Below are 57671 nucleotides of genomic sequence, written 5' to 3' on the forward strand. Positions count from 1 at the left end.
CCCTAGGTCTCAGTATCAGTGTGTGCGCGGTTAAAAAAATAAATCAATGAGGGCGAGAAGGCAGAGATGTTGGAATGGCTACCTACGATGAAACGGTGCAAGACAAGACAACCCAAGAGGTGACGGTCCCACCCAAGGCAACAAGACGGGTACTCTCCCCGAGCTACAAGGCGAGGATCTTAAAAGAGTACGATGCTTGCCCTCAGGGAGGAAAGGGTGAGCTCTTACGACGAGAGGGACTCTTCTCGTCCCAGATCACCGAATGGCGTCGGGTGATTGACCAACAGAGTGCAGAGGCGCTCTCGCGCAAACGCGGACCAAAGGCTAATCCTCTCCGAGCCCGGGTCAGAGAACTCGAACACGAGAATGAGAGACTTCGCTCTGAGCTGGAAAAGTCTCGAAGGGTCATTGAAGTCCAGGGAAAACTCTCGGCGCTGCTAGAAGAGCTCTCGCTAGGGAGCGCCGAGGATCAAAGAGAGCAAACGCAGCCATTGTCGAGGGGGTAGGAGAACTGACCGAGATCATCGGTCTTGTCGCTGCCTGTCGGTGTCTTGGGATCGCCCGCTCAAGCTATTACTACCTGGTCGATCCCCCGGTCAGGGAACCAAAGCCGAAGAGGCCCAGTCCCAGAAGGTTGAGTGATGCCGAGCGAGAACACATTCTCGAGGTCTGTCACTCGGAGCGCTTCTGTGACGTATCGGTCAGAGAGATCTATGCCACGCTCCTTGATGAGGGGATCTATCTGGCCTCAGTACCCACGATCTATCGGATCTTGGCAGAGGCTGGTGAAACACGAGAGAGGAGACGCCAGGCAACTCATCCCGCCAGGGTCAAGCCTGAACTCTTAGCCACGGGACCAGGGCAGGTGTGGTCGTGGGACATTTCTAAGCTCAAAGGTCCCACCAAGGGGAACTACTACCAGCTCTATGTGATCTTAGACATCTACTCGAGATCGATCGTTGGCTGGAGGATAGAGGATCACGAGAGTAGCGATCTAGCCAAAGAGCTCATGGGTGAGGCAATTGCAAGAGAGGGAGTCGATCCCAACCAGTTGACGATCCATGCTGATAATGGAGCCTCTATGGCCTCTCATAGCGTCGCTGAGTTCCTCGCCAACCTTGGGGTACAAAAGAGCCACTCTCGTCCCCATACGTCAAATGATAACCCCTTCTCCGAAGCCCAGTTCAAGACGCTCAAGTACCGAGGAGACTTCCCGGAACGCTTTGGCAGCCTCGAGGAGGCGAGGAGCTTCTTTGAACGCTTCTTCACCTGGTACCAGTACGAACACCATCACGCAGGCCTTGGGCTCATGACGCCCGCTGATGTCCATGAGGGCTACGCCGAGGTAATCACCGAACGAAGAGCCGAGGTGCTACGTGACGCCTATGAAACCCACCCCGAGCGCTTTGTGAGAAAGATTCCAACCCCACCCACCCTCAATACCGAGGTCTGGATCAACCGACCAACTGAAGAGGAGATGAAAGAGGGTCCTTAGACGGCCGGAAGTTAGCGTTTTGGATATTAAACTGATGAATACCTCGTACATTTTTTGTAGAGACTTTCCGAGCGCGTAGCCCCAAACCCTGTGTGTGCGCAGTCGGTAGAGGTCACAAAACGTTGACCAGGTATCCCTGTGAAATATGCCAACCCCTGCGAGGGTGGAAGATTGACTGGTTGAAATGCATATCTGATGAGCCGAGAATTGCCTCCTTGCGATTGAATTGTGCGCACCCAGAAGATGAGGTTCTACTCCTCTTGAGAGGTTGTAGGCTCAGTTGAGATAACCATCAAACCTGTTTGCGAGACGTTGTATATCATCTCTGGTCTGACCAATGACAACAAGTAGTTTGTCGTTGTCGCGACGTAGTTCAGATCATCTGAGAACTCGTCCTTATTTCAATTTCTTCTGCTGAGAGCACCGAAGGACACCTCTGTTATGACCGCGCATCCTCTGTGTCGTCGGTGTGCAACTACACGACATACGGCCGAGGAGATCGAGCCGGTTGCTCTCCTTGGTTGTTGTCCAGTGTCTGCTCACATTTATGTCGAGCTAGGGCTCCTCTGTTATGGTTCAACCAAGGTACGACCCATGCGCGCGTCGAACCATCCATCAAGAGAATCTCCTATCTCCGCCTTCCAGACACAACGACTGAGCCCATAACTGAGAGACAACTAATCTCAACAGTAGCCGATGAACCCTGTGTACGAGCATGCTTGCTCGTATGTTTTCTGCCAAATATAGCGACTCCATCAAGCCGAGCACGTTGCTCCGGACCGAGTAGGATGCTTGTCGACCCAAAAAGCGAGACAGCAATAATTCGCCGTCTAGCTAATTGAGGTAGTACAGTTAGATCAACCTTTGATCTGCCGAAACAAGAGATCACAATTGTCCTGGCATACACGGGTACAATAGACTGGTGACCAAAGAGCGAAAGTGCGAGCTTGGTGCCAACTGCGCTTGATCCGTTTTCGAGATTAGTTGGTAAGTCTTTGAGGACTGACGTCAATTCACCTATCGTCCTTGCGGCAAATACGGCATCCAAGCGATCAGAGCACTCGTTATGGTCCAAGCGTCCAGCCGATAACGCTTCCCTGAGTTGACACGCCACTTCGTCGCGGTCCCGATCCGAACAACGTTGCTCAATTTCGTCTGACATCATTACCGATCCTAGGCGACCAGGGCATTCGATCCCCACCAAATGCACCAGGTGGGTTAATTATCAGCTACCAAACTATCCGAATGCATCCTGACACGACGGATGCTAGTGATCGAATGCTCCATGACGCCCCTTACCGGCCCTGAAGTGTCTCGCCCCCTCCTGACCATCAGCCGCAAGGGAGACTCGACCATGGTGATACTCGTTACGCAATGCCTCTTCGAATGCGATCTCGAGACCTTCATAGGTTGATGCCCGATCATTGACGAGACAGACCTGCGGGAATCTTGCGATTTCCTGTGCTAAGGCGATAGCCATGGCACGTCCTTGTCCAGTGGGAACTACCCGACTGACGAGCCCCATCGCGAGCGCCTCCTCAGCACCGACTCCCCGACCGGTGAGGATCAGATCCAGAGCTCTACCAAGGCCAACGATACGAGGTAGTCTCACCGTACCCCCATCGACCAACGGCACGCCAAAACGCCGACAGAAGACTCCGGCGATCGCATCCGCCTCCATCACCCGCAAATCACACCAGAGCGCCAGTTCGAGACCACCGGCAACGGCGTAACCGTCGATGACAGCGACCGTCGGCTTGTGCATCTGCATACGGGTCGGACCGAGCGGGCCATGGCCATCCTCTTGGAGTCGATTAGTGGAACCCTCTGCAAGTGCCACAAGGTCTGCTCCGGAACAGAAGGTTCCCCCCGCTCCGGCAAGCACCGCAACGTGAGCATCACGATCACCATCGAAGGCAGTGAATGCCTCCTGTAGGCGTTCCGCCGTCGCATAGTCGATCGCGTTCCTCCGTTCAGGTCGATTGATGGTTATGATCCGGACAGACCCATCATTCTCCACCTCTACCGATGCCATCAGCACCACCCTCCTGACCGACTTTTGGCCCTCAACAATCCTCTACCAAGTTATCGCGATTCGCCGCCCTAAGCACGCCACAGTGGTCCGTTACCCTCCTTCGCCAACGCTCGGCCGCCAACCCATTAGGATTGCCATCGGTGATGGAGTTCGCCGATGGTCTCCGACTGATGACTCCTGTGACAGCGACATAGAACGAAAGGAGTGTCTCTTGTCAAAGGTGTATCTGCGAGAAATGATCCGACGTGACCCCGGCACCAGCTGGGTGACGAGTCAGTTGGTCAGCCATCAATTAGCAGAGTCTGATGCTATCAAAGCTCCGGAGAGTCTGGTGAACCCCACGGCTGAAATCGGTCGCGCCATTGACGATTTTGTCCTGACCGACCTCGCACTCGACCGCCTCTTCGCAGCCATCGACAAGGGGCTCGAACCCTTTGATCTCCTCCCTTACTTCACCACATTGCCTCAGAACCTTACTACTATTCGCTATCGTCAAGACGTTGCCAGCGATCTCCTCGTTGCCGATAATCGGTTACCGATCCTCGCCTTCTGCGAGTGTCTCGAGCGCGTCGAGTTGCAGCTAGAAGCGGCGGAGCGAGCCCGCCAACCCAGCGGAAGAGACCGATGGTTGCTCGACGCTGTCTTGACCTACACACGGGGTATCGAATCAGTTATTGCTCACCTAGGCGCTACATCCTGGAGGTCAGCAGGGCTAAAGGGACTCCAAGATGCGCTGTTGATACTGAGCCAAACGAATGACTTTCTGCAACTCTCTCGGGACGCTGAATCGGTGGCATCCGAGCTCGAGAGTATTAGCTATCAACTCCTCCTCGAAGACAATGCGATCACCGTTGAGCGTAGCGAAGGTGGGGCACGGACGGACGGCTATCGCGATCATCTTCTGCGTCTTTTCGCTCGGTTTGGCGACAGCAATGCACAGGGCATGACCACCTCAGCTACTCGTCGTTCAACTACGCACGTCGATGATCGCATTCTGGTCATCCTTGGACGGATCTTCCCAGATCAGTTCGCCCACCTCAGTACCTTTGCCAATGCCCACCAAACCTTTCTGCCGACTTGGGTTGCATCAATAGAGCGTGAACTGGTCTTCTATCTCGCTTGGATCGAAGAGATCCTTGCTTTTGAGGGTGCCGGCTTGCCTTGGGTTGTGCCAAAGCTGAATCGTGGAATTGGCCAAGAGCACGCTGAACAGATCTACGATCTTGCACTCGCGCATGATCTACTCCGGAACCACACGGTGCCAGTCACTAATCAGTGGCATCTCGATAACGACGAGTTGATCACGGTCATCACGGGACCCAACAATGGGGGCAAGACAACCTACACGCGCTCTATCGGCCAACTCTACCTCGTCACTGCGTTAGGACTGCCTGTTGGAGCCTCGGTTGCCCAGCTCACTCCACCGCCGAGTGTTGCTACCATCTTCTCGGAACAGGAAGTCGCAGATCGGATGACCGGGCGACTCGAGGAGGAGATCATCAACCTGCAGCACTTTCTTCGTGATGCGGCAGCACAAGCACTGCTCCTTGCCAACGAAGTCTTTAGCTCCACCAGTGTTGACGACGCAGTCATCCTCGGTCGCTTGCTCATCGAACGTTGTCAACAAAAACAGGTTCGCTGTATCATCGTGACCTTTGTTGAAGCGCTTGCCGCACAGGCGCCGGGTGTCGTATCACTGGTGGCGCTCAGCGACGAAGCGACGCTTGAACGGAGCTTCCGACTCGAGCGTCGGCCCCCACAAGGACGGGCACTCGCCCTTGAACTCGCTGCTCAATATGGATTAATCACTGGTGTCCCGAATGATTGAACTACATCTGCTTTGGCCACCGGGGACGACGGAACCTTCGGTACCGTTCACCGACGATCGGACCCTCGAAGACCTGGGATTCCCAATGATCATCGACGCCATGGCCGCGGGTGATGCCGATATCGCCAGAGTTGCGAAGGCGGTTTTCGTCCACGCGACAACGGATACATCAATCATTCGATGGCGCCAAGAGCTCATCACCGATGCGATCGCCCACCCACAGTTGGTCCGCGATCTCGCCCGGATCGCACAGCACGGCGCCCAGATGGAACGGCGCACCGCCTATGCAACACGGCCCCAAACCCCGATCTCGCAGCTTCTTCGTTCCCGCGAGATCCTGGCACTCCTCCTCGCGGACTTGAGGTCTCTCGCACAACGGATAGAAGAACCAGACGGTGACGTCGCATCACACGGATTACAACTTCTGTTCACAACCATTGGCGACAACTTTGACAGCGCCTACCTAAACTCGCTCGAAACCGAGCTCGAACGGCTTAGATTTGAGCACGGTTTGGTGACACGTGCTGGACTAGGTCCTGGCAACCTAACGAGCCCTGACCTCATCATCGAGGCTCCCTTCGAAGGTCGCGGATGGAGAGATCGCTTGGCACTCTCCCTTACATCCAAGCATCGCATCGAGATCGCCCCACGTGATCAAGCCGGGAGCGAGACCCTCCGAGAGCTCCGCAACCTTGCCCTCGGTCAGATCGGTGTGGCGTTAGCGCATGGACTCGATACGATCGTCAGATTCTTCGTGGCGCTTCGCGACGACCTTGCGTGGCTTGTTGGCAGCCTGAACTTGCGTGACCACCTCAGCACGATAGGCGTACCGATCTGCTTCCCTGAGCCAACAGACCAACCGTGGCAGCTCAGCTTCTGTGAACTCATCGAACCCACCCTCGCTTTGCGCTCGGGACAACGCCCAACGCCGAATGACTTTCTTGATGAGATCGCTGAACCAATCGTGATCAGCGGAGCTAACTCAGGTGGTAAGACCACCTGGCTGCAGGGAACCGCTATCGCCATCGTCATGATGCAAGCCGGTAGTTTTGTCACCGCCGAGCAGTTTCGTGCAAGCATGCGCAGCGGTCTTCGCACCTTCTTCCCCGAAGATGAGGATCGCGAACTACGACAGGGACGGCTCCAGAGCGAGTTGGCCCGCCTTGCGGCTACCATCGCAAGCCTCTCGGCCGGCGGGCTCCTCCTCATGAACGAACCACTGGCCTCGACGAATGAAATGGAGGCATCAGCCATTGTCACCACCGTCGTCGCCGAACTCACGACTCGCGGCATCACCACCATTGTGGTCACTCATTACCCCAGCGTGGCACGTGAACTCGGTGCTTACGGGATAAGCCTCCGGCCAGAAGTGATCGATAACGGGGTGCGGACCCATCGCATCCAGGCATCACCAGCGCCGAAAAACTCCTCGGCGATGGACATCTACCGACAACTCGGTGGTTGGTGAGGAGCGAAAGCCGTGGAAGAGGCGAGCCCAACTAAGCGCGATGGACTAGGCGAGATGGCTTCGTTCTACCACCTCTTGGAGTTCCGACCTGACCTTTGGATGGGCGACCTGGCCGGCGATCGCCATGGCTTGAGCCCGGGAAGAGCGACCGAACAACATCGCCCTGCCCTGCTCCGAGATGATCGCCGAATGCTGGAAGGAGGTCACGGGCCCTTCGAGCCGCTCAAGCACAGTCGAACCTTGACTTTTCTCATGCCAAGAAGGAAGGGCGATGATCGAATGGCCATCGACGGCATGGAGTGCTCCGACGGTGAAATCGGCCTGTCCACCGATGCCAGAGTAGAACCGCCCATTAATAAAGTTGGCATTGGCCTGGGCGAAGAGATCGACCTGAAACGCTGAGTTGATCGCAGTCATACGGGGCTGTTGGGCGATGATTGACGGATCATTGACGATCTCTGTGCGCACGAGTCGAAGACGCGGATTCGTATCACACCAGCCATAGAGTTCCCTCGATCCAAAGAGAAAGGAGGCCACCAGCGGATGCTCAGCATCGAGCGCACCGACGCGCTCCAGATTAAGCACACCATCGCTGATCATCTCTGACCAGATCCGCAATCCATGGGCGCTCGTCAGCTGGGCAGCAACGGCGTTAGGAATCGCACCAATCCCCAGTTGTAGTGTCGAGCCGTCCTCGATGAGCTCGGTCACGAACGAGGCGATCGTGGTCTCGGTCATGGAGTCACGGGGTAGGTCCTCCGGGCTCGTCAACGCCTGGTCACCGAAGAAGGCAAAATCGATGAGATCGACCGACAATTCACTATCGCCATAGGTGTAGGGCATCGTCTCGTTGATCTGGGCCACCACCAGGCCACCATTTCTACGAGTCTGTTCGATCGCCGCGGGCAAGATGTTCACCTCTGTCCCAAGTGAGACATGATCACCGCGCTGCCTCGAGACGTGAATGAGCGTCACCTCCGGCCTCATGAACGAACCCAGGAGTCGCGGAACCAACGACAGGCGCATAGGAAGATATTCGAGCCGCAAGCCAGCGTCACGGATAGCTGGCCCAAGAAAGGGGCTCTCGTAGGTCACGCCAGGCCGGTCGGGAATGCTTCCCTGTGGGTTCAAGATAAATAAGCGATACTGGGGCACCGCCTGATCAAAGGCCTCCAATAGCTGCTGTGGTGTGGCGAAGTTGCCGCTTGCCACCACACGAGGGACACGGTTCGTCAACTGAGCAAAATGCTCTTGCAACGTTGCAAGTGCGACGATCTTCACACTAAGGCCTCCTCATCTTCAGCGATTCATGATGCCTCCTTGGCACTCATGACCCATCTCTACGCAACCCAAAGTACCAGCTTCGATAAGCCACCTGGTTGATGGTCCGGCAACCACTCCTATCGACCCTCAAGCGAAAACGCGAGCCCTCTCCTCAGCCTACGTACCCACGGAGCGAACGACGGCTATAGTAAGGCCAATGAAGGGACCACTCCATCAAAGTGACATCCACCGGCTTGACATGGGTTATGTGGTGCGACCAGGAAGTGAGACAGCAAACGGAGCGCCCAGGGTCGAGCCAGTCTTTGCCTATCTCCTCTGCCACCCCGACATCACGATGCTCTTTGACACGGGGATCGGTGCCGTCGATCCTGAGACCGAGGCACACTATCGACCACGTCGCATCTCCCTAGAGTCAGCACTCCACGGCGTCGGCTGCACGCTCGCTGACATCGATATCATCGCGAACAGCCACCTCCACTTCGATCACTGCGGTGCAAACCCACTCTTTGGACAACGTCGCGTGTGGGTGCAAGCGAGTGAACTCCAATGCGCACGCGGACCGGACTACACGATGGAGGCACTCATTGACTTCCCCGGTGTGTGCTACGAGGTGATCGATGGTAGGGCTGAGATCGCGACGGGTCTCACCCTCGTTCCGACGCCTGGACACAGTGTTGGTCACCAGTCGCTCGTGGCTGAATGCGAAGATGGAACGTTGCTCATCGCTGGTCAAGCTACAGACTTTGCGTCGGAGTTTACGAGTGCTCATCTCGCTCAACAGGCCTTACACCATGAAGGTGAAGAAGTTGCACCGATACCACCTTGGATGGCACTCGTCGAGGGTTTCGATCCACGGAGAGCCGTCTTTGCCCATGATATGGCTATCTGGGAGTCAGACTAACACCCCGAGACGCCACCACTCCACCGCCAAACCAGCGTGAAGTTCCACCAGTGAGGAGATCACTGCCCTATCTTGCCAAGGGATCGCTCAAGCGCCAGAGGAACCTGATCGGCCTTCTCGACCATGGCGGCGATATGTCCATCTGGGCGAATCACGATATGCACCGGCTTTTCGCCAAGATCCAGCGCGCGCCGAAGGGTACGGCTTGGATCGATAGCACTGAGATCGGCAACGGCGATCGGCACCTCCTTGGGGATCTTCACCTCGCTTAGATCCTCACTGAGGACGGTGAAGCCATGGTGGACCAGTTGACGTAAGCGCTGGTGTGGCTCCCCACGATGGGATGATCCAAAGGGAACCTGAATTTCTTGATCGGGAAGTACGGTACCCGGAACTGGATCGACCGGCAATCCCCGCTGGGGACGACCACGAAACTGACGATCTGGCGATGGCGTCGTCAACGGCGAATCCACATACCAGAAGGGTTCATAGAGCCGACCCGAATCGACGTTGGCGATCGCATCAGCCGCCCCTGCGGCTGCAGCTTGGAGCAGATGCACCCTTCGCTGTCGATCCGCATCGGTCTGGGGAACCAGAAATCGCATCGTCGCTGATGTCACCTCCAGGTTCTCCAGAGCGGCCGCGCGGCGTTCAAGCTCGTAGGAGTCGAGCAGCCGCCGATCAGCGAACCCACGCACTACCATCGCAAGCTTCCATGCAAGATTCTCAACATCGTGAACTCCGCTGTTGAGGCCTCGAGCCCCAAAAGGAGCAAAGACATGCGCAAAATCTCCCGCCAAAAAGACAGAACCAACACGGAACCGCGAGGCTACCCGACCTTGAAAGCGATAGACCGATCTCCACGCCAACTGGTATGGCTGTTGGCCAACGATCTCGTGGATACGGGCATCGAGTCCACCTGAAGCCTCCTCCTGGCATAGATCAAAATCCTCGGGGACCTGCCAGTCGATACGCCATATACTGTCGGGTTGTTCATGAATCAGAACCTGACGGCCCCGGTTCCAGTCTGGATCAAAGTGAAACCGACGCTCACCTCGCTGGTCAGCTAGGTCAGCCTTGATGTCACAGATCAAGAAAAGATCGTCAAAGGAGTGGCCTGGAAAATCGACTCCGAGTTGCTCGCGTAGATGCTCGGAGTGGAGCCCGCAACAGGCAATAGCGAATCGACTCTTGATGAGCTGAGTTCCTTGCTCGGTGGCAACCTCCATCACCACACCGTGATCGTCGCTAGTGATCTTTTGAACGGTGGCGCCGCCCTCTATCTCAATCAATGGATGTACCTCGATAAGGCCGAGGAGCACCTCTTCGACTTCGGCCTGCGAGACATTGACGAAAGGAGGAAGAAGCGAGGAGCCACGATCCTTGAGTTCAACGGCAAAAATCTCTTTACCCTGGTAGTACGTGCGACTAGTCGACCAGGTAATGCCACGACGCGCCAAGACCCCAGCCCCGATCGCATCCCAGGTGTCGAGCACTTCACGCTGCTGGCAAATAGCACGAGACCCCACGCGATTCCGCTGTGGTTGTGCCTCGAGGATCTTGACCCGTAATCCCCACTGTGCACACAGCAGGGCTGCAGTCTGCCCCACCGGGCCTCCCCCGATGACGACGATATCAGGGGTCAGCTCTGTAGTTGGTCCCATACCTCACGATCCCTTATCGCCGTCCAGATCACCGGGTGCTCAACCCCTCGCAACTCGTCAAAGACACGGGCCACATCAAAGGGTATCGTGTGTTCAAAGATCGGCCATTGCCCATAGACGGGGTTGAGTGCTTGGTAACACGCCTCGAAGGCCTCCTTCAGACTCCCCCCACGGTCAACCACTTGCTTTGTCTGACTCAGCAGCGTCACCAGGAACATCCGCGATTGCTCGATGGCGGCTTGAACCTCAGCTTGACCGTGAACGACCTTACCCCTGCCACCGACCAGGTGCTCTGCGCCAAGGGCAGCGACATTGTCAAGTGTGGTACTTGCCCACTCCTGGTGATAGGCATCGCCGGTATAGAGCGCGGCCTCTGCCTCCACCAGATCCCCAGCGAAGAGTGTCTTGCTCTCTGGATGCCAGACGACGATGTCGCCGCGCGTGTGTCCCCGTCCAAGGTAGAACAGCTCGATGTGCCCATAACGTGGGCCAAGCTCAATCGTTAAACGATCCGCAAAGGTCATCGTCGGGTGGGTGAGACTCGGAATAGAGTCCGGTTCTTCAAAAAGGCGCGGCATCCTTGCGAACTCGCTCTCCCAATCCCGGCGTCCACGCTCCGCAATGAGCTCGGCCGTATTCTGGTGAGCGACGATGGCGGTTGCCGCAAAGGCGGAAGCCCCAAGGACGCGCACCGCATGATAGTGCGATAGCACCAAATACCGCACAGGTTTGGTCGTCACCTCGCGCAGTCGCTCGAGCCAGCGGCGGGCTGCAACTGGCGTCGCGCGCGCCTCAATGCAGACGAGGAAATCCTCACCCTCGATAGCTCCAACGTTGGGGTCCCCTTGCGCACTCATTGCAAAGACCCCGGGAACGATCGTCTCAAATCTCTCCTGTTTCGGACTGAGATCCGCTGACGATGCAAATGGTTTACTGGTCATCTCATCACCTCTCATTATTCACAACTATCTTGACCCGCACTCGACATGCTCTTCTCTCGGCCGACGCCGACACCGACAGTGACGTCATCGACGACGGCGGCATCCAAGGCCGCCCACCCTCTAGGTATCCGGGGATGCCAACTCGGTCGCTCCGTGTCGCTTCGACCATGACCAGGGGTAGTTCGGGTCTTCAATCGCTGCGCTCGCTAGTCCGAGTTCGAGGGGAGCAAAAGTGTCGACCATGACCGCCCACTCCTTCGTTCCCGGCTTCCCAAGCGCCGCCTCGACCGATCCAGGTTGGGGTCCGTGGATGAATCCGGCCGGATGCAAGGAGATCGAACCGGCCTCAATGCCCGACCCTTTGCGTGACATAAAATCTCCATCAACATAGAAGAGCACCTCGTCGCTGTCGACATTGGCGTGGTTGTAGGGCACGGGGATACTCTCTGGATCGAAATCAAAAGGACGTGGGGCAAAGCTGCAGATGACAAAGCCTGGGCCTTCGAAGGTCTGATGCACGGGTGGTGGCGCGTGGAAACGCTTCACGATCGGCTCGAAGTCCTCCATGTTAAAGACAAAGGGATAGAGACAACCGTCCCAACCGATGACATCGAAGGGGTGGTGCGCATAGACGTAACGGGTGAGGGCGGCTCGGGTTTTTACCAACACCTCCACATCGTCGCCATCGACAAGACAGAGTTCACTCGGTGTCCGAAGGTCGCGCTCCGAGAAGGGTGCAGACTCGAGCAGTTGTCCTCGTTTGGAGAGGTAGCGACTTGGAAACTCGATGTGGCCGCTCGCCTCAATCACCAGCAGCTCCATGCAACGATCACCCTCGGGAACCACGCGATAGGTGCACGACGCCGGGATCACAACATAATCGCGTTCTCGTACCTCGAGACGTCCAAAAACCGTCTCCACATGCCCCCGTCCGGCCTGCACAAAGAGGCACTCGTCTCCCATCGCGTTGCGATACAACGGCGTTGGCTGCTCTACGATGCCATAGGAGAGTCGAACATCACGGTTGCCCAAGAGAAGATGGCGTCCAAGCGGAGCGGGTGGTGGTTGGCTCCCCAACTTGGGGGTCAGGTAGTGCCGAGGGAGCAGAGGAGTATTGGGGAAGAGTTCCTCCTCATCAGTCATGAGCGCCTCTGCATCGACGATCGCGGTCGGCATCCCTACGTGATAGAGCAGCGCCGACTCCGCAGCAAAACCCTCATTCCCCATCAGCTCTTCGGCGACCAGCGCACCATCCGCTCCTCGAAGCACTTGGTGGCGTTTGCGTGGGGTCTCGCCCATGCGTTGGTAAAACGGCATCCTCTACCTCCCCTCGACAACTCCCTATCGTAGTCTTCTCCTCCGCTCCTTCTCAACTTCGACGCCGGCCACTGTCCTGGCTAGGATAGGTTCCCTATGGCCTACGACCTTGACCTTGATCCAATGAATGGTTTTGGAATCGATCACCTACCGCTCGGAATCGCGCTGGGTGCCAAACCCAATGAGGGTCACGTGGTCACCCGAATCGACAACCACGCCCTCGATCTCGCTCAACTCGCCGATGACGGGTTCGACCTTGGGCTCGAACCCCATGTGCTCCACGATCAACACCTCAATGCCCTCTTGGGCCTAGGGCACGAGACGATGGCTATGCTTCGAGAACGGGTTGCAGACCTGCTCACCGGAGATCCAAGCGATCGTCGCATGGTCGCTGCTCTGCAACCTGTTGCTGGGGTGCAACTTGGCCTCCCGATCGCCATCACCAACTACGTCGATTTTTATTCATCTCTCCACCATGCGACCAACCTTGGTCGTCTCTTTCGGCCTAATGGCGATCCACTCACACCAAACTGGCGCCATCTGCCGATTGGCTACCACGGCCGTAGTTCCACCGTCGTTGTCAGTGGCACACCACTGTGCCGCCCCCAGGGTCTGCGACTCATCGACGGGGAGCCAGTCTTTGGCCCCTCCACCCGGCTCGACATCGAGGCCGAAGTAGGTTTTGTCATCGGAAGAGCTTCACGGCTTGGCACGAGCATCACCACCTCCGAGTTTTTTGACTACGTCGCTGGCGTTGTGTTGGTCAACGACTGGAGTGCGCGTGACATCCAGAGCTTCGAGTCTGTCCCACTCGGCCCCTTTCTCGGCAAGTCCTTCCTCACCAGCATCAGTGCGTGGGTCACACCACTCGAGGCACTGGCACAGGCACGCACCACGCCGACCGCACAGGATCCGACCCCCGCACCCTATCTCATCGATAACGACCCATGGAATCTTGCTCTCGATCTTGCGATCGAACTCAACGGGTCAGTCCTTTCTCGCCCACCATTCGCCAGCACCTACTGGACACCGGGTCAACAACTCGCCCACCAAACCGTCAACGGGGCCGATGTGCGCGTTGGCGACCTATTTGCCTCGGGCACCGTCTCCGGTCCAGCTCGCGATCAGTTCGGCTCCCTGATCGAACTCACCGACGGCGGCACGAGGCCACTCACCCTCAGCGACGGAACCAACCGTAGCTTCCTCGAGGATGGGGACACGGTCGTTATCCGAGCGAGTGCACCTTCTCCGAACGGCGGTCGCCTCCAGTTGGGAGAGGTGAGTGGAACGGTCCGGTGAACGACGGGCCCCTTCGTCGTCGCATCGATGGGATGAATCAATAGCCAACAGAACCTAGGCGCGTGCATCGGACCTAGGCTGTGGAGCTATGGAACGAAGCTCACGCCTCTTAGTCAACACTGGAGAGGGCAAAGGCAAGTCATCGGCCGCCTTCGGAGTCATGAGCCGGGGCTGGGCCCGGGGCTGGAACGTCGTTGTCATCCAGTTTGTGAAGGGCGGCAAGTGGAAGACTGGAGAGCGCAAGCTCGCCGATCAACTAGGAATCGAGTTTCATACCCTCGGCGACGGCTTCACCTGGGAGTCCGATGATTTAGTCACTACTGCCGAGCTTGGCAAGCAAGCATGGCAACTCGCCAAAACCAAGATCGACGCGAACGCCTATGACCTGATTATTCTCGATGAACTCACCTACGCCATCACCTATGGATGGATCGAGGAGGCTCCCGTGCTGGAGACCCTGCAGAACCGGCCAGCTCGCACCAACATCGTCATCACCGGTCGTGGGGCAACGGAGGGTTTGATCGCCGTCGCCGACACGGTCACCGAGATGCGCAAGATCAAGCACGCCTATGATCAGGGGATCAAGGCCAAGAAGGGGATCGAGTACTGAGCACCCGTGGGATCATCATCGCTGGTACCGCCTCCGGAGTCGGCAAGACCTCGATCACGCTTGGCCTCCTCGCTGCCCTGGGTGAACGGACGCGTGTCGGTGCCGCCAAGGTTGGTCCCGACTATATCGATCCTCATCTCCACGCGTTGGCGATCGCGCGCCCAAGTTATAACCTCGATCCCGTGCTCACCGGAGCAGCTGGGGTCAAGGCGAGTCTCGCAAGAGCCGCGCGCAACATGGACCTCGTGCTCGTCGAAGGGGTTATGGGGCTCTTCGATGGGACCGACCTCCCCACGCAACACCAGGCTTCCAAGCCCTCACCGCTTGGCTCTACTGCTCAAGTCGCCAAGCAGACCGCTCTGCCAGTCTTACTGATCATCGATTGTGCGCATCTTTCACAATCCGTCGCAGCTATCGCTCATGGCTATCGCTCATTCGATCCCGATGTCCGCATCGCTGGCGTCATCCTTAACCACACCAAGAGCGCCACGCACGAGGCGTTTGTCCGCGAGGCCTTGGCTCTTCGGGGTATCGAAGTACTGGGCGTCATCCCCCATGGCGGCCTTCCTGAACGACGCGCTCGCCATCTCGGACTGCTGACTGCCGAAGAAGCACCCGAGAGCACACGCGGATGGATCGACGCTCTTGGTGAGGCGGTCAAAGGCTTTCTCAACCTCGAACGGATCGTTCACCTCGCGGCACCGATCATCCCTAGCCCAGCCTCCAGTCCTTGCAGCAACCTCTTCCCAGGGCAGGATTCGTCGCTGCCACGCCCCGTCATCGCCTACTCGGAGGGTCCAGCCGCCAGTTTTATCTATCCAGAGAATCTCGAACGCCTTCGAGAGGCTGGAGCCGACATCGTCGGTTTTGACCCACGCTTTGCGTCGATTCCCGAGGAAGCGGGACTTATCTGGCTACACGGTGGGTACCCCGAGAACTACCGAGAAGAGCTCGCCGCCAACGAACCGTTCTTGGGTGCCCTACGCCAAGCAGCAGCCACACATCGACCACTCATCGCCGAGTGCGGCGGACACCTCGTGCTCGGGACTCGGCTCGAAGACAGCAAAATGGCGGGAATCCTTCCCTTTGCCTCAACCATCTCCTCCCATCTGACCCTGGGTTATCGACTGGTGCGCGCCCGTGCGTCCGACGCATTTCTCATCGCCAACGGCGATGAACTCCCGGCCCATGAGTTTCACTACGCTACCTCAACGCCGGAAGGCACGGGGTTGACGCTTACCACTGCACGCGGGCAGTGGCAAGCTGGCTACCTGCGCTCGGCATTGCTCTCAAGCTACCTCCACTGGCATCTCGGTGCCAACGAGGGGCTTGCCGCTCGACTCGTTGCCGTTGCGGCACGGCACCAACGCCAATCGCGTGACCATCGCTCTCATCGATGGGTCGACCCTACGAGTAGGATGAGATAATGGAGTTCATAAGCTTTGTTGGGGCGGGTCCAGGCGCGCCGGATCTCATTACGCTTCGCGGTCAAGCGCGGCTGCGCGAGGCAGACATCATCATCTGGGCTTCGTCGCTGATTCCAGAAGAGATGTTAGCCTGGGCCAGTAGCGAGGCAATCTGTATGGACTCGGCAGAGATGACCCTTGAGGACGTGCTGCTCGTCTTCGAGCAGCACCCAGATGCACGTATCGTGCGTCTTCATTCGGGTGATCCATCCATCTACGGCGCCATCCAGGAACAGATCAGCTGGTGTGAACACCATGAGCGACCCTTCGAGATCGTTCCCGGTGTCACCTCGATCTCGGCAGCAGCAGCAGCGGTCGGCCGAGAACTAACGATCCCTGAGGTTTCTCAATCCGTCGTGACGACACGGGTCGCTAGACGCACGTCGGCGTCCATGCCAGCGAGCGAATCACTCGCTGGCTATGCACAGCTCGGTGGGACGATCGCTGTGCTACTCTCCGGAGCCCACCCAGAGCGCGTCGCCGAAGAGCTTCTCGCCGAAGGGTCGAAGTTCAGTGCCGCTACCCCCGTTGCGGTCATCGTCCGAGCGACTTGGCCCGACGAACAGGTTGCGATGACCACCATCGGTGATCTCGTCACGACAGTCACCGAATTGGGGGCCAAGAGGACGCTCCTTCTGCTCGTAGGCGATGTCCTCACCACCACCAACATTCGTCGATCGCACCTCTATTCTCCTGCCTTCTCCCACCGTTTCCGGTCGCGATCGAACCCAGGGACCACCGCTGGGCGAGCAAAGCGACGAGCCAATCGGTCGGTGCGCTGACTTGACCGAACGACTGCGTTCGGGCTTCACGACGGGGTCCTGTGCTGCGGCGGCAGCGAAGGCGGCGACGGTTGGTGCGCTCACGGGTCATGTACCCACTTCCGTAGAGATTCGTCTGCCCAAGGGCCAACTTGTCACCTTTGACGTCGAAGTCGATGAAGCTGGCAGGGCGGTGGTGATCAAAGATGCGGGGGACGACCCGGACTGCACAAACGGTGCCCACATCACCGCTTCCGTGCGACTGATCGACGGGGATGAGGTCCTCATCCAGGGTGGGTCAGGAGTCGGTACCGTCACCAAAGACGGACTCGGTCTTCCTGTCGGCGGCCCAGCGATCAACCCCGTTCCACGTCGCATGATCACCGAAGCGGTTCGCTCGGTTACCGAGCATGGCATCGAGGTCACCATCTCAGTACCCGGCGGCCAAGAGATGGCACTGGCCACCACCAACGATCGCCTTGGTATTCTCGGTGGGATCTCGATCCTCGGCACAACGGGCATCGTCAAACCCTTCTCGACCGCCGCCTATCGCGCCAGCATCGTCCAACAGATCGACGTGGCGGCAGCGAATGGACAATCACACATCGTGCTCGTCACCGGTTCCCGAACGGAGAGTGCAGCGGGCAGAATCTTCCCTCAACTCGACCCCGTCGCCATCGTCGAAGTGGGTGACTACACCGGCGTCGCCATCAAGCGAGCAGCCTCCCATCAGCCTGAGCGCATCACCTGGGTAGGTATGGCTGGCAAGGTCGCCAAACTTGCTCAGGGTCTACTCATGACCCATTTTCATCGCGCAAACGTCGATACCAAGTTGCTCGAAACAGTTGCCCGGGATGCCGGAGCCAGCGAAACGCTGATCGCTGCCGCGACGGCGACCGCTACCGCTCGGCACTTCTACGAGTGCTGCCAACGTGAGGGGGACCTGCGACCCCTCATTGCCTTGACAGAGTTGGCGGCAGCGACCTGTTTCGAGGCGGCAGGTAGCCGCATCCCGATCGAGGTGCTGATGGTGGACTTTGACTCCCTGGAGGTCGTCGCCGCTCATAGACTGGCACCGTGATCACTCTCATCGGCTGGTTGGGAAACCGCATCGATTCGCTCTCGGGCGACCAGCTCCGTGCTCTCCAGGCGTCGCGCACGATCTTCGCTCGGTCCGAACTCCACGAGCCGCTCCAAACCCTCTGCCCATCGTCGACGATCGTGGACTTTACATCCCCGCTGAGCACCACGATTCGCGCCATCGCTGCACACGCCGATGCGTGTACCGTCATCGCCAGTGGCGACCCCAACTTCTTTGGCCTCACAAAGACGCTCCGACGAGCTTTACCGGAGCATCCACTCCGCGTCCTTCCAGGGCCCAGTGCAGTGGCGACTCTCGCTGCTCGACTTGGACGCCCTTGGGACGATCTCAGTGTTGTTTCTCTCGTCGGCAGAGACCACCACGAAGCCCTGCAACGAGCAGGAATTCTCCTAGCAAGCCGACCAAACGCAGCAATCGCGCTTCTCATCCCACCCAACACGTTCCTTGACCCGCTCATCGAACGGCTCAGCGACCACCCAGCGACCGTGTCGATCACCATCGCCACTGACCTTGCGTCCGATGACGAGACGATCACCAAACTGACACCGGCTGAGGCCCTGCACTGGCGTTCGGGTTCACCAGCGGTCGCCTTCATCGAGATCGGCGAACCCACGATGGAGATGCTCATCGACTACACAACGGGTGAGGCGAGCATTTTTCGTGAGGATCAGCTCGCAACCGATGGCACGAACTTCACCAAACTTGAGGTTCGTCTCGCCGCTATCGCCCGCCTGGACCCAGACCGGCTACCGATCAGAGCACACGTCATCGAGGTCGGTGCCGGCAGCGGCACCTTGGGGTTGACGCTGTTGCGGCTGCGCCCTGACATCGAACTCACCCAGCTCGAGCCCAAACATGACCGTGCCGTCATGGCAAGAGCCAATGCGAAGACACTAGGCTATCGGACCACAGTGTCTGAGCAGCCAGTGGAGACGATCTCGAAGAACTTTGACGCCGCAATTGTCGGTGGGGGTGGCCTTGACGCCTTGCGACATGCGCTTGGTCTCCTCGGACCCGCGGCACCAGTGGTCGCAACCTTTGCCGACCTTCATCGCGCTGGATCCGCCGAACGCCTGCTCGGCAACGTGTCGCTGATCCAGGTGGCTCACGGCAAAACCCTAGGTCCAGATGGCACTCGGTTGGTACCCCAGACTCCGATCTACCTCGCATGGCGATAATGGCTCTCTCCAGACGCACCGAGGGCATCGTCGTAGCGTTAGGCCTCCCTCCAACCGGACTCGCTGACAAGCTTGGATTTCGTCAACACGGCTTCGCGAGCTTCGCAGACCTCACCGAGGCCTTACGCGATCATAACCAAGTCGTTGTCGTCGCCGCCTACCCCATCGTTGTGCGCGCTCTCGCAACGACGCTCTCCTCAAAGGACACTGATCCGGCCGTCGTCGCCATCGACGAGGGGATGCGTTTTGCAACCGTTCTCGCGGGAGCTCATCACGGCGGCGAACAACTGGCGCGCCTAGTCGCCCATCATCTCGGGGCAACGGCAGTCATTACCACTGCATCCTCGATCTACGATACGGTCGCGCTTGATCAGACACCCCGGGTGCACTTCGGTCACGTACCAGCCGGACTACAGGCGAGGATCAACCATGGCGATGGCCTTGTACTCGTGAACCCAACCGATTTGTTCCTGCCCGATGCCATTTTGGCACTCGCTCATGAAGGCAACAATCCATTGAAGGTCGTCATCAGCGACCGAATGAGGGACGAGAGTCTCGGTGATCTTCGAGCTACCGCGCCGACCCTCACCGTGGGCGTGGGATGTTCCAGTGATGCGACCGTGACCGAGATCGACGAACTCATCGAGACAACGCTCCAGAACGCTGGCCTTGACCCTTATGCCATCGATCGCGTGGCGACCATCGATCGACGACTAAACCACCCTGCGCTCCTCGGGCTCCATCGGGAGCTCATCGGTTTCTCGGCAGATCAACTCGATGCGGTCGAAACAGTGCATCCCTCATCTGTCGTCTACAAATCTGTCGGAACCCACTCGGTGGCCGAAGCAGCAGCGCTGCTCGCTAGCGGCGATGGTGCCTCCCTTGTGGTCGAGAAGGTCAGGGCCGACCGAGTCACGGTCGCCGTTGCACGCCGACAAAGGCTACGCGGATCACTCTCGGTTGTTGGACTTGGACCAGGATCCTTGGACCTGCTCACACCACGTGCCCTAGGCGCGCTCCGGTCTGCCCAGTTCCTCGTGGGTTTTAGCCGCTATCTTGAGCTGATCGAGCCCATCGTCGAGCGCGCACAGGTAGTCCGACCCTACCCGATCGGCCAGGAGATCGAGCGCGTCGGGGAAGCGATCGCCCTCGCGTCGCGCGGGAATCATGTTGCCCTCGTCACCTCCGGCGACCCGGCTGTCTACGCCATGGCACAACTCGTCATCGAACGTCTCGCCGAGGACCTGACTCTGCACATCATCCCAGGCGTCACGGCCGCCTACGCCGCCTCATCAAAGGCCGGTGCGATCGTTGGACACGACCACGCGATGATCTCACTCTCCGACCTTCTGACCCCATGGAGTGCCATCGAGGCCCGTGTCGAGGCAGCTGCCAAGGCTGACTTCGTCATTGCGTTCTATAATCCACGGTCCAAGCAGCGCACATGGCAGCTTGAGAAGGCATTGTCGATTATCGCCCAATACCGCCAGCAGAGCACGCCGGTGCTCGTGGCCACCCGCGTTGAACGTTCAGGCGCGACCCTCACGGTCACCAGCCTCGCTGAGATCGACCTTGAGACGATTGACATGGAGACGATCGTCATCATCGGCGCCACCACTACCGCCACCAACCATGGTTACCTCTATACCCCGCGTGGCTATCAGCCCACACCTGGCCACCAAGGTGCTCCATGATTACGATTACCGACGCCTGCACCGGCTGCGGTGCCTGTATCGTCACCTGCCCAACGCACGCGCTCAAACCGCACCCAAGACACCCACGTTGGTCTGCCCTACGATGTGAAGCGCACCGCGAGTGTGTAGAGATCTGCCCGGTCGGAGCCATCGATTGGCGCATTCACCTCGACACCGAGTCAGAGGCTGGCATTCGATGACCGTCTCGAGTATCGAACTGGAGAGCTTCGCTAGGATTCAACGTGAAGTCGACTTTTCCCATCTCAGTCGCCAAGGTGCTGAGATCGCTGCCCGTATCATTCATGCGACCGGCGATACCGAGATCATCCACGAACTCGTTATCAACGATGAGGCGATCGAGCGAGCGATCTGGGGGCTCAACCACCACGTCCCAATCGTGGTCGACGTCGCCATGTTAGCGGCTGGGGTTGCTAAGCTCAACCCCTCGATCGCGATCCAAGCTGCTCAACAACTGAGGAGCACCAATGAGACTCGATCGCACAGCGGGATGGCGGCACTCTTGGCTACGATGACCGAACAGATGCCGATCGTCGCTGTTGGCTCCGCTCCCACGGCGTTGAGAGCGGTCCTCGAACACGCCAGCGAGACCGTGCCACTCGTCGTCGTCGGCATGCCGGTCGGATTCGTCGATGCCGTGGAATCAAAGCAGGATCTCATCCGCTCCGGGATCACCCACCTCACCAATACCTCGCGCCGTGGAGGGTCGCCGATGGCAGCTGCAACCCTTAATGCACTGGCCCTACTATCGCAAGGAGAGTACCGACTTGACCACTAGAGGACTGATGCTGATGGGACATGGCACCAAATCAGCGAAGGGGCAAGCACAGTTCCACGAACTTGTCGCGCTGGCTGCGCAGCGCTTTGACGGGCCGGTGACCGGGGGATTCATCGAGCTCGCCCAGCCCACGATGTTCGAAGCCGTCGACGAGATCGCCGCTAAGGGGATCGATGAGCTCATCATCGCACCCGTTGTGCTCCTGCCAGCGGGGCACTTAAAAGACGATGCCGCCGAACTCACCCACTACGCCCGCCGCCAGTGGCCCCAACTCAGTGTCCACTTGGCCTCAGATCTTGGCACAACAGCCGAGCTGATCATCCGTCTCAATCAATGTATCGATGGGGTTGATGAGGCTGCAGAGGCCATTCTTGTCGTTGGGCGTGGCGCTAGCGACCCCAGCGCCAACGCCGAACTCCACGCCATCACTCGACTCTTGAGCGAGAGCCGAGGATACCCAACGACACACACCGCCTTTGTCTCTTTGGCTCCGCCTGATGTCACCACAGGACTCGAGACCTTGGCCCGACTCGGCGCCCAGTCCGTCGTCGTTGCGCCCTATTTTCTTTTTCATGGCGTTCTCCTGGACCGCATCGCGAGCCAGGCGCTGGCCTGGGCAACGGCCCACCACAAGACGGTTGCCATCAGCGAAGAACTTGGTCCCCATCCGCTCGTCATCGATGCGCTCTGGCTACGCGTCCAAGAGGCGATCGGAGGAGATGTTCGCACCAACTGTGATACCTGTCTCTATCGATCACCGTTCTCCATCAAGAGCGCAACAGCGCTACCCTAGGCACGGAGAACTCGCAACATTGGGCATGACGACCAACCAATGTTCCGCCGCGTGTGGACCCCAACGGGAAGCGTCACTTCGCCACCCTACGATAGTCCACAAGGGCGGTAGGCAACGAGAGACATTCGTCCCGTCGTAGAAGTCACCGCCCGCCAAGAAAGGAACACGGTGCAATTCGGAATCTTTCTACCACCATTCCACGAGTTTGCCGACCCTCGCGTGGTCGTCGAGCTGGCTACCAGCGCAGAGCGAGCTGGTTGGGATGGTATCTTCCTCTGGGATCACATGCTCAGCGAACCAGGCTTTAGGGTAGCGGACGCATGGATCACGATGGCAGCGATCGCCAGCGCAACGGAACGGCTGCGCATGGGAGCCATGGTCACACCATTGGCACGCCGACGGCCATGGGTGCTTGCTCGTCAGATAGCAACACTCGACCACCTTTCATCAGGTCGACTCATTGTCGGCGTAGGGCTCGGGGATGATGGGTGGCACGAGTTCAGCGCATTTGGGGAGCGCATCGATCCGCGCGGGCGTGCGAACCAGCTCGACGAAGCACTGGAACTCCTCGGGCTCTTCGCCTCCGGAGAACCGGTGGACTTTGTTGGAGACGAGTATCAGGTGCACTCACCTCCTTTTTTGCCACGCCCACTCCAGCGCCCGGTTCCCATCTGGGTCGCGGGTCGCTGGCCGAATCAACCTCCGCTGCTGAGAGCGAAACGGTACCAAGGCTTCTTCCCAATCTTTGCCGGGCCAGAACCTCCAACCATCCCCGCCCAGAGCGATCTCGACGCCATCACTCGCCAACTTCCTCAAACGGGTACGGGGTATGATCTTGTCATCCGCTATGCGATGTCCCTCGCCGCTGATCCCGTCCACGACGCGACACTCCTCGCTCAGGTCGGAGTGACCTGGATCCTCGAGAGCTTCGGTGCCTTCGGCCCTGAGCCCGAGATTATTCGAGAGGTCGTCGCCGCTGGCCCTGCTGGCAAGAGGGTTTAGCAACCTACTACGATACGTCCTTATCAGAGTTCGGCCGTCATCGGCTCCGGATTGTCGATGGCTCATCCGGCGCCATCACCCCGGTAGCAACGCTCAGTCGGAGTGGCGTCACGGCTCTCCTCCGATGAGCGAACCGGCCCCGATCGAGTGCATTGGAGAATCCTTGCAACAAGCGCGATCCATGACCAAACGAAGCGAACCAGAGACCTTGACGAGATCAATGCAGCTATTGCTCTCGGCAGCTATTGCTCTCGGCGGCTGTTGGCGCTCACCTCACTCGGCGAGCGCCAACAGTGCGTGCAGTGCCACTCCTCGATGGAGAGCAGCCTCGTCCACGAGCATCCTGTTCGAGTGGTTCGGTGCGGGCTGTACGCTTCCGGGGGGAGCAACACCAAGGAAGATCATCGCTCCTGGCGAGACTTGCAGAAGGTAAGAGAAGTCCTCGGCCCCCATCACCGGGGCCTCCATCGCAAGGACATCCGAAGTTCCCACCAACGATCGCGCGAGCCCAAGAGCACGCTCTGCCCCGGCGACGTCGTTGATGGTCACCGGGTAGCTCTCCATCGGGAAGCTAACCGTGACGTCAACCCCATGGGCATCTGCGATCCCGTGGGCTACTCGGGCCACCAGAGCTTCGACCACACGACGTGTCTCCTCCGAGAGTGTCCGAAAGGTGCCCCGAATGGTTGCCAACTCTGGGATAATATTGAAGGTGGTCCCCGCATCGATCTGCCCAACCGTCAACACAGCTGGATCAAAAACGTTGACCCGCCTCGTGAGCGCCACCTGGAGTGCCACAACCAGCTCGGCAGCGACCGGTATCGGATCGAGCGCCTCGTGGGGAGCAGAGGCATGTCCCCCTCGGCCAGTGATCGTGATGAGGAATTCATCGGCAGAGGCCATCATCGGCCCGCCCCGGGTAGCGATGAGCCCACTCGGAAGGTTCGTGATCACGTGTTGGGCATAGCTTCGATCGGGAGCAGGATCAACCAGTCCCTCCTCGATCATCCGCCGCGCACCCCCAGCACCCTCCTCTCCAGGTTGAAAAGCCAAGATGACAGAACCATGTAATGTGTCGCGATGATCCATTAACAGCTGCGCCGCGCCAAGGAGCATCGCCACATGCGCATCATGACCACAGGCATGCATCAACCCTGGGATCGTCGAGGCAAAAGGAAGGCCAGTCTCCTCAACGAGAGCCAGTGCATCCATATCCGCCCTCAAAAGGGTAGTAGGACCCTCCAGCGCACCATCGATGCGCCCCACCACGGAAGAGATGGTTCTGCCCGGGGTAGCCGAAATCCCCATTCCCGCTAGCTCGTTGAGGATGAGCGACTGTGTGATCGGAAGATCGAGTCCAAGTTCGGGATGTGCGTGGATCGTGCGACGTACCTCGATGACCTTGGGATCCATCGCCTTCGCCTCCGCCAAGAGTCCCTTTACATCAATTGTTGTCGCCATCTGTTCCGCCCCTTTCAACCACGCCTGCGCCCAGCCTACCGACTGCCGTCGACCGAGAATCAACCCCTGAACAAATAGCCCGCAAAACTACCTGAGGCATCCTGTGAGACGTGCTACTATCTATCGTGTATCGACGATAACCGTTCTGCTCCTCACCAGACTCGCGAGGTAGCGCCACGAACATCTATGTGAGAGTCGGAGGAGGAAGTGATGCGACTCGTGATCGTTGGAGGTAGTGACGCTGGCATCGCTGCGGCGCTACGTGCCCGTGAGTTAGAGCCGAGCTGCAAGGTGACGGTAGTGCTCGACGATGCGTACCCGAACTTCTCCGTCTGCGGCATCCCGTATTATCTATCGGGCGAGGTGCAGGACTGGTCAAACCTCGCTCATCGTTCCTACCGTGAACTCCTGGATCAAGGGATCGACTTACGAACCGACACCCACGCTCTCGAGATTAATCCTGCCCAACACGAACTGCACTGTCGACTGCAGGATGGACGTTTGGTAGCACTCAACTGGGATCGCTTGATCATCGCCACCGGTGCACAGGCGATCAAGCCACCGATCGAGGGACTGGTCGAAGCACTTGAGGGAGAACGTGTCTTCCTCGTTCACACGATGACCGATGCCCGAGCGATCATGGAGGTTCTCGACAAAGGTCAGGTGCGTCGAGCGCTGGTCATCGGTGCCGGGTACATCGGCCTTGAATTAGCCGAGGCACTCACCACTCGTGGCATCACGGTCAATCAATATGAGGCCAAAGATCATGTACTGCCCGCCGTGAGCCCGGATCTTGCTCGTCAGCTTGAGATGGTGCTGACCAGCCACGGCGTCCGACTCGCGACCAACACGGTAGTGACCGCCATCACGGCGGATCAGGATCACGTCACACTGTGGACCTCGTCTCCATCATCAGGTGCCGCTCAGGTGCGTGGCGACATCGCAATCGTCGTAGCGGGGGTGCGACCAGCCGTTGCACTCGCACGCACGGCTGGAGCCAAAATCGGTCCTGGTGGTGCCGTTTGGGTCAACCGACGCATGGAGACCGGTATCGACGACGTCTACGCTGCTGGCGATTGCGTGATCACCCACCATCAGTTGCTCGGTGAAGCCTACCTTCCACTTGGAACCACCGCCCACAAACAAGGTAGGGTCGCAGGTGCGGCCGCAATAGGGCACGAAGCTGAGGAGTTTCAAGGGGTAGTCGGGACCCAAGTCGTGAAGGTCTTCGACCAGGTGATCGCTCGGACCGGCCTGACCGACGACGAGGCGGTTAGCGCTGGCTTCACTCCCCTGTCCATCACGACACAAACAGATGACCATAAGCGCTACTACCCCGGTGCTGAGACACTCACGATCCGTTTGAGTGCCGACACCTCCACCCACCGTCTCCTCGGAGTCGCCATGCTCGGCCCAATCTCTTCCGGTGCCCACAAACGCATCGACACTGCAGCCGTCGTGCTCGCCCAATCAGCACGCGTTGAAGACCTCATGCATCTCGATCTCGCCTACACACCACCGCTTGGCACGCCATGGGATGCCCTCCAAGTCACCGCCGCTCAGTGGCTACAAAAGGCAGCAACAGGGAGCAGCTACGGTGGCGAAGATGGTTGAACTAGAATCAGCGACTATGTACCCAGCAAACTCAACCGAGACCTCCCCCACCACCAACGGCGTTGCGTGCGCCATCCCCGAACCAGCGATGGATGAGGTCGACCCACTCGACGACGGTGAGCTGGCACACATCACCAAAGCCCTGGGGAATCCAACCAGAATTAGAATCTTTCGTCTCCTGACGGAACGCCAGACCTGTGTGACCGGAGAACTCGTCGCTGAGCTACCCCTCGCGCAGTCAACCATCTCTGAACACCTGCGCATCCTGCGTGAGGCCAACCTTATCCAAGGAGAGATTGAGGGGCCAAGAACCTCGTACTGTATTAATCAGCGAGTCCTCACAGCGTTTAAGCGCGCCATTCAGACGCTCTAGCCGCCCTCAATGCAACAGTGTCACCCAGCCAGCCAAAGCGATCAAGGTGATCGCGAGGACTGGCGCAGCAAGTATGATTCCTTGACGGAAATACTGTCCCCACGTAATCTTGATACCTTTGGTGTCGAGCACATGAAGCCAAAGCAGTGTCGCCAGCGAGCCGATGGGGGTGAATTTAGGTCCAATATCAGCCCCAACGACGAGTGCATAGACGGCAATATTGTGCGAGATGCCAGCCAAGTGGGCGCCTTTGATACTCAATGCCCCGATCAGTGTCGTCGGCATGTTGTTCATGATGGCCGAGAGGATGCCAGAGCCAAACCCGCCAACCAGCGCCGTCGCCAGTACGCCATGATGGCTCGCGTCGGCCAGTCCATGCGACAAGTACACGGTGAGGCCCGCATTAAAGAGACCATACACCACCAGGTACATGCCCACCGAAAACACGACGATCCTCCACGGTGCTTCGCGAAGGACCATTCGGCTCGACAGTGCACTTGATCGGCTTGCCGCCAGCAAGAAGATGAGTGCAGCAACAGAGGCTGGCACCGACACTGGAAAGTGAAACGGCTCGGAGAGTAGGTAGCCCGCCAACAGCGCAACGAGCACCACCCAACCCAGTCGAAACAACTGGATATCGCGAAGAGCTGATTTTGGAGTCTCTAGTGACGTTGGATCGTAGCTACGTGGAAGCGATCGACGATAATAGATGAGTAGTACACCCAGACTCGCCAAAAATGAGACGACATCAATCGGTGCCATTCTCGACGCGTAGGTGAGAAAGCCGATGTGAAAAATATTCGCAGTGACGATGTTGACAAGGTTCGATACCACCAGAGGAAGACTGGTGGTATCCGCGATAAAGCCCGCCGCCATCACGAAGGGGAGTGCCCGACGGCGATCGAAACCAAGGACACGAGTCTGCTGATAGACGATCGGGGTAAGGATGAGCGCCGCTCCATCGTTGGCAAAGACAGAGGCAACAATAGCGCCAAGAATCAGCAAGTAGACAAAAGCTCGGAGAGCGCTGCCTCGCGCAAAACCGAGCACGTGGAGGGCAGCCCACTCAAAAAACCCAATACGGTCGAGGATCAGCGAGATGATAATCACCGCCACAAAAGTGATCGTGGCGTTCCAGACGATCCCCCAGACCGTCACCACATTGGCGAGCTGATCAACCCCAATAGCGAGCGCAACGATGGCACCGCCGAGTGCTGAGACCCCGATCGATAGTCCACGCGGCTGCCAAATGACCAGCACCAGGGTCACGAGAAAGAGGAGGACGGCTAACAACGTCAAAATCTCGCCGTGCAACGTCACCAACACACCTCCTCGCCTCCCTCAACGCCCATCGACCTTACCCGGGGTCCCAACCCCTGACGATCCCGGCACACTCCACTACTCGGTGATCACCAGCCAACGATAGCGTCGATGCGCTAGGCGATCTCAACCCTGCCCTATAATCGTTCTTCGACGATATACGATACTAGTAGTAATGGAGTTGCCGTAGCGCGGTCGGTTCCTCCGGACACGACCCTCCCCACATGGCGGTGGAGCCGGAATATTTGTTAATGATTGTAAACTATTTCGCGGAATAAAGCTCACTCCTCCCTGTTGTTTGAAGGAGTTCCATCTACCATCTGAAAAGGGGTACCATGTCACGTCGGAGCACCAACCTTGCCATCGCGGTGGTCGCGGGCGCTCAGTTGATGATCACACTCGATCTTACGATCGTCAACGTCGCGCTTCCCTCAATCCACACTGCACTGCATTTTTCACCCTCATCACTGGCCTGGGTCGTCAACGCTTACACCCTGGTCTTTGGTGGGCTCCTCCTCCTTGGAGGTCGTTCGGGTGACATCTTTGGCCGCCGCAAGATGTTTACGATTGGAACGCTACTCTTCGCTGGTGCATCCCTTTTTGGAGGACTCGCCACGACCTCGAGTTGGCTGCTGACCGGCCGTGCGCTCCAGGGAATCGGAGCCGCAATCGCCTCACCCACCGCCCTAGCCCTGATATCGACAAACTTCGTTGAGCCTAAGGAGCGAGGACGTGCATTCGCGATCTATTCAGCCGTCTCCGTAGCAGGTGTCGCACTTGGTCTGTTGCTCGGTGGAGTGCTCACCCAATACGTCTCATGGAGATGGGTATTCTTTGTCAACACCCCCATCGCCATCCTGCTCGCTTTTGCCGCCCCTCGTGTGCTCCAAGAGAGCACGAAGGTGCGAACGCGCATCGATGTTGGGGGCGCGATCATCGGTACCGCGGGGCTTGCCAGTCTGGTCTATGGCATTATCAACGCATCCTCACACACCTGGACAACCGCTTCGACCCTGGTACCTGGGCTCGTCGGTATCGCGTTGCTGGTGATCTTTGTCCTCTTCGAGCTCCGTGTCACCGCGCCGATCATCAACTTCGCCATCCTGAAGAGTCGCGATCGTGCCGGCGCCATCGGCATGATCCTCTTTGTGATGGCCGGCATGTACAGCATCTTTTTCTTCTTGACCCAGTACATGCAGGAGGTAATGGGGTATTCACCGACGAAGACCGGCCTAGCCTTTCTTCCGATGACCCTTGGCATCGTGTTCTTTGCCCAAGTAGCCGCTCGATCGCTCCACCGTGTCGGTCCCAAGGTGTTCATGATGCTTGGTGGTCTCGCTATCACGATTGCGATGTTTCTCCTCTCGTTCATCGGACCGCACAGTAGCTACCTCCAGATCTTGCTACCCCTCTTGATTATGTCAGCTGGCTCGGGCCTCTCCTTCGTCTCGATCTTTCCCACCGCGACCCATGGTGTCAATCCGAACGAGGCTGGCATGGCATCAGCACTTGTGAACGTTGGTCAGCAGGTCGGTGGCACCATCGGACTCGCCGTGCTGGTCACCATCGCCGTCTCGGCTGCCAGACGCCGCGCAAGTTCTCTCCACAGCGCCATCATCCACCATCAAATCAGCCCAGCTGTGGTGGGGTTGATCGCCGAGACGCACGGCTGGGCGATGAGTTTTCGTCTCGCCTCCGTCTTTGGGTTCGTCGCCTTCTTGATCGCGACGACTGTCGTAACTCGCTTTAAAAATCCGGCTGATGAGGCGACAGGTGGAGAGGCGTTAATCCTTTAAAACGGTCACGAAAATCGGAGCGATGGATCTTTTCTCGCATGGCCCTCGAGCGATCGCGGGCCGGTGGAGTGCGTTCGTTCGGTAATCATCGATTCGGTAAGGAATCACCGGGCTTCTGCCGGAGTGTATTACTGCGCAGCACGTCGAGCGGGCACACCCATGCAATCAGTAGGTGTTCAATCGATATGCCGCTCAAGCGATCCGTGGATACGCTGGCGCATCCGAGAAGCGGGCATTTAGGAGGACGAGCATGCGCCATCATCGTGCCCCTGCCTCGATATCGGGCTTGGATCGGCGCTCGTGCTGCTGTTGCACCAGGAACGGTTGTACTGGTCTACGACAATCTCCTACAACGACTGTGCGACTCCATTCACGACGGCTGGCGCGTGGTAGTAGCCGGGAAGTCGGTCGGGACGGCTACAGTCATGGCATGATCCGCAATGTCGTCATGATGAAGATGAAACCCGGCTACGACACCTCTCTGCTCGACACTCTTGTCGCACGCTTGTATACGTTGAACTGCCCCGGCACGCTCTCCTACACCGCCGCTCTCGATGCCGGTCTACGACCCGGCAACTGGACGCTGGCGGTCGTGGCCGATTTTATCGATGTTGACAGCTATCGAGGCTACGACGAAGATCCCAAGCACAATCAGATCCGTGCGGAATTAGCACCGATGATTGACGAGGTTGCCCGCGTGCAGTTCGTGTTATGACGCGGATCTGGCCACACCGACATTTTCTAGGACCAAGAATTTGCTAGAGTAGTCACAACACGAACAGACGAGGGGGAACCGCCATGATGGATGTTGATCTGAACAGTTGGATGCTTTTTCGTAACGCTGAACAGTCCTACCAAGATGTCCAGATCGTCACCCAACGGGATCAGCAATCCCAGCATCGCTACACCTACGCGGACTTCACCCATCGTGTTCGTCAGCTGATCACGGCGCTCGATAGCCTTGCGCTCTCCGAGCACGCGCGCGTCGCTACCATGGCCTGGAATAGCTTCGAACATCTCGAATGCTACTTCGCCATCCCCTGTTCAGGTCGCGTCCTTCACACCGTGAATGCGCGACTGAGTTTCGAAGATCTCGTCTTCATTCTCAACGATGCCGATGATGAGGCCCTCATCGTCCCAGCTGACCTCGCAGAGACCGCCGAGCGACTCAGGGTGCGCTGCCCTGGACTTCGCCACATCGTCGTCTTTGGCGACGATACCAGCGCCATCCCCTCGTCCATGCTCTCCTATGAAGCGCTCCTCAGTGACGCCACCCCCTTTCTAGGCGAACGGAGTATCCCAGAGACTGCGCCACTTGGGATCTGTTACACCTCGGGGACCACCGGTCGCCCCAAGGGAGTACTCGCCACCCACCGTTCCACCTATCTGCACACACTGACCGTCTGCTCGGGCAACGGACCGGGCCTTGCGACGAGTGAATGTGTGCTGCCGATTGTGCCGATGTTTCACGTCTATGCCTGGGGACTCCCATTTGGGGCGGTCGCTGCTGGGTCGAAGATCGTCTTTCCAACTCCCTCATTTGACCCGAAGATGGTCATCAGGCTCATCAACGAGGAGGAGGTCACCAAGGCAGCAGGCGTGCCGACCATCTGGATTGCCGTACTCGATGAGTTGCATCGAAGTTCCGAGAGGCTTGACGGGTTGAAGGAACTGCTCTGTGGCGGTTCTCAGCCGCCGTATGCCATGATCAAGTCCTACCTCGAGGAGTACGATGTGCGACTACTCCAGGCGTGGGGCATGACGGAGACCTCACCGATTGCAACGACGACTCGGCTACCACACGCCTTGCTCCACGCACCCATCGAAACCCAGGTTGACTATGTCGCCAAAGCGGGCGTGCCGGTGACCGGCATAGCAACCACACTGCTCGGAGATGACCACCAACCGGTGCCACACGATGGCAAGAGCATGGGAGATATCTACGTTCGTGGACCGTGGGTACTGGACTCCTACATGGGTGGACATGGTGCTGAATCCTTCGAAGTCGAAGGTTGGTTCCGCACTGGGGATGTCGGAGTTCTCCACCCGTCCGGCGTCATCGAGCTGGTCGATCGCACGAAGGATCTCATCAAATCCGGTGGAGAGTGGATATCCTCGGTGGCGCTGGAGGGAGCGTTGATGGGACACCCCAAGATCCTCGAGGCAGCCGTTATCGCTGTCCCCGATGCAAAGTGGCAAGAACGGCCCCTTGCGACGGTGGTGCCAAAACCACACGAAACGATCACGCTCGAGGAGATCCAGACGTACTTACTCGGCCTTGGATTCCCGAAGTGGCAGCTGCCCGATCGCATTGAGATCATCGAAGAAGTCCCCCGAACCTCCGTAGGTAAGTTTGACAAGAAAGTACTCCGGGCGCGCTTTGGCCAAGCAACCTAATCGTACACAGCGGTTTCAGGCGATTGCCTTCACATTAGGGTGAAGGGAGTGGACTTCATTCCAGAACCTCAACAAGGTCGCGTCTTTGTCAACGAGCACTGCAACCTGCTGTCGGACTGCGACCCAACGGGTCGTCTCCGCCTTGATGGCATCGCTCGCATTCTCCATGACGTCGCCACGCTGGACAATGAGGGTTCACCGGTACCAGACAAGGGCCTCTGGATCCTGCGCAACCTATCCGTTGAACTCCGCGTCTGGCCCGGCTATCTAGACTCGATCGTCTCGCGCACCTGGTGCTCAGGGATTGGACGAGCATGGGCCGAGCGCCGCACTGACCTCTATCGCCATGATCAGCTCGTCGCACAGGCCAAAGCGCTCTGGGTCAATGTAGCACCTGATACCGGCTTTCCCCGATCACTTCCCGAAGGTTTTTTATCCGTCTTCGGTCCCTCGGCAATGGGAAGGACCATCAAACCGCGTTTTATGCTCTCCCTTCCCGAGGACGAACCTGCCAGCACCGGCAGTATCCCTCTCCGTTATAGCGATCTCGATATCGTCGGTCATGTGAACAATGCCGTCCATCTTGCACTCGCTGAGGAGTTGCTCGCACCCTCGCAACGAGGAGCAGACTCTCAGCTCAACCAGTATCATTCTTTCACCATCGAGTTTCATCATGGCCTCGAACTCCCTGAGCCCGCCAATTGGAGTCTGTGGACCAGTGGCGGATCCATGACTCTCCGCCTCGCACAGAGCGAAGGTGTCGCCTCTGTCGTCGAGTTACAACGGGAAGAGGCTTCGATCACCGAACAACGGATCGGATCGTGATGGAGCAAACCGGCCGATCTTCCCCACAACGTTCTCTTCATGGCGGACAGTACATCCTGTTCGACCTCATCGCGGTGGTGGTCTTCGTGGCAATCGGGCGAGACGTTCACGGGCACGCCGATGATCTTGCCGGTCTCATCAAAACATCATGGCCATTCGCCGCTGGTGTCGTGGTCGGTTGGCTCGGAACTCGTCAGTGGCAAAACCCGTTGACCCGAACAGCGATACTCGTGTGGTTGGCTACGGTTGCGGTCGGCATGGTCCTGCGGGTCATCACGGGCCAGGGGATCGCCGTTCCCTTCGTCTTTGTCTCTCTGGGCTTCTTTGCACTCACTGAACTCGGTTGGCGAATCATTGCAAGAGTCGGCCTCAGCTGGCGAGATCGGGCGCCCCGCTGACTGAGGGTCCTCCTTGTCACTGCCGCAACTCGTAACGATGCCCATGGCTAGCATGAGGGTTGAAGGCAAACCCATCGACAACGGAGGAAAGCGATGCAATCACTCTCAGTAGAGACCACCAAAAGCCTACCAGAAGCCGAAGCGATGATCCGGACCGAGCTCGGTGCCGTCGGCTTTGGCATTCTCAGCGAGATCGACCTTGGCGCTACCCTGGCGTCGAAACTGAGTCGCTCAGTCGGCAACCTCAAGATCCTCGGTGCCTGCAATCCGCAGTTCGCTTACGATGCCTTGCTAGCCGACCGGTCCGTCGCACTCCTGCTCCCGTGTAATGTCGTCCTCGATGCCACGCCTGCAGGCACGCGCATCAGTGTCCCAGCCCCCGCGGAGCTTCTACCTGACCGCCCAGAGATCACCGAACCGGTCACCAAATTGTTATATGCAGCACTGGAAGCTATTGGCAAGGTTAACCTCGGATGAGTACGCCCGCTTGCGTGTGTGATTGCCCAACCAGAAGCTGGTCCTGCGTGCTCTGGTCCAGTCCCACAACCCGGAAGAGCCCGTCCAACCATCAACCGTTCCATGGAACGTACACAAGAGACCTCACGTAGGTTTGCAGTTCAACGGACCCACACCGCATGGTCTAGGTTGTGGAGAGCTCACAACGGCAGTTGCCTCCAGGTGCAACGTCTGTTGACCTGAAAAGACGTTGTTGATCCCACCTGCTCACGGTTTGCGTAGCGACCTCGAGGGTTGTAACGGTCTCGCTGATGATAGACATTCTCACCCATCATAGGTAGATCACCTCACATGCATCGAATGCACCGCCAGTTGGATCGACCTCCACAGGAGCGAGGGATATTGGAAGGCGCATAAGATGCCCTCCGATGTCGCATCTGGGCCGCCGGCCAAGGTCGATACAGTTCTACCCAGCGCCCCCGGTAGGACTCGAACCTACGACCGACTGCTTAGAAGGCAGCTGCTCTATCCGCTGAGCTACAGGGGCACTCAGTAAAGTGTAAAGCCGCCGACGCGATCAGCGGCAATCGAGCGCCACTCCATCAACTAGAGTGAAGGGAGTATTCCTCCGCACTCATCCACAGTCTTTTACTAACGCGGAGGTAGAGGGAAGCGCACATGCAACAACGGTCGCGGCTTCGATCGTTTCCCCACAGTGTCTTTGGACTCTATACCGTGGCGGGATTCTATCGCGGTGCCCAAAACATGGCACTCACGACCCTCGCGCTGATCATCAAAGAGGATCTTGGCTATGGAGCAGGAACCATCGGCGTGATCTCAGCGCTCTCCGGTATCGTCCTTGTGCTCGTCACCCTCATGATCAGTGCACGCCTCAAGCCAGCGCAACTCGAACGCGCGGTATCAATCTCGCTGGTTACACTCGTTCTCGGCTTAGTCATCATCGGCGTGAGTCACTCTATCTACCTCACGGCATTCGCATCCATACTCCTCGGCATCGGCGGAGGCCTAGGAATGCCGGGGCTTGCCGGCTCAGTGCAGCTTGCCGCGGGCGAAACCTCCTCAAATCCTCAACGAATCCTCGCGATCTACACGCTAGTCTTGAGCATCTCACTCGCGATTGGACCGCTTCTCGAGGCTGGCCTCCTCGATGCTACCCATCAAGATGTTCGTTGGCCGTTCTTAGCCTTTGCCATACTTCCACTCCTTGCCCTCGGCATTATGCTGTCGCGACATCGAGAAGCAATCGCTGCCGCTGCTCGCGCGAGTGCTGCGGGAGGGCCGTCCATCACACCTGTCGCCGATACGAAGCGAGTACGACTGCTCCAGACTCCGGAGGTCGTCAAAGCCCTTCTCGCACAACTCATGTACGCCGTGCCCTTTGCAGCCCTCACCGTCTTTGGCGCCGAGGTTGCCCGCGTGACCGATCAGGCCACTGCGGCCCAAGCCCAGCTCGCCTTTACCGTCTTCTTTATCTTCTCGCTCGGCTCCCGTGGACTTGTCGCTTGGCGATCCCCTATCTACCACAAGGGATTGGCCTATACGGCATCGGGGATCATGACCATTACCGGTCTTACCTTTATCGTTGCCGGCCACTCATTCACCCTCTTTCTGGTAGGAATGATCATCCTCGGCATCCCGCATGGTTTGATTTTCCCCCTCGCACTTTCTGCGCTGGCGAGTTCTCTACCACCAGATCAGCTACCCCGTGCAAACTCGTTGTTGATGGGTTCCTCCAACTTCGTTGGTATCATCGCACCACTCATCCTTGGCGTCATCGCCGCCGCTACCACCTATCGATTCATGATGGGCACAGTGCTCGCCCCGGTGATCCTGCTCTTCGCCGTCTTTGTCGGCGTCGTCGGCATCATGCGTCTCCGCCACAGCCCCGTCGCCAGATCGACGCCATAGGGCTCCAACGTTGCAACCACCGCTCACACCGCCTGACGTCCTTCGCCAATCCATCCAAGGCAACCGAACTCACGCATGCTGACTAACATCTTCCGTCAACCTGCAGCCAAAGCCGCTAAAGTAGACGCGTGCACCAGTTTGTCCCCTTGCGCATCGTGACACACCTAAGCGGTCGTTGGTGACGTAGGTGGACCTTTCCCATCCCCAAGGCTCTGAGTACGAACGGATCGTTGCCCAGCTGGCTCACACGCTGCGCCAGGAGCGCAGCCTGCGAGGGCTCTCTCGGTCCGATCTCGCACGCCGAGCCCAGCTCTCGGAACGCTATCTGGCCCAGGTCGAGACTGGTCGTGCAAACCCGTCACTGACGGTGCTTACCCGACTGGCCCAAGCCCTCGACCTGGGCCTCATCGAGTTGATCGATGTCGCCGCACTCGCCACACCAACCCAGGCGGAATCGCTTATCGAACAACTCAAACGACGGGTCGTTTCCGAGCGACACGGGATCGCTCTGATCGGGTTGCGCGGAGCGGGGAAGACAACTCTCGGTCACTTACTAGCCGCCCAACTCGGCTGGCCTTTCTATCGCCTAACGGAGCTGATCACCGAACGAACCCAGATGCCCCTCGATGAGCTCTTCTCTCTCGGGGGTGATGCCGCTTTTCGCAGACTTGAACTCGAGACCCTGCAACAACTCGTCGAGGATGGCGAGAGTCAAATCATCATAGAGATTGGTGGCGGACTGGTCACGAATCAACCGGCCTACCAGCTACTTCGTCGTCATTGGACCACCGTTTGGCTCTCGACAACGCCAGAGGAACACATGCAACGAGTCATTGCCCAGGGCGACCTACGGCCGATGCACGGCTCCGATCGAGCCATGGAAGAGCTCAGGACTATTCTGTACGAACGAACCCCTTTCTATCAAGCAGCCGAGCTCCATCTATCCACTTCGCATCGGAGTGTCGAAACCTCCCTCACGGAACTCGAAGGGCTCATTGCGAAGTATCTCGGCGTTGGCGACCGCGCCAAAGAAGACAAATCCCCGCATGGGGGAGATGGCTAGCCATCCCGCAGCAGTCGCCAATGCGACCTGCGCGATCGATGGGTGGCCGCGCGGTCATTGGCCGCACATCATTGACCACACGTTATTGACCACACAGCCGAAGGCTGCATAATAATGCATGATCCTGTGGGACTCTCCCCGCGTGTTTTGCAGTATAGTGCAAGTGTGCCGATGCGCCTAAAAAGGTGCCTGTGTGGCATGCCGACCGAGAACGAGTCATCGACGACCGGTGCGGGCGTGCCCATGAAGGGGGAGTGATGATGCAGGTCCAACAACAAGAGACGATGGCGATCGAAGAGTGGCTAGCCAACCTGCCAAAGAGCTACAACATTGCAGAGAGTCTGCTCACGACCGCTCGATCACAACCGCTTGGTCGCACAGCGGTCACGGATGCGGACGGTACCTACTCCTATCGAGAGGTTGAAGACCTCGTGCTCCGTTCTGCCACCGCATTGATGGAGCTCGGCCTTGAGCCTGAGGATCGACTTCTTTTAGTCATCGGCGATACCATTCTCTTCCCTGCTCTCTTCCTCGGGGCCATCCGAGCTGGCATCGTTCCCATCCCTCTCAACCCGCTCCTGGCCGAAGAGGACTTTCGCTACATCATCGAAGACTCTAGAGTCAAAGCCATCGTCACCCACGCCCAAGGTGTGGAAAAGATCGAACGGGCGGCGGCTGGGTGTCGACGCGTCAAGTGGATCGAGCGTGACAACGGACTGCGCGGACCGGGGATCGGAGCCCGCATCCTAGCGGCTTCGCCGTATCAGCAACCTATCGCCACCGTCGCCGACGAGGTCGCCTTCTGGCTGTACTCATCAGGATCGACTGGACGCCCAAAAGGGGTTCGGCATCTCCACCGCAATGTGGCCGTCACCATCAACTGTTTCGCCCAGCAAGTACTCGGCCTGACCCCTACCGACACGGTCTTCTCTGCGGCCAAGCTCTTTTTTGCCTATGGCCTTGGCAACGGACTGACCTTTCCCTTCGGCGTTGGAGCAAGCGTCGCCTACCTCAACGAACGGCCAACCCCGGACTCCGTGATCGATCTCCTGCAGGCGAGCCACGCGTCGGTCTTCTGCGGCGTGCCGACACTCTTTGCCTCCTTACTCGCAAGCCCTCGCGCACGAGAACTTGCCGATGTTGGGCTTCGGATCTGCACCTCAGCTGGTGAAGCGTTACCTCCCGAGATCGGGCGCCGCTTCGAAGAACTCACCGGTGCGGCTATTATCGACGGTCTCGGGTCGACCGAGATGCTCCATATCTTTCTGGCCAACCGTCCCGGCAGTATCCGTTATGGTTCCAGCGGCGTTCCTGTTCCCGGGTATGACGCTCGCCTCATCGACGACGAAGGGCTAGAGATCGCCACCTCAGGGACGATCGGCGAGCTGGTGGTGCGGGGTTACTCCGCCGCTGATGGCTACTGGAATCAGCGTGACAAGTCTCTCGCCACCTTCCGAGGGCATTGGACCCATACCGGCGACAAGTACCTCCGCGATGACGATGGTTACTATTACTATGCTGGTCGATCCGATGACATGATGAAGGTCAGTGGCAACTGGGTCTCGCCCTTTGAGGTTGAGTCAGCATTGATCGCCCATCCAAGCGTTCTTGAGGCCGCTGTTGTCCCTTGGAGAGATGTCGATGATCTGATCAAACCGAAGGCCTACGTCGTTGTCCGTTCGGATGCCGAGCCAACGGATACGCTCGTCTCCGACCTCCAAGGCTTTGTCAAGCAGCAACTCGCCCCGTGGAAGTACCCTCGATGGATCGAATTCGTGGAAGAACTCCCCAAAACTGCTACCGGTAAGATCCAACGGTTCAAACTCCGCGAGTCATGAGGACGACGTCAACGATCCAGCATCTAGCCAGCACCCTTGAGGTGGCACACTGGTCACCCAGCCTCGAGTCCCGTGATGGTCCAACTATCTTCCTGCTTCACGAGGGTCTCGGGTGTGTGGAGATGTGGAAGGACTTCCCCCAGCGACTGGCAGACCGACTTCGGCTGCCCGTCATCGCCTACTCCAGGGCGGGTTACGGGGGTTCGAGCACCATCGATCTCCCTCGATCGCTTGACTATATGCAACGCGAGGCGGATGACGTGCTACCCGATCTCCTCCAAGCGCTCTGTGACGGGCCAAGGGTACTCCTCGGGCACTCCGATGGTGCATCGATCGCCTTGGCCTATGCGGGTGCCCACCACGATCCGCTACTCACCAGTGTTGTCGCGATCGCACCACATGTGGTGGTTGAAGCGATCGCCACCGCAGCGATCCAGGGGGCGAAGGAGCAGTTTACTGCCGGTACCCTTGCCTCAAAGCTTGCACGGTATCATCGCGCAAATCTCACGAGTGCCTTCTGGGGTTGGAACGACGCTTGGCTGGACCCGGACTTTCGTACCTTTTCGATCCTTGATCGACTGGACACCATCGCGGTGCCCGTTCTCGCCCTGCAGGGAACCGAGGACGAATATGGGACGAGCATGCAACTGGAACTCATCGCGTCAAGCGTCGCCGAGACGACCCTCATCCTCATCCAAGAGGCCAAACACTCCCCTCATCTCACCCACACCGACCGGGTCTTGGATGCAATCGAACGCTTCCTCGACCAACGGGGCATCCTCGTCCCCAAGGTCACCGGGTCGCCACCACGATAATGCATTATATTGCCGTCTTTCTAGTTGGAAATATAACTATACTGCATCATAGGAGGAACGATGATTGACCTACGCACGAACCCTGATCGTTATCACCACTGGACACTCAAACTCGGCGACCAGAGCGCAGAGCTCATCCTTGATGTCGATGAGCACAAGACGATCGGCACCGGCTACCAGCTGAAAATGAACTCGTACGATTTGGGAGTTGATATCGAGCTCGCCGACGCCCTGGAGCGACTGCGGCTCACCTACCCCCAGATCACCACGGTGCTGGTCCGCTCAGGGAAGGACCGCGTCTTCTGTGCAGGAGCCAACATCGGCATGTTGGCTGGGGCTACCCATCAGCACAAAGTCAACTTCTGTAAGTTCACCAACGAAACGCGGCTTTTTATGGAAGGGGCTCCTGCGCACTTCATCGCAGTAGTCGAAGGCACCGCAGCTGGAGGTGGCTATGAACTGGCACTGAGCTGTGACACGATCGTACTCGTCGATGACGGATCGGCGTCTGTCTCACTCCCAGAGGTTGCGCTGCTCGCAGTGCTTCCCGGGACGGGAGGGTTGACGCGGTTGACTGACAAACGCAATCTACGTCGTGATCGGGCCGATTACTTCTGCACCCTTGAAGAGGGTATCAGTGGCCAACGAGCTCTCGATTGGCAGCTGGTCGACCATTTGGTGCCCCGTTCGGGCCTCGATCGACTCCTCGACAAACTTGTGACCTCCCACGAACGTATCGACCCACCACCTGGACCCGGCATCGCTTTAAACGACATCGATCGCGAGCTCACCGACGATACAATCAGGTATCGTCACCTCCAAGCTGACATCGACCGGAACAACGGCGTCGTGACTATCGAGATCCTCGGCCCAACGGAGCTTCCGGCCTCCTCCGCCGAGCTCCTCGGCCAAGGCGATGCCTCATGGTTGATCGCAGCGGCACGAGAGCTCAACGACCTACTCTGCCACTTACGCTTCAACGAGGCAACAGTTGGAACACTGCTCATCAAGAGCCACGGAGATCTCGCTCTCGCCCAGCGCTACTCCGAGCTCCTTCTGCAGTGGCGCGGCGAGTGGATCGTCGACGAGGGTCTCGCCCTCTGGCAGCGGACCCTTGCTCGCCTCGACCTGACCTCTCGATCCATCATGTCTTCGATTGACGATGCCAGCTGCTTTGCGGGACCCTTGGCGGAACTCATCTTTGCTTCAGATCGCTCGTACTTCCTCGATAATGGGGAGCCCGGACTCGTTCTGAATCGCCTCAACTTCGAGGCCTTCCCAATGATGAATGGACTTTCACGACTCGCTACCCGCTTCTGGGGTCACCCGGAACAACTTGGCGCGCTGGAGTCACTCATCAACCAACCGCTCGATGCCATCGCCGCTCAAGACAAGGGTCTGGTCACCTTCACACCAGATACATACGATTGGGAGGATGAGCTACGCCTCGCCCTTGACGGGCGCAACGCCTTCTCACCGGATGCGCTCACTGCCATGGAGGCGAACCTGCGTTTTGCCGGCCCGGAAAGCATGGCGACCAAAATCTTCGGACGTCTCAGCGCATGGCAAAACTGGGTCTTCAATCGTCCGAATGCCGTTGGCCCTGAAGGAGCGCTGCAACGGTATGGGACCGGGCTCACCACTAACTTCCAACGAGAAAGGATCTAACCATGGAACTCATCGACTACGACTCACAAATCCCCAACAACGTCGCGCTGGCAAGCGACGAGCGTCTCAAGCGAGCCCTCGAACAGTGGCACCCTGGCTACCTGAACTGGTGGAACCAGATGGGACCTAGCGGATTCGCAGAATCAGAGGTATACCTGCGCACCGCTACCGGGGTCGACCCGAAAGGTTGGGCACAGTTCCATTACGTCAAGATGCCAGAGTATCGCTGGGGCATCTTCTTGGCCCCTGGTGATCCCGATCGGAGAATCGGCTTCGGCGAACATATCGGCGAGCCGGTGTGGCAGGAGGTTCCTGGCGAGTATCGAGCCATGCTGCGTCGCCTCCTCGTGGTGCAGGGCGACACTGAACCCGCCAGCGTCGAGCAACAACGTCACCTGGGAGCCACTGCACCCTCCCTCTACGATCTCCGCAATCTCTTCCAGGTCAACGTCGAGGAGGGTCGCCATCTCTGGGCAATGGTCTACCTGCTTCAGCGGTATTTTGGCCGCGACGGTAGGGAGGAGGCTGAGGCATTGCTGCATCGTCGCTCGGGAGACGAGGACCGTCCACGAATGCTCGGAGCCTTCAATGAGGATACCCCCGATTGGCTCTCCTTCTTCATGTTCACCTTCTTCACTGACCGGGACGGCAAGTATCAACTCGAGGCTCTTGCCCAATCAGGCTTCGATCCCCTGGCACGAACCACTCGCTTCATGTTGACCGAAGAGGCTCATCACATGTTCGTCGGGGAGAGTGGCATCGGCCGCGTGATCGATGCAACCCTGACAACCATGAAGGCCGCGGGTATCGAAGACCCCTACGATGTCGACCGAATCCGCACCCTTGGCGTCATCGACCTGCCGACCCTGCAACGCTATCTCAACTTTCACTTCTCGGTGAGCCTCGATCTCTTTGGTGCAGAAGGCTCCTCAAATGCAGCAAATGCCTTTGCCTCAGGACTGAAGGGCCGATTCAATGAGCATAAGATCACCGATGACCACCAGCTCGTCAGCGCGACCTATCCGGTACTACGACTCCAAGGTGGGGCGATCATTGCCCGCGACGAACCAGCGCTGACCGTCTTGAATGCACGCCTACGCGATGATTACGCCAACGACTGCGCCAACGGTGTCAAGCGTTGGAACAAGGCCATTGAGAAGTCAGGCATCCAATTTCAACTCACCCTACCCCATCTCGGATTTCATCGCCGTGTCGGAGAGTTTCAGTCCCAACCGATCGATCCGGCGGGCAACGTGGTAACGGACCATACCTTCGAGCAGGTGACCCTGTCACACCTGCCAAACGCCACCGATCGCGCCTTTATCAACTCCTTGATGCAGCCCGTCTATGAGCCAGGCAACTATGCGCGTTGGATCGCTCCACCAAAGGTTGCCATCGACAACAAGCCGGGGGATTTCGAGTTCGTCCGCCTCCACGCATGATTACCTCCACGAGCTTGCTTAGACAACATCTGATCGACCCAGAGGTCTGCATACGCTGCAACACCTGCGAGGAGACCTGTCCGATCGGCGCCATCACCCACAACGATGACAACTACGTCGTCGACCCAGCGATCTGTGCCTCCTGCGGAGATTGTCTTGGTCCCTGCCCGACCGGAGCTATCGACTCGTGGCGGATCGTGACGACGCCGCATTCGATCGATGATCAGCTCGGCTGGGAGCTCTTGCCCGAGGACACTGGCGAGATCTTCGAGTCAGCCCCAGCAGGTGACGATGAGGCCCGAGCACTTCTGGAGGTTGCCCACCAAGGAGCACCGAGGGCGGTCGCCCCAAAGAGCGCCACTGTACCTCGTCTCAACATCGCCACTCGACACTCCCCCATCACCGCCACCGTCATGGGCAACTACCGGATCACTGACGCACAGAGCGAGTCTGACGTCCACCATCTCGTTCTCGACCTTGGCGGCCACGCCTTCCCGATTCTTGAAGGCCAGAGTGTAGGTGTTCTGCCCCCTTCGAGTCCCGACATGATGCGACCGGTACTCCGGCTCTACTCGGTCTCGTCACCTCGTGATGGTGAACGACCGGGCCACAACAATCTTGCACTCACCGTCAAGCGAGTGATGAACAATGGAAAGGGTCAGCCTGGACTCGCCTCGAACTATCTGTGCGATCTTGTCAAAGGCGATCAAGTAGCCCTCGTTGGCCCCTTTGGCGACACCTTCCTCATGCCAACCGATCCAGCGAGCAACCTCATCATGATCTGTACCGGCACCGGTTCTGCTCCCTTTCGTGCGATGACCGAGTTTCACCGTCGCCACCTCCCCTCTGGGCCAGGCAAACTGCTGCTGTTTTTCGGAGCTCGCACGCGGTCGGAACTTCCTTATTTTGGTCCACTGATGAAGCTCGATCGTACGCTGATTGACATCGAGCTCTGTCTCTCAAGAGAAGACGAACTGCCAGCTCGACATGTCCAGGATGGTCTGCGTGAACGAATCATGGACGTTGTCGATCTCCTTGGACACGATGCTACCCATCTCTACCTGTGTGGAGTCAAGGGGATGGAGGAATCGGTCCGGAGTGTCCTGACCGAGTCGATCCCAGATTGGGCAGCAAGGGAGGTGCAGCTCCTCCAGGAGGGCCGTCTCCATATTGAAACCTACTGACCACTGGGACAGCACCCGAGCACCTACCGCCTGCCCAGGATGACTAGCTCGGCTCGCGCGTCAACTCAATGAATCAGTAGTTCAGCCACTCGGTAGGCGAGATCTAAGGACTGTCGTGCATTGAGACGAGGATCACAGATCGTATCGTAGGCACGTGAGAGTTCCTCCTCAAGGACCCCTTCGCCTCCGCCGAGACACTCGGTGACGTCTTGACCGGTAAGTTCGACATGGATGCCTCCTGGCCAGGTGCCGAGCCGCCGGTGCACCTCAAAGAAGCCCGAAATTTCGTCCATGATATCTTCAAAGTCGCGGGTCTTATACCCCGCTTCTGAGACGAAGGTGTTGCCGTGCATGGGATCACAAAGCCAGACGACTGGGTGCCCCGCCGTCTGGACCGCCGTCACCAGCTCACCAAGTTTTGCACGCACCACATCGTGTCCCATGCGGGCCACCAAGACCAGACGACCCGGTTCTCGATCCGGGTCAAGCTCTCTACAGATCGTGAGTAGATCGTCGACCTCCATGCTCGGTCCTACTTTGACGCCGATGGGATTCGCAATCCCGCTCACGAAGCGGATATGCGCCCCTTTCGGATCACGAGTTCGATCACCTATCCACACTTGATGAGCCGACAGATCATAGTAGCGATGCGAGGCAGGATCACGACGCGTGAGGGCAGCCTCGTAGCCGAGCAGCAAGGCCTCATGGGAGGTCCAGAGTGTGACCTGATGGAGGACTTCTTCCTGGGAGAGATCGATCCCGCAGGCTCCCATGAAGTTCAGCGCTCGCTCGATCTCTGCTGCAATGGTCTCATACCGCTCACCCTCAGGCGAGGCGGCAACGAAGTCTTGGTTCCAGCTATGTGCACGCGAGAGGTCAGAAAACCCCCCTTCGGTCAGTGCGCGCACCGTCGCAACGGTAGCACGTGAGTAGTCATAGGCCGTCAACATTCGTTGAGGATCGGGACGACGCGCCGCTACGGTCGGATCGTCGCTGTGGACAATATGGCCTCGAAAAACTGGAATCTCAACCCCCTGGTGGAGTTCTGTCGCAGCGGATCGTGGCTTGGCGTACTGGCCGGCGATACGACCGATCTTCACGACCGAGACCCCCGAAGAGTACGTGAGGACGACTGCCATCTGTAAAATGACTCGTAGCTTGGCACGAATGGCGGCGGCCGAATGTTCATGGAACGACTCAGCGCAGTCCCCTGCTTGCAGCACAAAGGCACGACCCGCCGCAGCACGTGCAAGTCCACGCTTGAGTGCATCGACCTCCCGGGGATAGACCAATGGCGCGCGCAGGCCAAGCTCCCGACGTACCGCCTCAAGCTCGTCCGCACTATGCCATTCCGGCTGCTGCGCGATCTGGTAGTTCTGCCAATCCCACGGATCCCACGCCAGCTCCATGTCTACCTCCTCCAGCTAGTCTACGTGACAAGAACCCCACCAGCGGTTCGTTCCGGGTACCCTGACCCCAGTAAGATTGCTTAGCAACGCAGCCGCGTAGCAGAGGAGTGGACCACTATGCACCGAGACCAGGCCGCTCAGCGCCCTCTAAGGCACCGCCAATGCGGCTAGGTGTCTTCGGAGGGACTTTTGACCCTATTCACATTGGCCACCTTGTGGCTGCCCAAAATGCCATGCACGCCGCACATCTCGACCGCGTCCTCTTCATCGTCGCCAACCAACCGTGGCAAAAGGAAGGCACCCGGGAGGTAACCGATGCCCAGCTACGCCACTTGGTGGTCACCCAGGTTCTCGCCCCCATCCCAGGACTCGAGCCGAGCGACATCGAGATCCGTCGAGGAGGCCTATCATACTCGATCGATACCCTGATAGAACTTCACGACGCACAACCAGCTGACGAGCTCTTTCTCGTCGTCGGCGCTGACGCAGCGTCGCAAATGCCAACGTGGGAACGGGCCGAGGAGCTCTCAAAGCTGGCTCGGCTCGTCATCGTCAATCGTTATGGTTACCCCACCATCAGCCACATCCTGGACTTTGACGAACCAATACTCGCAGAGATGCCATGGCTCGACATCTCCTCTACCGATCTTCGGGAGAGAGTGCGCGATCGTCGTCCCCTGCAATTCCTCTTGCCGGCGACCGCCATCGACGCCATAGAACTCTATGCGCTCTATCGCGAACAACCCGCTGGAGGTGCGAGCACCGGTGAGGACCACGGTTGACCTACCGGGTCGTCGGCTCGTCTGGACTAAAATAGCAGAGGCCTGGGATCGAACGCACGATCGGGACAGAGATGTCCTTGCAGATTGGAATACTACGCATGGCTGCACGCACCAACGAATCAAGTGATCGTTATGAGACGATAGAGACCTGCAACAGCTTGTGGGTCTTTGAGGCGCAGGAGAAGAGGTTCTTACGTCTACCGAGAAGTCATCCCCTTCCAAGCTCCTATTCGCTCCTGCCCGAGTCAGCTTGGGAGCACTATGAGTCCTTCACGCTGGACCCAGTCTCTGGAGAGTTCATCGTCCGTCTCACCGCCGATGGCTCCCGCGTGCTTCGGTCGCAACGCCATCGACAGCCATGTCCGATCTGTTCAGCCGAGGCCGACCTCACGATGACTCGCGAAATCAGCACCATTGAGCTATCGCTCCTTGACGGTACGCCCTTGCAGCCCGGCACGTGACAGACAACCCGCCCTCCTTACCGAAGGGTCCACTGTCGGCGGCTACACTGGAAGCATCGTGAAACATAACCTACGACCAGGGCAAAAGTTGGGTATTGAGATCTATCCCGGCCCCACTCCACACACTGAAAACAGGCGCGTCGATGTCGATCCACGTGAGTTAGCCCTGTTTCTCGCTGCCGTCGCTATGGAAAAATCGGCCAGCGATGTGTTGGCGATCGACATCGGAGAGGTGTCAACCTTTGCGAGCTACTTTTTGATCCTGACGGGTTCCAACACGCGACTCCTGCACTCGTTAGTCGATGAACTCCGCGACCGCGCCAGGGACGAATATGGTCTTCATGTTCGTGTCGAGGGTGAAAGAGGCGAGGAGTGGGTGCTGCTCGACTTTGGATCGCTCATCGTGCATTGTTTCTCTACCGAAGCGCGCGAGTTCTACCAGCTCGAACGGCTTTGGTCCGATGCTACCCGTATCGAGCTACCGACACCCTCGAACGCACAACCTCGCTGAACAGGAGTTCCACGAAGCTGGGTACAAGCTCAGCAAGCTCCCATCACGGTCTGTGCCTCTCAACGTGGAGGGTGAGCGCAATCAACGATCCCCATCGCCAAGCACCGACCCCATGGGGGTTGATGAACCCTACCCTTGTAGGAAAAGTGCAAGTTGTCAATCGCCGCCAGCCTAACCGTGAACCGATGAAGGCTCACAGATGGCGTGGACCGCGCGAGGCCATCGCGTCATTGGGGAGTTCGCCCATTCGGTACGATAGCCGCACCGATGTTATCAACAATGGGCCCGCCGACAATGGCATTGTGGGTCCTGTTTGGCACGCGATCCACTCCACCGACAGCGAGGCTCTCGGCGACGACGAGCCCAGATCGGCCATCACTCTGGTATCGACGGCTCCGCAGCTGATTGTGCAGGAGCATCAACTCCATCGCGCTCAGCTAGGTAGCGGAAGAGACCGACTACCGATGGTTGAATAGAATCGATCAGCTCCTCGGCGAAGCCATCCTGATTCTCCTCAAGCGCCTCGAGCCCCTCCTCGGTCCCGAACACTACAAACGGTAACATTAGGTTTACCGCCTCATCATCCTCGGCTAACGTGGAGAACGCCTCTGGAAAGAGATCGGTCGCCAGCAGGAAGCCTGCGCACCACTCCACCGGCGAGATCTCCTCAAGCTCCTCGTCCCCGTCTACCTCCACGATAGAATCGAAGATGGGAAGGAACTCTTCCGGGCGCGTACGAATCACCTCGCGCACAACCTGGGCGTGGCGGGTCATGAAATCGATCACGGTGGGATCGATCACCTCACCCTCACGCACGACGCCTAGGGCCAACTCGACCCACTCATCCTGTTCAACACCGACTGGAGCCACGGCCAGACCGGCGACAAAGCCGTCAAAGGCAGTCAGCGTCAAACGCTCGGGTGGCGCCTCAGGATCATCGAGAAACTCAGCCAGAGCATCTAGCTCGTCTTCGCTCAATTGGTCAGTCATCGGCTGCTCCCGTCATCCGCTCGATCATGCAATCCGCTATCACGCTAGTCGACCCGTCGGCACTGGCCACCGGGCCAAGCTAGCCGAAATCCAATTGTTCACTCACGCGCTCGACAGATAGACTGGCGCCAAGGCAGCGCGACCTCGGTCGCCTTTCATTCAAGGGAGTTACCATGCGCTTTGCAACGATCGAATTTCAGGGCCACCCTCGGGCGGCCATCGACTTTGGAAGCCACTACCGAGTGACTCCGTTTCACGACCTTGCAGAGGCTCTACGGGCCCTTGGCGGTGATGTCAGCGCGTTGGCCGACGTGACCGAGTTCGAAACCGTCGATGTCGCAGAGGCCGTCATCCGGGCCACGGTGATGACCCCGAGCAAGATTATCTGCCTTGGTCTGAACTTCACTGATCATGTTGCCGAGATGCTCCATGATCGCCCAGCGTTTCCAACACTCTTTGCCAAATACCCACTGACACTCACCGACCCCTACGCCCCAATTGTCAAGCCAGTGATCTCTGATGCAATGGACTGGGAGGTCGAGATCGGCGTGGTGATCGGCAAGCCGGCACGCTTTGTCACCCAGGAACGAGCCCTCGATCACGTCGCTGGATACACCGTCGTCAATGACGTCTCCTTCCGTGACTTTCAAAATCGAACCAGCCAGTTCTTACAGGGGAAGATCTTCGAACGCACCACCCCAGTCGGACCCTGGTTGGTGACCCGTGACGAGGTCGACGACGCGAACGACCTCGCGATGACCCTGACAGTGGACGGTGAGGTGATGCAAAATGGTCGGAGCTCACAGATGATCTTTGGGGTAGCCGAAACAATCGCCTACCTCTCGCAAATACTCACGCTTGAGCCAGGTGACCTCGTGAGTATGGGCACGCCATCAGGTGTAGGCGCCGGGCGTAACCCTCAGCGTTTTCTTGAACCAGGAGAGACGATGGAATCGACCATCGAAGGCATCGGTGTTCTTGCGAACCGGATCGTCGCCCCTGACTCCTCGACCAGTTGACAGTCGAGGATGCGATCGAGCCCGAGGACGACATCGGTCTCCTCGCCATCGACCTCGGTCAACCACATCGTCGGGTGAAGACCTCCGGAGACGCTCAGCAGTCGTCCCATAAGCTGTTGCTCTCCTACCATATGTACCTCCATGCGTCGATCTAGAAAACGACGCACACTCTGTGGCTGCAACGGTTCCATAACCACCTCCCTGCTGGTCTCTCGGCAGTTCGGCGTCGCTCTTGAGCGCAACCTCGTGTTGGCAATATTTTTTATTGAACATTTGTTGGATGTATTCTCTTAATAGTTGGACACCGTCTGACGATAGAGGGTAACATAACTACCGTCGATTCACCGTTGCCTGGGGGTATCATGTTCAGACACAGCCGTGGTGCGATTCTACGTTCGTTGGCTATCAGCCTTGCGCTCGTCCTCGCCGTCCTCGTCGTCCCAGCCAAGCCGGCGGCGACATCGACCACTCCACTCCCGGCCTCACACCTCGCCAGCGCGACTACCGCCAGCGCTGGGTACCTACTCGCCGGGGCTGATGGTTCGGTCTATGGCTTTGGTGCGCAGACCTACGGATCAACGTACACCGACGGACTCACTGGTCTGGGCGGCGCCCACCCGCTCGCCGCACCGATCGTCGGTATGGCCGCGACACCAAATGGAGGCGGCTATTGGATGGTTGGCAAAGACGGTGGCGTCTTTAACTTCGGTGATGCAGCCAATTATGGGTCAACCTATACCTACGGGATCACGGGTCTCGGTGGTGCCCACCCGTTGAACGCTCCTATCGTCGGTATGGCCGCGACACCGAACGGTCAGGGCTACTGGATGGTGGCAGCCGATGGCGGGGTCTTTGACTTTGGCAATGCTGGCTTCTACGGGTCGACCTACTCTGATGGGATCACGGGGTTGAGTGGTGCCCACCCGTTGAATAAGCCGATTGTGGGCATGACGGTCGCTCCCGGAGGTGGCGGGTACTGGCTCGTCGCCGCCGACGGTGGCGTCTTTAACTTCGGCTCCGCCCCGTTCTTAAACTCCTTGGGCAGCCGACAGATACCAGCACCCATCGTGGCAATGGTCATGGTCCCTGAGGAGCATGGCTACGATGTGTCGAACTACAACTGTCAAGACCTTCCAAACTCGCCGCAAGGGCTCATGTTTGTCGAGACCAATGGCTATCCTTTTAGCTTTGACTATACGCCACCCAACGGCGTCGGCTGTGGCACCGCAAGCAACGGGATCTCCCAAGGCTTGATGGCGGCATTGGAGATCGCAGGCAACGCCACCCAACCTTTTCTCTTTCTCGGTGACAGTCCAAATGCAAGCAACACGAACCCTGCGGTCACCGACCTCGTCCCCAGTGGATGTGTCAGTGTCCCGAGCGACATCGGTCTTGCCGCTACTGGCACCGCGCTGCCTGGTTGGAACACCGCCACCTGCCAATACGATGAACCAAACGCCAGCGGGGACTTCGCCACCGCACCGGTGACGACGTTGGGCTGCCAGCTCTACGTGGCCGCCGGCCACTCCTGTGACGCCCCAGGTCCTAACTTCAACTTCGGCTGGCAACAGGCGATCTTTGGCTACGACACCGCGACGGTCAACGCGAACGCCGCTGACCTTCCCAATATTGTTCACAACACCTGGTGGCTCGATACGGAAACCTCAGGAAGCTGGACCAGCAACCCTCACGCCAACTACGATGCGATTCTCGGCGCCATCGCAGCACTTGAGTCCCTCGGTGCAGCCAACGTCGGCGTCTATTCCACAAACTACCAGTGGTCACAGATCACCGAGGGCGGCATGCTTCCCTCTGGGACCTCGCTCTGGATTCCCGATCCCGGAGCCAGCCCCGCATCCGTCTGTCAAGGAGTGGCTGGATCGAGTTGGTCTGCTTTCGGAGGCGGCGTCATCCGCTACGTCCAGTACGGCACCACCAGCCAGTTTGGCAGCCCTATCGACGAGGACGCCAGCTGCTAGAGGATCTGCTCGACGAAGTGCTCCAACTGGCGCAGCGTCCGACACTCGACCACAGCGTTGCACCAGGCGGAGTAGCTCGCCACCGTTGAGTCACCCGTATTCCAGTAGCCTTTTGGCTCCGGGTTGAGCCAGTATGTTGCTTTTGCCCGTTCAGCGAAGGCTCGGAAATGAAGTTCCTCCGGATCATGATAGTTTGAGCGTGCATCACCACAGATGATGAGGGTCGTCGAAGGCGAGATGGCTGCGTGGTAGCGTTCATCAAAGTGCCGAAACGTTGCCCCATAGTCTGAATGTCCAACTAAGCCGACGACCTTGGCCGACTGGGCAACGTTACGAAGCGCCACCTCAATATCGCCGCCTCTGCCGAGAAGCTCCGTGACCTCGTCGATCTCGTCGATGAAGGCAAAGCTGCGCAGACGCCGCAGCTCATGCGAGAGTGCGAACAGCAGTTGCATCGTGAACCGCGCAAAGGAGGCGACCGAGCCAGAGACATCAGCGAGCAGGACTACCTCTGGACGCATCGGCCGATCATCACGGGTCACTGGATCGAGTGGGACACCACCGGTCGACAGTGATCGCCGGATCGTCGCTCGGAAGTCGAGTCGGCCAGTGTTGTGGGCCCGATGTCGCCGCTCAAGTTTAGCGGTCAGTTTGACAGCCAGCGGAGTAACGATGCGTCGGAGCTCTCGAAGCTCCTCCCGTGAAGCGTGCATAATCTCGACGTCCTCCGGCAGATGGAGGCCGAGCGTTCGCGCCACCTCAGTGGCACCACGTGCCTCGACCACGCGCGCCAACACCTCACGATCGATGGCAGACGTCAACGCCTTAAGCCGCTGTGCGACCTCAAAATCGGAGTCATCAAAGACCGATGCCGCATCCCCCTGTTGCTGGGTGGCGAGACCTGCCAAAAGCTCGAAACGCAGCCGGTCAATATCAAGACCCCTCGCAGTTCGATAGGCATAGTAGACACCCGAGACGGGGCGATCCGGGGAGACCCCGGCGAAGCGCTCCACTGCCCGACCGACTAGCTCGCCTAGCCGCTCATAGTCTTGGGCCAACAAGGCATCGCGAATAGCGTCGATCAGCTCCTCTTCATCCTCGCCGTCAGCCTCAGCGTGGGAGCCAGCAGAGAAAAAGACATCGAAGAGACGGTAGAAGATCGCCAAGGAGGACTGCTCCTTGACAAGAGTGGCAGCCAACGCCGCACGGAGTACCTCTCTGTCGAGCAAGTCAACTGCGACCAAGGCAGCCGCCGCGTCGATCACTGACGATGGTCCCAGACTGACCCCTGCCGCACGAAGGGCTTCAACAAACGCAAGAAGAGTGTTGAGTAACACGTCAGGAGGCTCGTGGCGACAGTTCCTTGAGTGCCCGCTCGATATCGGCACGATGCTTCAACAGAATGGGGAGAGTGGCGGTCAAGACATCGTCGTCAAGAGAATCCACCGAGAGCGCCATCAAGGATCGACCCCAATCGAGCGTCTCGGCGATCGATGGGCTCTTCTTAAGGTCCAATGACCTGAGGCGGGCCACGATGGCCACCAGACGCTCCGCTAGCTCCTCCTCGATCTCAGGTATCGCGGTACGTACGATATCGAGCTCACGAGCTTGGCTTGGGTAATCGAGATAGAGATAGAGCGCCCGCCGCTTAAGTGCCTCGGAGAGCTCCCGCATGCCATTGGAGGTCAAGACAACGATCGGCTTTGACGTGGCGACCACTGTGCCAAGCTCCGGCACGGTCACCTGAAACTCCGCGAGGACCTCAAGCAACAAGGCCTCCGTCTCGACTTCGAGGCGATCCACCTCATCGATCAGCAGAATCTTCTCCGCTTCGCCCCGTAGTGCCGCCAACAGAGGCCGCTCCAACAGGAACTCCTGTGAGAAGATCGATTGCACCTCTTGGTCAGCTCCTGCCTGTAGTGCGAGCAGCTGCTTGCGATAGTCCCATTCATAGAGCGCTCGAGATTCGTCGAGCCCTTCATAACACTGCAGGCGAATCAACTCGAGCGAAAACGCCCGTGACAGTGCCTTGGCGAGTTCAGTCTTGCCAGTGCCTGCCGGGCCCTCAACCAAAATAGGCTTCGCTAATTTGGTCGCAAGAAAGACGGTGGTGGCGATCTCGGTACTCGGCAAGTAACCCACCTGAGCGAGTGCGTCCGAGACCTCCTTTTGACTCTGAAGGTACAACACCCCCTCCAGGTTAGTGACGAATCTGACCCTCTCCTTCGATGACGATCTTTGTCGTCGTCAGCTGCGTGATACCCATCGGACCGCGTGCGTGAAGCTTCTGCGTACTGATGCCTATCTCGGCCCCCATGCCGAGCTGACCTCCATCGACAAAGCGTGTTGAGGCGTTGACCAAGACGCTGGCGGCATCGACCTCACGCTCAAACCGTTGCGCATGGGCTAGGTCGGACGTGATGATCGCCTCAGAATGACCTGAACTGTACTTGCGGATGTGGTCAATGGCCTCATCAAGGCTATCGACCACACGCACCGCCAAGATCAGATCTAAGAACTCGCGAGCGTAGTCGTCCTCGGTTGCCGCCACTGCACGGCGACACGCCCGGAGGGTACGCGCATCTCCACGTAACTCCACCGGCGCCAGAGCCGTGTCCAACAGACCGAGTAATGACTCGGCCACGCTGGCATGGATCAGGAGCGTCTCCATCGCGTTGCAAACACCAGGGCGTTGCATCTTAGCGTTCTCGATGATGGTGACGGCCATCGCAAGATCGGCACCCTCGTCCACGTAGACATGGCAATTACCATCGCCATCGATGATCGTGGGCACCGTAGCCTGAGCCCGTACGGTAGCGATCAGTTCTGGACCACCTCGTGGGATGAGCACATCCATCGCTGTGTCGAGTCGCATAAAAGCAACGGCACCTTCGCGACTCGTCTCAGCTGCTAACCCCACCAACTCTATCGGCAAACCCACCTCGGCGAGTGCCCTCCTCACTGAAGCAACGATGGCTTGATTCGAGTGTCGAGCCTGCGACGAGCCTCGTAACAGAATGGCGTTCCCCGCATATAGTGCCAGCGCGCTCGCATCCGAGGTCACATTAGGGCGATTCTCATAGATCACACCCACGACTCCAAGAGGCACCCGGATCCTACGCACCCTGAGGCCATTAGCCAGGACCCACCCCTCGATTACCTCCCCCACCACGTCGCGTTGGCGGCTAATCGCCCGAACAGAGTCGACCATCGCTCCTACACGGGACTCATCGAGGGTGAGGCGATCACGTTGAGCGGCGGTCAAGTTATGGGCACTATCGAGATCGAGACGATTCGCCGTGAGGATCTTCGCGCGATCAGCCTCAAGCGCCCCTGCGATAGCCTCCAGCAACCGGACTCGAACTGCTCCCGCACTCGTGGCCAAAATCCGCTGGGCTACCCTCGCTGCTTCGGCCATCCTCGTGAGCCCATCACGATCCGTAACGGCACCGTGATCGGCCTCGTGGGCGATTTTGTCTTGCGCGGGCTTGTCCTGGTTTGTCAGATCCTGTCTCATGGCACCTCATAGTGTGATAGAAGGGTGGCCTTCAATTCCCTCCCCAGCGTACACCGTCGGCATTACGATTTTAGACAAGAAGAGCGAGATCATCTCGATGGACCACGACCCCACGAGTACCAAGAATGGCTGAGGCATCCAAGCGCGTAATCCCTCGAGCGAACACTCCACCCTCCGCCGTCTCGATCTCAACCGTCGCCCCCGCCATGAAACGACCGCGCACCTGACGGATCCCCACGGCCAACAACGAAGCTGAACTCGAACAGAGCGCCGCTTTCGCCCCCTCATCGACAACCAGTGAACCCTCTGGGTCGGTCGCGTACGCAATCCAGAGGCGTCGAGCAGGCTCACGTACTCCAAGGGAGGGGATCAAGGTCGATGGAGCGGGACGCCCCTGTACTGCGGCGACGATGACCCCTTCCGTCTGTGCCGACGCGATCAAACAATCCACTCCAGAGCGCGCCGCAATATTGGCGGCGGCCAACTTCGATGACATCCCACCGCTTCCGCGCCCAGAGATCGAACCCTGCGCACGCACGGTATCGAAGGCATCAAGCTCGAGACGTTCAATCAGCTGTGCCCCACTCACCCGCCGAGGATCGGCGTCATAGACGCCTGGCAGGTCCGTCAGCAGAAGTAACAGATCAGCGTGGACTAGGTGGGAGACCAGTGCCGCCAGCCGATCATTGTCACCAAAGCGGATCTCCTCATTCGCAACGGCATCATTTTCGTTGATCACCGGCACGACGTGCATCCGCAGTAACTCCTCCAGCGTGGCCCTCGCGTGCAGATACTGACGGCGATCACCGAAATCCTGAGGTGCCAGCAACATCTGGCCGATCTCCATCCCGTAAGCTCGAAAGCGCTGCGCCAGTTGCGCGAGCAGCTCTACTTGCCCGACTGCACTGATCGCTTGCAAGACGGCCGCCTCCGCTGGCCGAGCGACACCCAATCGCCGTACACCGAGTGCAATCGCACCCGAGACCACCAGCACCACCTCGACGCCGCTCCGACGAACCTCGTCAATACCCTGCACTAACCCGGTGGCGACCTCGGTGCGGAACTCGCCTGCGTCCGTGGTCAACGAGGTCGTCCCAACCTTCACAACCAGACGAGCGATCCCCATCAGTCCTCCTCGAAGGTGAACTCAAAACTCCCTATCTTCACAAGATCGCCTTCGCGGCAGCCGAGCCGTCGCAACATCCGGAACACTCCCATGCGTTCCAAGCGCGTATGAACGATCGCGAGTGCATCAGCCTGCCCGAGATCACTCAGACCAACCGCATGGAGCGCATCCCTGCCATCCACCATGAAGGCCGCATCTCCTGTACGCGTCACCCGTACCTCGAAGTTCGGCCGAGGCCGATAGACCATTCTCTCCACCGTCGCCGGTCCGCCAGCCTTCGCATCGGCCACCACCTGGGCAAATCCATAGATCACACTCGCCATGCCACGTCGGTCCACATTGGAGACAACCCCAACCAACGGCATGGAGAATTGTTCAGCAACACGGCTCATCCGTCGTTGCGCCTCCTCCCCGTCGTCGACAAGATCGAGTCGCGTACCAACAAGCACGCGAGGCCGGTCGCCGAGGGATTCCTGATAGTTGGTGAGTTCATGGAGCAACTGCGCAACGCACTCCTCCATTGCACGCTCATCCAAGTCAGCCGGAACCACAAGCGCCAGCGCCACCGCCCGCTCGACATGCCGCAAAAAGGCATGCCCCAATCCGCGACCCTCGCTCGCTCCCTCGATCAAGCCTGGGATGTCAGCGACGATATACTCTGTTGCGTCAGCGGGACGTACGACACCGAGATTAGGGATGAGTGTGGTGAAGGCATAGTCGGCAATCTTGGGACGTGCGCGGGAGATGTTGGCAATCAGTGAGGACTTTCCGACATTTGGCTCCCCAATCAAGCAGACATCGGCCTTGAGTTTGAGCTCAAGATTAAACCAGAACTCCTCACCCACCTCACCCTGCTCAGCGAAGCCAGGAGCCCGCCGACGGTTGGAGAGGAATCTAGCATTACCAGCTCCCCCTCGACCGCCACGGGCAATGACGAATGCTGCTCCAGCTTCGGCGAGGTCAGCGACGAGCGTACCATCGAAGTCGCGTACCACAGTACCAAGCGGAACCCCAACCACCTGATCACGACCACCAGCACCATGCATCTTTTTTCCCTGGCCGTGAGCACCATCGCCCGCGCGACGAAAAGGCTGGTCGCGAAAGACAATCAACGAAGCGAGTTGAGGGTCCACCTTCAGGATTACATCGCCACCCTTCCCACCGTCTCCACCATCAGGCCCACCGCGATCCACGTGCGCCTCGCGTCGGAATGAGACAGCGCCAGCTCCTCCGTTGCCCCCCTTGACATGGACTTGCGCAGCATCTACGAACTCCGCCATCCTCACCTCGCTTATACCAATGAAGGCGGGGCCCAAGACCCCGCCTTCTAAAATTCACTCGCACCACCTGCCGACCTAACGTGAACCGCTCGGCCACACCCGACGGAGCTACCCTAACGTCGTATGGCTTGCAGTCGCGACAAGCACTGCGTTCGCACAACTACCGTCCCGCAGAGGACAGGATCGTGCAACGGCTAGTTGAGGGGATCCTCGATCGGCACCACTGAGACGAACTTACGACCCCGATGCTGCCCATATACCACTTGACCAAACTCTTTGGCGAACAGGGTATCGTCGCTACCACGCCCTACATGGTCACCTGGATAAAACTTCGTACCGCGTTGGCGAACAAGAATCGATCCTGCCTGCACCGTCTGACCACCG

The 57671-nt window shown here is 58.5% G+C and carries 54 protein-coding genes and 1 tRNA gene (1 of these 55 running past the window's edge); 37 read left to right on the forward strand and 18 right to left on the reverse strand.

Annotated elements, in window-relative coordinates:
* Positions 1-74 precede the first annotated feature (74 nt).
* A complete protein-coding gene (locus M7439_RS01205) occupies positions 75-506 on the forward strand; it encodes a hypothetical protein (RefSeq protein WP_308464347.1) in 432 nt (143 codons plus the stop codon).
* Positions 491-1495 carry an IS3 family transposase gene (locus tag M7439_RS01210; RefSeq protein WP_308464351.1) on the forward strand — a complete coding sequence of 335 codons (1005 nt, stop codon included), beginning with the start codon at positions 491-493 and terminating at the stop codon, positions 1493-1495. The genes M7439_RS01205 and M7439_RS01210 overlap by 16 nt, the downstream gene beginning before the upstream one ends.
* Positions 1496-2123: 628 nt before the next feature.
* On the opposite strand, the gene M7439_RS12915 is transcribed toward M7439_RS01210, so the two are convergent.
* Together M7439_RS12915 and M7439_RS01215 are read right to left on the reverse strand one after the other, a co-directional pair.
* Entirely contained in the window at positions 2124-2660 is a 537-nt protein-coding gene (locus M7439_RS12915) for a DUF1707 domain-containing protein (protein WP_369076391.1), read from the reverse strand.
* 102 nt (positions 2661-2762) lie between these two features.
* Positions 2763-3530, reverse strand: a complete 768-nt coding sequence (locus tag M7439_RS01215; RefSeq protein WP_298345867.1) for a crotonase/enoyl-CoA hydratase family protein — start codon at positions 3528-3530, stop codon at positions 2763-2765.
* A 220-nt stretch (positions 3531-3750) separates the two neighbouring features.
* Here M7439_RS01215 and M7439_RS01220 point away from each other — a divergent pair, with 220 nt between their 5' ends.
* Both M7439_RS01220 and M7439_RS01225 read left to right on the forward strand, forming a co-directional pair.
* Positions 3751-5358 carry a hypothetical protein gene (locus M7439_RS01220; protein WP_298345929.1) on the forward strand — a complete coding sequence of 536 codons (1608 nt, stop codon included), beginning with the start codon at positions 3751-3753 and terminating at the stop codon, positions 5356-5358.
* Entirely contained in the window at positions 5351-6826 is a 1476-nt protein-coding gene (locus M7439_RS01225) for a hypothetical protein (protein WP_298345865.1), read from the forward strand. The genes M7439_RS01220 and M7439_RS01225 overlap by 8 nt, the downstream gene beginning before the upstream one ends.
* Before the next feature lie 45 nt (positions 6827-6871).
* Here M7439_RS01225 and M7439_RS01230 read toward each other — a convergent pair whose 3' ends face one another.
* On the reverse strand, positions 6872-8107 hold the full coding sequence (locus M7439_RS01230; RefSeq protein WP_298345862.1) for an acetyl-CoA hydrolase/transferase family protein: 1236 nt from the start codon (positions 8105-8107) through the stop codon (positions 6872-6874).
* 199 nt (positions 8108-8306) lie between these two features.
* On the opposite strand from M7439_RS01230, the gene M7439_RS01235 reads away from it, so the two are divergent.
* Complete coding sequence (locus tag M7439_RS01235) at positions 8307-9011, forward strand: MBL fold metallo-hydrolase (RefSeq protein WP_298345859.1); 705 nt, start codon at positions 8307-8309, stop codon at positions 9009-9011.
* A gap of 59 nt (positions 9012-9070) precedes the next feature.
* Here M7439_RS01235 and M7439_RS01240 read toward each other — a convergent pair whose 3' ends face one another.
* The 3 genes from M7439_RS01240 to M7439_RS01250 form a co-directional block, all read right to left on the reverse strand.
* Positions 9071-10675 (reverse strand): FAD-dependent monooxygenase, encoded by a 1605-nt coding sequence (locus M7439_RS01240; protein WP_298345856.1) that lies wholly within the window; start codon positions 10673-10675, stop codon positions 9071-9073.
* Positions 10654-11616 (reverse strand): MBL fold metallo-hydrolase, encoded by a 963-nt coding sequence (locus M7439_RS01245; protein ID WP_298345854.1) that lies wholly within the window; start codon positions 11614-11616, stop codon positions 10654-10656. The genes M7439_RS01240 and M7439_RS01245 overlap by 22 nt, the downstream gene beginning before the upstream one ends.
* A 120-nt stretch (positions 11617-11736) precedes the next feature.
* Entirely contained in the window at positions 11737-12933 is a 1197-nt protein-coding gene (locus M7439_RS01250; RefSeq protein ID WP_298345852.1) for a homogentisate 1,2-dioxygenase, read from the reverse strand.
* A 96-nt stretch (positions 12934-13029) separates the two neighbouring features.
* Between M7439_RS01250 and M7439_RS01255 the strand changes: the two genes are divergently transcribed.
* Positions 13030-14232 carry a fumarylacetoacetate hydrolase family protein gene (locus M7439_RS01255; protein ID WP_298345849.1) on the forward strand — a complete coding sequence of 401 codons (1203 nt, stop codon included), beginning with the start codon at positions 13030-13032 and terminating at the stop codon, positions 14230-14232.
* Positions 14233-14320: 88 nt separating this feature from the next.
* Complete coding sequence (gene cobO, locus M7439_RS01260) at positions 14321-14842, forward strand: cob(I)yrinic acid a,c-diamide adenosyltransferase (protein ID WP_298345846.1); 522 nt, start codon at positions 14321-14323, stop codon at positions 14840-14842.
* Here the strand turns inward: cobO and M7439_RS01265 are convergent.
* Positions 14806-14979: a hypothetical protein gene (locus tag M7439_RS01265; protein WP_298345844.1), complete on the reverse strand. Its 174-nt coding sequence runs from the start codon at positions 14977-14979 to the stop codon at positions 14806-14808. The genes cobO and M7439_RS01265 overlap by 37 nt on opposite strands.
* Between M7439_RS01265 and M7439_RS01270 the strand changes: the two genes are divergently transcribed.
* From M7439_RS01270 to M7439_RS01305, 9 genes are all read left to right on the forward strand, one after another.
* Positions 14896-16269, forward strand: a complete 1374-nt coding sequence (locus M7439_RS01270) for a cobyrinate a,c-diamide synthase (protein ID WP_298345927.1) — start codon at positions 14896-14898, stop codon at positions 16267-16269. The two genes, M7439_RS01265 and M7439_RS01270, sit on opposite strands and share 84 nt — an antisense overlap.
* Complete coding sequence (gene cobM / locus M7439_RS01275) at positions 16269-17090, forward strand: precorrin-4 C(11)-methyltransferase (protein WP_298345841.1); 822 nt, start codon at positions 16269-16271, stop codon at positions 17088-17090. The genes M7439_RS01270 and cobM overlap by 1 nt, the downstream gene beginning before the upstream one ends.
* A gap of 1 nt (position 17091) precedes the next feature.
* Positions 17092-18150, forward strand: coding sequence for a cobalt-precorrin-5B (C(1))-methyltransferase (locus M7439_RS01280; protein ID WP_298345838.1), 1059 nt, complete (start codon positions 17092-17094; stop codon positions 18148-18150).
* Positions 18147-19349 (forward strand): precorrin-6y C5,15-methyltransferase (decarboxylating) subunit CbiE, encoded by a 1203-nt coding sequence (gene cbiE / locus M7439_RS01285; RefSeq protein WP_298345835.1) that lies wholly within the window; start codon positions 18147-18149, stop codon positions 19347-19349. The genes M7439_RS01280 and cbiE overlap by 4 nt, the downstream gene beginning before the upstream one ends.
* The gene (gene cobJ, locus M7439_RS01290; protein WP_308464348.1) at positions 19349-21043 is read left to right on the forward strand and encodes a precorrin-3B C(17)-methyltransferase; all 1695 of its coding nucleotides are present in this window, start codon (positions 19349-19351) and stop codon (positions 21041-21043) included. The genes cbiE and cobJ overlap by 1 nt, the downstream gene beginning before the upstream one ends.
* A complete protein-coding gene (locus M7439_RS12920; RefSeq protein ID WP_366525187.1) occupies positions 21040-21243 on the forward strand; it encodes a 4Fe-4S binding protein in 204 nt (67 codons plus the stop codon). Before cobJ ends, M7439_RS12920 begins: the two co-directional genes overlap by 4 nt.
* The gene (locus M7439_RS01295) at positions 21240-21839 is read left to right on the forward strand and encodes a precorrin-8X methylmutase (RefSeq protein WP_298345827.1); all 600 of its coding nucleotides are present in this window, start codon (positions 21240-21242) and stop codon (positions 21837-21839) included. Before M7439_RS12920 ends, M7439_RS01295 begins: the two co-directional genes overlap by 4 nt.
* A complete protein-coding gene (locus M7439_RS01300; protein WP_298345824.1) occupies positions 21829-22632 on the forward strand; it encodes a sirohydrochlorin chelatase in 804 nt (267 codons plus the stop codon). The genes M7439_RS01295 and M7439_RS01300 overlap by 11 nt, the downstream gene beginning before the upstream one ends.
* A gap of 168 nt (positions 22633-22800) precedes the next feature.
* On the forward strand, positions 22801-23634 hold the full coding sequence (locus tag M7439_RS01305) for an LLM class flavin-dependent oxidoreductase (protein WP_298345821.1): 834 nt from the start codon (positions 22801-22803) through the stop codon (positions 23632-23634).
* 273 nt (positions 23635-23907) lie between these two features.
* On the opposite strand, the gene M7439_RS01310 is transcribed toward M7439_RS01305, so the two are convergent.
* Positions 23908-25095, reverse strand: a complete 1188-nt coding sequence (locus tag M7439_RS01310) for a M20 family metallopeptidase (protein ID WP_298345819.1) — start codon at positions 25093-25095, stop codon at positions 23908-23910.
* Between the two features lie 210 nt (positions 25096-25305).
* Here M7439_RS01310 and M7439_RS01315 point away from each other — a divergent pair, with 210 nt between their 5' ends.
* Positions 25306-26709 carry an FAD-dependent oxidoreductase gene (locus M7439_RS01315; protein WP_298345817.1) on the forward strand — a complete coding sequence of 468 codons (1404 nt, stop codon included), beginning with the start codon at positions 25306-25308 and terminating at the stop codon, positions 26707-26709.
* Positions 26702-27082, forward strand: coding sequence for a helix-turn-helix transcriptional regulator (locus M7439_RS01320; RefSeq protein WP_298345815.1), 381 nt, complete (start codon positions 26702-26704; stop codon positions 27080-27082). The genes M7439_RS01315 and M7439_RS01320 overlap by 8 nt, the downstream gene beginning before the upstream one ends.
* 6 nt (positions 27083-27088) lie before the next feature.
* Here the strand turns inward: M7439_RS01320 and M7439_RS01325 are convergent, their stop codons facing one another.
* On the reverse strand, positions 27089-28405 hold the full coding sequence (locus tag M7439_RS01325) for an arsenic transporter (protein WP_366525186.1): 1317 nt from the start codon (positions 28403-28405) through the stop codon (positions 27089-27091).
* A 332-nt stretch (positions 28406-28737) separates the two neighbouring features.
* On the opposite strand from M7439_RS01325, the gene M7439_RS01330 reads away from it, so the two are divergent.
* The 6 genes from M7439_RS01330 to M7439_RS01355 all read left to right on the forward strand — a co-directional run bounded on the left by M7439_RS01330 (position 28738) and on the right by M7439_RS01355 (position 34295).
* Positions 28738-30198 (forward strand): MFS transporter, encoded by a 1461-nt coding sequence (locus M7439_RS01330; RefSeq protein ID WP_298345813.1) that lies wholly within the window; start codon positions 28738-28740, stop codon positions 30196-30198.
* 430 nt (positions 30199-30628) lie between these two features.
* Positions 30629-30913, forward strand: coding sequence for a Dabb family protein (locus M7439_RS01335; protein WP_298345811.1), 285 nt, complete (start codon positions 30629-30631; stop codon positions 30911-30913).
* A gap of 83 nt (positions 30914-30996) precedes the next feature.
* A complete protein-coding gene (locus M7439_RS01340) occupies positions 30997-32595 on the forward strand; it encodes a long-chain fatty acid--CoA ligase (protein WP_298345809.1) in 1599 nt (532 codons plus the stop codon).
* A 48-nt stretch (positions 32596-32643) separates the two neighbouring features.
* A complete protein-coding gene (locus M7439_RS01345) occupies positions 32644-33420 on the forward strand; it encodes an acyl-ACP thioesterase domain-containing protein (protein WP_298345806.1) in 777 nt (258 codons plus the stop codon).
* On the forward strand, positions 33420-33818 hold the full coding sequence (locus M7439_RS01350) for a DUF3054 domain-containing protein (RefSeq protein ID WP_298345925.1): 399 nt from the start codon (positions 33420-33422) through the stop codon (positions 33816-33818). The genes M7439_RS01345 and M7439_RS01350 overlap by 1 nt, the downstream gene beginning before the upstream one ends.
* Positions 33819-33911: 93 nt before the next feature.
* Positions 33912-34295, forward strand: a complete 384-nt coding sequence (locus M7439_RS01355) for a DUF302 domain-containing protein (RefSeq protein ID WP_298345803.1) — start codon at positions 33912-33914, stop codon at positions 34293-34295.
* A gap of 453 nt (positions 34296-34748) precedes the next feature.
* Here the strand turns inward: M7439_RS01355 and M7439_RS01360 are convergent.
* Positions 34749-34821 (reverse strand) — tRNA-Arg (locus M7439_RS01360).
* Between the two features lie 131 nt (positions 34822-34952).
* Between M7439_RS01360 and M7439_RS01365 the strand changes: the two genes are divergently transcribed.
* The 7 genes from M7439_RS01365 (at position 34953) to boxA (ending at position 44213) form a co-directional block, all read left to right on the forward strand.
* Positions 34953-36203, forward strand: a complete 1251-nt coding sequence (locus tag M7439_RS01365) for an MFS transporter (RefSeq protein WP_298345800.1) — start codon at positions 34953-34955, stop codon at positions 36201-36203.
* A gap of 187 nt (positions 36204-36390) precedes the next feature.
* Positions 36391-37266: a shikimate kinase gene (locus M7439_RS01370; RefSeq protein ID WP_298345797.1), complete on the forward strand. Its 876-nt coding sequence runs from the start codon at positions 36391-36393 to the stop codon at positions 37264-37266.
* A 257-nt stretch (positions 37267-37523) separates the two neighbouring features.
* Complete coding sequence (locus tag M7439_RS01375) at positions 37524-39104, forward strand: benzoate-CoA ligase family protein (RefSeq protein WP_298345794.1); 1581 nt, start codon at positions 37524-37526, stop codon at positions 39102-39104.
* Complete coding sequence (locus M7439_RS01380; RefSeq protein ID WP_298345791.1) at positions 39101-39919, forward strand: alpha/beta fold hydrolase; 819 nt, start codon at positions 39101-39103, stop codon at positions 39917-39919. Before M7439_RS01375 ends, M7439_RS01380 begins: the two co-directional genes overlap by 4 nt.
* Positions 39920-39979: 60 nt before the next feature.
* The gene (locus M7439_RS01385) at positions 39980-41587 is read left to right on the forward strand and encodes an enoyl-CoA hydratase/isomerase family protein (protein WP_298345788.1); all 1608 of its coding nucleotides are present in this window, start codon (positions 39980-39982) and stop codon (positions 41585-41587) included.
* Positions 41588-41589: 2 nt separating this feature from the next.
* Positions 41590-43029 carry a benzoyl-CoA 2,3-epoxidase subunit BoxB gene (gene boxB, locus M7439_RS01390; RefSeq protein WP_298345785.1) on the forward strand — a complete coding sequence of 480 codons (1440 nt, stop codon included), beginning with the start codon at positions 41590-41592 and terminating at the stop codon, positions 43027-43029.
* Complete coding sequence (boxA, locus tag M7439_RS01395) at positions 43026-44213, forward strand: benzoyl-CoA 2,3-epoxidase subunit BoxA (RefSeq protein ID WP_298345782.1); 1188 nt, start codon at positions 43026-43028, stop codon at positions 44211-44213. Before boxB ends, boxA begins: the two co-directional genes overlap by 4 nt.
* 65 nt (positions 44214-44278) lie before the next feature.
* On the opposite strand, the gene M7439_RS01400 is transcribed toward boxA, so the two are convergent.
* Entirely contained in the window at positions 44279-45622 is a 1344-nt protein-coding gene (locus M7439_RS01400; RefSeq protein WP_298345780.1) for a class II 3-deoxy-7-phosphoheptulonate synthase, read from the reverse strand.
* Positions 45623-45783: 161 nt separating this feature from the next.
* On the opposite strand from M7439_RS01400, the gene nadD reads away from it, so the two are divergent.
* The 3 genes from nadD to rsfS all read left to right on the forward strand — a co-directional run bounded on the left by nadD (position 45784) and on the right by rsfS (position 47376).
* Positions 45784-46404 carry a nicotinate-nucleotide adenylyltransferase gene (nadD, locus tag M7439_RS01405; RefSeq protein ID WP_298345777.1) on the forward strand — a complete coding sequence of 207 codons (621 nt, stop codon included), beginning with the start codon at positions 45784-45786 and terminating at the stop codon, positions 46402-46404.
* A gap of 98 nt (positions 46405-46502) precedes the next feature.
* On the forward strand, positions 46503-46865 hold the full coding sequence (locus M7439_RS01410; protein ID WP_298345775.1) for a hypothetical protein: 363 nt from the start codon (positions 46503-46505) through the stop codon (positions 46863-46865).
* 58 nt (positions 46866-46923) lie between these two features.
* Positions 46924-47376, forward strand: a complete 453-nt coding sequence (rsfS, locus tag M7439_RS01415; protein ID WP_298345772.1) for a ribosome silencing factor — start codon at positions 46924-46926, stop codon at positions 47374-47376.
* 375 nt (positions 47377-47751) lie between these two features.
* Here rsfS and M7439_RS01420 read toward each other — a convergent pair whose 3' ends face one another.
* Positions 47752-48366 (reverse strand): UPF0149 family protein, encoded by a 615-nt coding sequence (locus M7439_RS01420; RefSeq protein ID WP_298345770.1) that lies wholly within the window; start codon positions 48364-48366, stop codon positions 47752-47754.
* Between the two features lie 173 nt (positions 48367-48539).
* On the opposite strand from M7439_RS01420, the gene M7439_RS01425 reads away from it, so the two are divergent.
* The 3 genes from M7439_RS01425 to M7439_RS01435 all read left to right on the forward strand — a co-directional run bounded on the left by M7439_RS01425 (position 48540) and on the right by M7439_RS01435 (position 51364).
* Positions 48540-49385, forward strand: coding sequence for a fumarylacetoacetate hydrolase family protein (locus M7439_RS01425; RefSeq protein ID WP_298345767.1), 846 nt, complete (start codon positions 48540-48542; stop codon positions 49383-49385).
* Complete coding sequence (locus M7439_RS01430; RefSeq protein WP_298345764.1) at positions 49382-49540, forward strand: hypothetical protein; 159 nt, start codon at positions 49382-49384, stop codon at positions 49538-49540. The genes M7439_RS01425 and M7439_RS01430 overlap by 4 nt, the downstream gene beginning before the upstream one ends.
* Positions 49541-49747: 207 nt before the next feature.
* The gene (locus M7439_RS01435) at positions 49748-51364 is read left to right on the forward strand and encodes a hypothetical protein (RefSeq protein ID WP_308464349.1); all 1617 of its coding nucleotides are present in this window, start codon (positions 49748-49750) and stop codon (positions 51362-51364) included.
* On the opposite strand, the gene M7439_RS01440 is transcribed toward M7439_RS01435, so the two are convergent.
* From M7439_RS01440 to rpmA, 6 genes are all read right to left on the reverse strand, one after another.
* Positions 51361-52701, reverse strand: coding sequence for a VWA domain-containing protein (locus M7439_RS01440; protein WP_298345758.1), 1341 nt, complete (start codon positions 52699-52701; stop codon positions 51361-51363). The two genes, M7439_RS01435 and M7439_RS01440, sit on opposite strands and share 4 nt — an antisense overlap.
* A 1-nt stretch (position 52702) precedes the next feature.
* A complete protein-coding gene (locus M7439_RS01445; protein WP_298345755.1) occupies positions 52703-53554 on the reverse strand; it encodes a MoxR family ATPase in 852 nt (283 codons plus the stop codon).
* 10 nt (positions 53555-53564) lie between these two features.
* Positions 53565-54881, reverse strand: coding sequence for a glutamate-5-semialdehyde dehydrogenase (locus M7439_RS01450; RefSeq protein WP_298345752.1), 1317 nt, complete (start codon positions 54879-54881; stop codon positions 53565-53567).
* A 70-nt stretch (positions 54882-54951) separates the two neighbouring features.
* Positions 54952-56007, reverse strand: a complete 1056-nt coding sequence (gene proB, locus M7439_RS01455) for a glutamate 5-kinase (RefSeq protein WP_298345750.1) — start codon at positions 56005-56007, stop codon at positions 54952-54954.
* Positions 56007-57287 (reverse strand): GTPase ObgE, encoded by a 1281-nt coding sequence (gene obgE, locus M7439_RS01460; protein ID WP_298345747.1) that lies wholly within the window; start codon positions 57285-57287, stop codon positions 56007-56009. The genes proB and obgE overlap by 1 nt, the downstream gene beginning before the upstream one ends.
* A gap of 194 nt (positions 57288-57481) precedes the next feature.
* Positions 57482-57671 carry the 3' portion of a 50S ribosomal protein L27 gene (gene rpmA / locus M7439_RS01465; RefSeq protein ID WP_298345745.1) on the reverse strand. Its footprint extends 77 nt past the window's final position, so the window shows 190 of its 267 coding nt (coding positions 78-267); the start codon falls outside the window, past its right edge; it ends in the stop codon at positions 57482-57484.

This window comes from Ferrimicrobium sp. (assembly GCF_027319265.1).
In the GTDB taxonomy this organism is placed as follows: domain Bacteria; phylum Actinomycetota; class Acidimicrobiia; order Acidimicrobiales; family Acidimicrobiaceae; genus Ferrimicrobium.

What these genes read in the sequence shown, in the direction of transcription:
- M7439_RS01205 (WP_308464347.1), top strand. Translation starts at nt 75, where the DNA reads ATGGCTACCTACGATGAAACGGTGCAAGACAAGACAACCCAAGAGGTG.
- M7439_RS12915 (WP_369076391.1), bottom strand. Translation starts at nt 2,660, where the DNA reads ATGATGTCAGACGAAATTGAGCAACGTTGTTCGGATCGGGACCGCGAC.
- M7439_RS01215 (WP_298345867.1), bottom strand. Translation starts at nt 3,530, where the DNA reads ATGGCATCGGTAGAGGTGGAGAATGATGGGTCTGTCCGGATCATAACC.
- M7439_RS01225 (WP_298345865.1), top strand. Translation starts at nt 5,351, where the DNA reads ATGATTGAACTACATCTGCTTTGGCCACCGGGGACGACGGAACCTTCG.
- M7439_RS01235 (WP_298345859.1), top strand. Translation starts at nt 8,307, where the DNA reads ATGAAGGGACCACTCCATCAAAGTGACATCCACCGGCTTGACATGGGT.
- M7439_RS01240 (WP_298345856.1), bottom strand. Translation starts at nt 10,675, where the DNA reads ATGGGACCAACTACAGAGCTGACCCCTGATATCGTCGTCATCGGGGGA.
- M7439_RS01245 (WP_298345854.1), bottom strand. Translation starts at nt 11,616, where the DNA reads ATGACCAGTAAACCATTTGCATCGTCAGCGGATCTCAGTCCGAAACAG.
- M7439_RS01250 (WP_298345852.1), bottom strand. Translation starts at nt 12,933, where the DNA reads ATGCCGTTTTACCAACGCATGGGCGAGACCCCACGCAAACGCCACCAA.
- M7439_RS01255 (WP_298345849.1), top strand. Translation starts at nt 13,030, where the DNA reads ATGGCCTACGACCTTGACCTTGATCCAATGAATGGTTTTGGAATCGAT.
- cobO (WP_298345846.1), top strand. Translation starts at nt 14,321, where the DNA reads ATGGAACGAAGCTCACGCCTCTTAGTCAACACTGGAGAGGGCAAAGGC.
- M7439_RS01265 (WP_298345844.1), bottom strand. Translation starts at nt 14,979, where the DNA reads ATGAGGATCGATATAGTCGGGACCAACCTTGGCGGCACCGACACGCGT.
- cobM (WP_298345841.1), top strand. Translation starts at nt 16,269, where the DNA reads ATGGAGTTCATAAGCTTTGTTGGGGCGGGTCCAGGCGCGCCGGATCTC.
- cobJ (WP_308464348.1), top strand. Translation starts at nt 19,349, where the DNA reads ATGGCTCTCTCCAGACGCACCGAGGGCATCGTCGTAGCGTTAGGCCTC.
- M7439_RS12920 (WP_366525187.1), top strand. Translation starts at nt 21,040, where the DNA reads ATGATTACGATTACCGACGCCTGCACCGGCTGCGGTGCCTGTATCGTC.
- M7439_RS01295 (WP_298345827.1), top strand. Translation starts at nt 21,240, where the DNA reads ATGACCGTCTCGAGTATCGAACTGGAGAGCTTCGCTAGGATTCAACGT.
- M7439_RS01310 (WP_298345819.1), bottom strand. Translation starts at nt 25,095, where the DNA reads ATGGCGACAACAATTGATGTAAAGGGACTCTTGGCGGAGGCGAAGGCG.
- M7439_RS01315 (WP_298345817.1), top strand. Translation starts at nt 25,306, where the DNA reads ATGCGACTCGTGATCGTTGGAGGTAGTGACGCTGGCATCGCTGCGGCG.
- M7439_RS01320 (WP_298345815.1), top strand. Translation starts at nt 26,702, where the DNA reads ATGGTTGAACTAGAATCAGCGACTATGTACCCAGCAAACTCAACCGAG.
- M7439_RS01330 (WP_298345813.1), top strand. Translation starts at nt 28,738, where the DNA reads ATGTCACGTCGGAGCACCAACCTTGCCATCGCGGTGGTCGCGGGCGCT.
- M7439_RS01335 (WP_298345811.1), top strand. Translation starts at nt 30,629, where the DNA reads ATGATCCGCAATGTCGTCATGATGAAGATGAAACCCGGCTACGACACC.
- M7439_RS01340 (WP_298345809.1), top strand. Translation starts at nt 30,997, where the DNA reads ATGATGGATGTTGATCTGAACAGTTGGATGCTTTTTCGTAACGCTGAA.
- M7439_RS01350 (WP_298345925.1), top strand. Translation starts at nt 33,420, where the DNA reads ATGGAGCAAACCGGCCGATCTTCCCCACAACGTTCTCTTCATGGCGGA.
- M7439_RS01355 (WP_298345803.1), top strand. Translation starts at nt 33,912, where the DNA reads ATGCAATCACTCTCAGTAGAGACCACCAAAAGCCTACCAGAAGCCGAA.
- M7439_RS01365 (WP_298345800.1), top strand. Translation starts at nt 34,953, where the DNA reads ATGCAACAACGGTCGCGGCTTCGATCGTTTCCCCACAGTGTCTTTGGA.
- M7439_RS01375 (WP_298345794.1), top strand. Translation starts at nt 37,524, where the DNA reads ATGATGCAGGTCCAACAACAAGAGACGATGGCGATCGAAGAGTGGCTA.
- M7439_RS01380 (WP_298345791.1), top strand. Translation starts at nt 39,101, where the DNA reads ATGAGGACGACGTCAACGATCCAGCATCTAGCCAGCACCCTTGAGGTG.
- M7439_RS01385 (WP_298345788.1), top strand. Translation starts at nt 39,980, where the DNA reads ATGATTGACCTACGCACGAACCCTGATCGTTATCACCACTGGACACTC.
- boxB (WP_298345785.1), top strand. Translation starts at nt 41,590, where the DNA reads ATGGAACTCATCGACTACGACTCACAAATCCCCAACAACGTCGCGCTG.
- boxA (WP_298345782.1), top strand. Translation starts at nt 43,026, where the DNA reads ATGATTACCTCCACGAGCTTGCTTAGACAACATCTGATCGACCCAGAG.
- M7439_RS01400 (WP_298345780.1), bottom strand. Translation starts at nt 45,622, where the DNA reads ATGGAGCTGGCGTGGGATCCGTGGGATTGGCAGAACTACCAGATCGCG.
- nadD (WP_298345777.1), top strand. Translation starts at nt 45,784, where the DNA reads ATGCGGCTAGGTGTCTTCGGAGGGACTTTTGACCCTATTCACATTGGC.
- M7439_RS01410 (WP_298345775.1), top strand. Translation starts at nt 46,503, where the DNA reads ATGGCTGCACGCACCAACGAATCAAGTGATCGTTATGAGACGATAGAG.
- M7439_RS01420 (WP_298345770.1), bottom strand. Translation starts at nt 48,366, where the DNA reads ATGACTGACCAATTGAGCGAAGACGAGCTAGATGCTCTGGCTGAGTTT.
- M7439_RS01425 (WP_298345767.1), top strand. Translation starts at nt 48,540, where the DNA reads ATGCGCTTTGCAACGATCGAATTTCAGGGCCACCCTCGGGCGGCCATC.
- M7439_RS01435 (WP_308464349.1), top strand. Translation starts at nt 49,748, where the DNA reads ATGTTCAGACACAGCCGTGGTGCGATTCTACGTTCGTTGGCTATCAGC.
- M7439_RS01450 (WP_298345752.1), bottom strand. Translation starts at nt 54,881, where the DNA reads ATGAGACAGGATCTGACAAACCAGGACAAGCCCGCGCAAGACAAAATC.
- proB (WP_298345750.1), bottom strand. Translation starts at nt 56,007, where the DNA reads ATGGGGATCGCTCGTCTGGTTGTGAAGGTTGGGACGACCTCGTTGACC.
- obgE (WP_298345747.1), bottom strand. Translation starts at nt 57,287, where the DNA reads ATGGCGGAGTTCGTAGATGCTGCGCAAGTCCATGTCAAGGGGGGCAAC.